General features: G+C 69.4%; 58 protein-coding genes, 1 tRNA gene, 2 pseudogenes and 1 riboswitch (1 of these 62 running past the window's edge). Of the genes and pseudogenes, 23 read left to right on the top strand and 38 right to left on the bottom strand.

The features are described from left to right. Positions 1-100: the 5' end (the start) of a hypothetical protein gene (locus tag ACWDZ6_RS25880; RefSeq protein WP_451504741.1), read on the bottom strand. It extends 845 nt beyond the left edge of the window; 100 of the gene's 945 nt are visible here — the first part of the coding sequence; its start codon is at positions 98-100; its stop codon lies beyond the left edge, outside the window. 135 nt (positions 101-235) lie between these two features. Then, entirely contained in the window at positions 236-1,336 is a 1,101-nt protein-coding gene (locus tag ACWDZ6_RS25875) for an ROK family transcriptional regulator (RefSeq protein WP_451504740.1), read from the bottom strand. Between the two features lie 48 nt (positions 1,337-1,384). Between ACWDZ6_RS25875 and ACWDZ6_RS25870 the strand changes: the two genes are divergently transcribed. Together ACWDZ6_RS25870 and ACWDZ6_RS25865 are read left to right on the top strand one after the other, a co-directional pair. Then, the gene (locus ACWDZ6_RS25870; RefSeq protein WP_451504771.1) at positions 1,385-2,476 is read left to right on the top strand and encodes a Gfo/Idh/MocA family oxidoreductase; all 1,092 of its coding nucleotides are present in this window, start codon (positions 1,385-1,387) and stop codon (positions 2,474-2,476) included. Then, positions 2,473-2,991 carry a heme-degrading domain-containing protein gene (locus ACWDZ6_RS25865; RefSeq protein ID WP_451504739.1) on the top strand — a complete coding sequence of 173 codons (519 nt, stop codon included), beginning with the start codon at positions 2,473-2,475 and terminating at the stop codon, positions 2,989-2,991. Before ACWDZ6_RS25870 ends, ACWDZ6_RS25865 begins: the two co-directional genes overlap by 4 nt. 403 nt (positions 2,992-3,394) lie before the next feature. Here the strand turns inward: ACWDZ6_RS25865 and ACWDZ6_RS25860 are convergent, their stop codons facing one another. The 5 genes and pseudogenes from ACWDZ6_RS25860 to ACWDZ6_RS25840 form a co-directional block, all read right to left on the bottom strand. After that, entirely contained in the window at positions 3,395-4,255 is an 861-nt protein-coding gene (locus ACWDZ6_RS25860) for a fumarylacetoacetate hydrolase family protein (RefSeq protein ID WP_451504738.1), read from the bottom strand. A 163-nt stretch (positions 4,256-4,418) separates the two neighbouring features. Continuing rightward, a complete protein-coding gene (locus tag ACWDZ6_RS25855) occupies positions 4,419-5,189 on the bottom strand; it encodes a YidC/Oxa1 family membrane protein insertase (RefSeq protein WP_451504737.1) in 771 nt (256 codons plus the stop codon). 101 nt (positions 5,190-5,290) lie between these two features. Continuing rightward, positions 5,291-5,608 carry a DUF6412 domain-containing protein gene (locus tag ACWDZ6_RS25850; protein ID WP_451504736.1) on the bottom strand — a complete coding sequence of 106 codons (318 nt, stop codon included), beginning with the start codon at positions 5,606-5,608 and terminating at the stop codon, positions 5,291-5,293. A 45-nt stretch (positions 5,609-5,653) separates the two neighbouring features. Beyond that, positions 5,654-6,094 (bottom strand): annotated as a pseudogene (locus ACWDZ6_RS25845) (sodium:solute symporter family protein); the annotation flags it as partial. 92 nt (positions 6,095-6,186) lie between these two features. Next, the gene (locus ACWDZ6_RS25840) at positions 6,187-7,014 is read right to left on the bottom strand and encodes a class E sortase (RefSeq protein WP_451504735.1); all 828 of its coding nucleotides are present in this window, start codon (positions 7,012-7,014) and stop codon (positions 6,187-6,189) included. A 63-nt stretch (positions 7,015-7,077) separates the two neighbouring features. On the opposite strand from ACWDZ6_RS25840, the gene ACWDZ6_RS25835 reads away from it, so the two are divergent. The 3 genes from ACWDZ6_RS25835 to ACWDZ6_RS25825 all read left to right on the top strand — a co-directional run bounded on the left by ACWDZ6_RS25835 (position 7,078) and on the right by ACWDZ6_RS25825 (position 9,563). Further along, a complete protein-coding gene (locus ACWDZ6_RS25835) occupies positions 7,078-7,500 on the top strand; it encodes a DUF3592 domain-containing protein (protein WP_451504734.1) in 423 nt (140 codons plus the stop codon). Between the two features lie 28 nt (positions 7,501-7,528). Next, the gene (locus ACWDZ6_RS25830) at positions 7,529-8,545 is read left to right on the top strand and encodes an SEC-C metal-binding domain-containing protein (protein WP_451504733.1); all 1,017 of its coding nucleotides are present in this window, start codon (positions 7,529-7,531) and stop codon (positions 8,543-8,545) included. A 91-nt stretch (positions 8,546-8,636) separates the two neighbouring features. Beyond that, a complete protein-coding gene (locus ACWDZ6_RS25825; RefSeq protein WP_351447652.1) occupies positions 8,637-9,563 on the top strand; it encodes a YDG/SRA domain-containing protein in 927 nt (308 codons plus the stop codon). 12 nt (positions 9,564-9,575) lie between these two features. On the opposite strand, the gene ACWDZ6_RS25820 is transcribed toward ACWDZ6_RS25825, so the two are convergent. Continuing rightward, positions 9,576-10,244 (bottom strand): ATP-binding protein, encoded by a 669-nt coding sequence (locus tag ACWDZ6_RS25820; RefSeq protein ID WP_451504732.1) that lies wholly within the window; start codon positions 10,242-10,244, stop codon positions 9,576-9,578. A gap of 185 nt (positions 10,245-10,429) precedes the next feature. Here ACWDZ6_RS25820 and ACWDZ6_RS25815 point away from each other — a divergent pair, with 185 nt between their 5' ends. Both ACWDZ6_RS25815 and ACWDZ6_RS25810 read left to right on the top strand, forming a co-directional pair. Continuing rightward, the gene (locus ACWDZ6_RS25815; protein WP_451504731.1) at positions 10,430-11,311 is read left to right on the top strand and encodes a helix-turn-helix domain-containing protein; all 882 of its coding nucleotides are present in this window, start codon (positions 10,430-10,432) and stop codon (positions 11,309-11,311) included. 2 nt (positions 11,312-11,313) lie between these two features. Further along, complete coding sequence (locus ACWDZ6_RS25810) at positions 11,314-11,493, top strand: DUF397 domain-containing protein (RefSeq protein ID WP_451504730.1); 180 nt, start codon at positions 11,314-11,316, stop codon at positions 11,491-11,493. 114 nt (positions 11,494-11,607) lie between these two features. Here ACWDZ6_RS25810 and ACWDZ6_RS25805 read toward each other — a convergent pair. The 3 genes and pseudogenes from ACWDZ6_RS25805 to ACWDZ6_RS25795 form a co-directional block, all read right to left on the bottom strand. After that, positions 11,608-11,907, bottom strand: a pseudogene (locus ACWDZ6_RS25805) (Scr1 family TA system antitoxin-like transcriptional regulator); the annotation flags it as partial. Positions 11,908-12,035: 128 nt separating this feature from the next. After that, the gene (locus ACWDZ6_RS25800; RefSeq protein WP_451504729.1) at positions 12,036-12,896 is read right to left on the bottom strand and encodes an NmrA family NAD(P)-binding protein; all 861 of its coding nucleotides are present in this window, start codon (positions 12,894-12,896) and stop codon (positions 12,036-12,038) included. Further along, entirely contained in the window at positions 12,893-13,342 is a 450-nt protein-coding gene (locus ACWDZ6_RS25795) for a nuclear transport factor 2 family protein (RefSeq protein ID WP_451504728.1), read from the bottom strand. Before ACWDZ6_RS25795 ends, ACWDZ6_RS25800 begins: the two co-directional genes overlap by 4 nt. 107 nt (positions 13,343-13,449) lie before the next feature. Between ACWDZ6_RS25795 and ACWDZ6_RS25790 the strand changes: the two genes are divergently transcribed. Together ACWDZ6_RS25790 and ACWDZ6_RS25785 are read left to right on the top strand one after the other, a co-directional pair. Then, positions 13,450-14,046, top strand: a complete 597-nt coding sequence (locus ACWDZ6_RS25790) for a TetR/AcrR family transcriptional regulator (RefSeq protein WP_451504727.1) — start codon at positions 13,450-13,452, stop codon at positions 14,044-14,046. A gap of 119 nt (positions 14,047-14,165) precedes the next feature. Next, the gene (locus ACWDZ6_RS25785) at positions 14,166-15,020 is read left to right on the top strand and encodes an excalibur calcium-binding domain-containing protein (RefSeq protein WP_451504726.1); all 855 of its coding nucleotides are present in this window, start codon (positions 14,166-14,168) and stop codon (positions 15,018-15,020) included. A 249-nt stretch (positions 15,021-15,269) separates the two neighbouring features. Here the strand turns inward: ACWDZ6_RS25785 and ACWDZ6_RS25780 are convergent, their stop codons facing one another. Beyond that, complete coding sequence (locus ACWDZ6_RS25780; RefSeq protein ID WP_451504725.1) at positions 15,270-15,761, bottom strand: COG4315 family predicted lipoprotein; 492 nt, start codon at positions 15,759-15,761, stop codon at positions 15,270-15,272. 184 nt (positions 15,762-15,945) lie between these two features. On the opposite strand from ACWDZ6_RS25780, the gene ACWDZ6_RS25775 reads away from it, so the two are divergent. Beyond that, a complete protein-coding gene (locus ACWDZ6_RS25775; RefSeq protein ID WP_451504724.1) occupies positions 15,946-16,908 on the top strand; it encodes a CHRD domain-containing protein in 963 nt (320 codons plus the stop codon). A 253-nt stretch (positions 16,909-17,161) separates the two neighbouring features. On the opposite strand, the gene ACWDZ6_RS25770 is transcribed toward ACWDZ6_RS25775, so the two are convergent. Beyond that, positions 17,162-18,706, bottom strand: a complete 1,545-nt coding sequence (locus tag ACWDZ6_RS25770; RefSeq protein ID WP_451504723.1) for a DUF445 family protein — start codon at positions 18,704-18,706, stop codon at positions 17,162-17,164. 97 nt (positions 18,707-18,803) lie between these two features. Here ACWDZ6_RS25770 and ACWDZ6_RS25765 point away from each other — a divergent pair, with 97 nt between their 5' ends. Beyond that, positions 18,804-20,039, top strand: coding sequence for an SGNH/GDSL hydrolase family protein (locus ACWDZ6_RS25765; protein ID WP_451504722.1), 1,236 nt, complete (start codon positions 18,804-18,806; stop codon positions 20,037-20,039). 52 nt (positions 20,040-20,091) lie between these two features. Here ACWDZ6_RS25765 and ACWDZ6_RS25760 read toward each other — a convergent pair whose 3' ends face one another. The 4 genes from ACWDZ6_RS25760 to ACWDZ6_RS25745 form a co-directional block, all read right to left on the bottom strand. After that, positions 20,092-20,766, bottom strand: coding sequence for a DUF1707 SHOCT-like domain-containing protein (locus tag ACWDZ6_RS25760; RefSeq protein WP_451504770.1), 675 nt, complete (start codon positions 20,764-20,766; stop codon positions 20,092-20,094). Between the two features lie 71 nt (positions 20,767-20,837). After that, the gene (locus tag ACWDZ6_RS25755) at positions 20,838-21,797 is read right to left on the bottom strand and encodes an ABC transporter ATP-binding protein (protein ID WP_451504721.1); all 960 of its coding nucleotides are present in this window, start codon (positions 21,795-21,797) and stop codon (positions 20,838-20,840) included. Between the two features lie 11 nt (positions 21,798-21,808). Beyond that, complete coding sequence (locus ACWDZ6_RS25750; protein WP_389176016.1) at positions 21,809-22,573, bottom strand: ABC transporter permease; 765 nt, start codon at positions 22,571-22,573, stop codon at positions 21,809-21,811. Positions 22,574-22,625: 52 nt separating this feature from the next. After that, on the bottom strand, positions 22,626-23,426 hold the full coding sequence (locus tag ACWDZ6_RS25745) for an ABC transporter permease (protein ID WP_451504720.1): 801 nt from the start codon (positions 23,424-23,426) through the stop codon (positions 22,626-22,628). Positions 23,427-23,551: 125 nt separating this feature from the next. Between ACWDZ6_RS25745 and ACWDZ6_RS25740 the strand changes: the two genes are divergently transcribed. Further along, a complete protein-coding gene (locus tag ACWDZ6_RS25740; protein WP_451504769.1) occupies positions 23,552-25,897 on the top strand; it encodes a transglycosylase domain-containing protein in 2,346 nt (781 codons plus the stop codon). Here ACWDZ6_RS25740 and ACWDZ6_RS25735 read toward each other — a convergent pair. The 3 genes from ACWDZ6_RS25735 to ACWDZ6_RS25725 all read right to left on the bottom strand — a co-directional run bounded on the left by ACWDZ6_RS25735 (position 25,891) and on the right by ACWDZ6_RS25725 (position 27,116). Then, complete coding sequence (locus tag ACWDZ6_RS25735; protein ID WP_451504719.1) at positions 25,891-26,211, bottom strand: DMT family transporter; 321 nt, start codon at positions 26,209-26,211, stop codon at positions 25,891-25,893. The two genes, ACWDZ6_RS25740 and ACWDZ6_RS25735, sit on opposite strands and share 7 nt — an antisense overlap. A gap of 30 nt (positions 26,212-26,241) precedes the next feature. Continuing rightward, positions 26,242-26,308, bottom strand: a riboswitch (guanidine-III (ykkC-III) riboswitch). A gap of 102 nt (positions 26,309-26,410) precedes the next feature. Then, complete coding sequence (locus ACWDZ6_RS25730; protein ID WP_153485104.1) at positions 26,411-26,713, bottom strand: GroES family chaperonin; 303 nt, start codon at positions 26,711-26,713, stop codon at positions 26,411-26,413. Positions 26,714-26,795: 82 nt separating this feature from the next. Then, complete coding sequence (locus ACWDZ6_RS25725; RefSeq protein WP_451504718.1) at positions 26,796-27,116, bottom strand: DUF3618 domain-containing protein; 321 nt, start codon at positions 27,114-27,116, stop codon at positions 26,796-26,798. A 127-nt stretch (positions 27,117-27,243) separates the two neighbouring features. Between ACWDZ6_RS25725 and bcp the strand changes: the two genes are divergently transcribed. From bcp to ACWDZ6_RS25710, 3 genes are all read left to right on the top strand, one after another. Further along, positions 27,244-27,711, top strand: coding sequence for a thioredoxin-dependent thiol peroxidase (gene bcp / locus ACWDZ6_RS25720; RefSeq protein ID WP_351447584.1), 468 nt, complete (start codon positions 27,244-27,246; stop codon positions 27,709-27,711). A 147-nt stretch (positions 27,712-27,858) separates the two neighbouring features. Further along, on the top strand, positions 27,859-28,098 hold the full coding sequence (locus tag ACWDZ6_RS25715) for a hypothetical protein (protein WP_451504717.1): 240 nt from the start codon (positions 27,859-27,861) through the stop codon (positions 28,096-28,098). A 15-nt stretch (positions 28,099-28,113) separates the two neighbouring features. Then, a tRNA-Leu gene (locus ACWDZ6_RS25710) sits at positions 28,114-28,188 on the top strand. Positions 28,189-28,240: 52 nt separating this feature from the next. Here ACWDZ6_RS25710 and rdgB read toward each other — a convergent pair. From rdgB to ACWDZ6_RS25690, 4 genes are all read right to left on the bottom strand, one after another. Further along, positions 28,241-28,843 carry an RdgB/HAM1 family non-canonical purine NTP pyrophosphatase gene (rdgB, locus tag ACWDZ6_RS25705; protein WP_451504716.1) on the bottom strand — a complete coding sequence of 201 codons (603 nt, stop codon included), beginning with the start codon at positions 28,841-28,843 and terminating at the stop codon, positions 28,241-28,243. 8 nt (positions 28,844-28,851) lie between these two features. Beyond that, on the bottom strand, positions 28,852-29,241 hold the full coding sequence (locus ACWDZ6_RS25700; RefSeq protein ID WP_366735902.1) for a hypothetical protein: 390 nt from the start codon (positions 29,239-29,241) through the stop codon (positions 28,852-28,854). A gap of 93 nt (positions 29,242-29,334) precedes the next feature. Then, positions 29,335-30,072 carry a ribonuclease PH gene (gene rph, locus ACWDZ6_RS25695; RefSeq protein WP_451504715.1) on the bottom strand — a complete coding sequence of 246 codons (738 nt, stop codon included), beginning with the start codon at positions 30,070-30,072 and terminating at the stop codon, positions 29,335-29,337. Between the two features lie 108 nt (positions 30,073-30,180). Further along, positions 30,181-30,414, bottom strand: coding sequence for a glucose PTS transporter subunit EIIB (locus ACWDZ6_RS25690; RefSeq protein ID WP_142217368.1), 234 nt, complete (start codon positions 30,412-30,414; stop codon positions 30,181-30,183). Between the two features lie 231 nt (positions 30,415-30,645). Here ACWDZ6_RS25690 and ACWDZ6_RS25685 point away from each other — a divergent pair, with 231 nt between their 5' ends. Together ACWDZ6_RS25685 and ACWDZ6_RS25680 are read left to right on the top strand one after the other, a co-directional pair. Next, positions 30,646-31,905, top strand: coding sequence for a PTS transporter subunit EIIC (locus tag ACWDZ6_RS25685; protein ID WP_451504714.1), 1,260 nt, complete (start codon positions 30,646-30,648; stop codon positions 31,903-31,905). 265 nt (positions 31,906-32,170) lie between these two features. After that, complete coding sequence (locus ACWDZ6_RS25680) at positions 32,171-33,439, top strand: PTS transporter subunit EIIC (RefSeq protein ID WP_451504713.1); 1,269 nt, start codon at positions 32,171-32,173, stop codon at positions 33,437-33,439. 71 nt (positions 33,440-33,510) lie between these two features. Here the strand turns inward: ACWDZ6_RS25680 and ACWDZ6_RS25675 are convergent, their stop codons facing one another. Further along, positions 33,511-34,263, bottom strand: a complete 753-nt coding sequence (locus tag ACWDZ6_RS25675; protein ID WP_451504712.1) for an MBL fold metallo-hydrolase — start codon at positions 34,261-34,263, stop codon at positions 33,511-33,513. 530 nt (positions 34,264-34,793) lie between these two features. Here ACWDZ6_RS25675 and ACWDZ6_RS25670 point away from each other — a divergent pair. Next, positions 34,794-35,258, top strand: a complete 465-nt coding sequence (locus tag ACWDZ6_RS25670) for a type II toxin-antitoxin system PemK/MazF family toxin (protein ID WP_451504711.1) — start codon at positions 34,794-34,796, stop codon at positions 35,256-35,258. A 262-nt stretch (positions 35,259-35,520) separates the two neighbouring features. Here ACWDZ6_RS25670 and ACWDZ6_RS25665 read toward each other — a convergent pair whose 3' ends face one another. The 7 genes from ACWDZ6_RS25665 to clpS all read right to left on the bottom strand — a co-directional run bounded on the left by ACWDZ6_RS25665 (position 35,521) and on the right by clpS (position 40,306). Continuing rightward, positions 35,521-36,471 carry a PLP-dependent cysteine synthase family protein gene (locus tag ACWDZ6_RS25665; RefSeq protein WP_451504710.1) on the bottom strand — a complete coding sequence of 317 codons (951 nt, stop codon included), beginning with the start codon at positions 36,469-36,471 and terminating at the stop codon, positions 35,521-35,523. Continuing rightward, positions 36,471-36,749, bottom strand: a complete 279-nt coding sequence (locus tag ACWDZ6_RS25660) for a MoaD/ThiS family protein (RefSeq protein ID WP_326650144.1) — start codon at positions 36,747-36,749, stop codon at positions 36,471-36,473. The genes ACWDZ6_RS25665 and ACWDZ6_RS25660 overlap by 1 nt, the downstream gene beginning before the upstream one ends. A 125-nt stretch (positions 36,750-36,874) precedes the next feature. Next, positions 36,875-36,991: a putative leader peptide gene (locus tag ACWDZ6_RS25655; RefSeq protein WP_366735909.1), complete on the bottom strand. Its 117-nt coding sequence runs from the start codon at positions 36,989-36,991 to the stop codon at positions 36,875-36,877. A 120-nt stretch (positions 36,992-37,111) separates the two neighbouring features. Further along, positions 37,112-37,534: a M67 family metallopeptidase gene (locus ACWDZ6_RS25650; RefSeq protein ID WP_351447558.1), complete on the bottom strand. Its 423-nt coding sequence runs from the start codon at positions 37,532-37,534 to the stop codon at positions 37,112-37,114. 91 nt (positions 37,535-37,625) lie between these two features. Beyond that, entirely contained in the window at positions 37,626-39,056 is a 1,431-nt protein-coding gene (locus tag ACWDZ6_RS25645; RefSeq protein ID WP_451504768.1) for an amino acid permease, read from the bottom strand. 342 nt (positions 39,057-39,398) lie between these two features. After that, positions 39,399-39,992 carry a DUF2017 domain-containing protein gene (locus ACWDZ6_RS25640; RefSeq protein ID WP_451504709.1) on the bottom strand — a complete coding sequence of 198 codons (594 nt, stop codon included), beginning with the start codon at positions 39,990-39,992 and terminating at the stop codon, positions 39,399-39,401. After that, on the bottom strand, positions 39,992-40,306 hold the full coding sequence (clpS, locus tag ACWDZ6_RS25635; RefSeq protein ID WP_326650151.1) for an ATP-dependent Clp protease adapter ClpS: 315 nt from the start codon (positions 40,304-40,306) through the stop codon (positions 39,992-39,994). Before clpS ends, ACWDZ6_RS25640 begins: the two co-directional genes overlap by 1 nt. Before the next feature lie 183 nt (positions 40,307-40,489). On the opposite strand from clpS, the gene ACWDZ6_RS25630 reads away from it, so the two are divergent. Then, positions 40,490-41,818 carry a nicotinate phosphoribosyltransferase gene (locus ACWDZ6_RS25630; RefSeq protein ID WP_451504708.1) on the top strand — a complete coding sequence of 443 codons (1,329 nt, stop codon included), beginning with the start codon at positions 40,490-40,492 and terminating at the stop codon, positions 41,816-41,818. A gap of 99 nt (positions 41,819-41,917) precedes the next feature. After that, complete coding sequence (locus ACWDZ6_RS25625) at positions 41,918-42,502, top strand: isochorismatase family protein (RefSeq protein WP_451504707.1); 585 nt, start codon at positions 41,918-41,920, stop codon at positions 42,500-42,502. Positions 42,503-42,511: 9 nt separating this feature from the next. On the opposite strand, the gene ACWDZ6_RS25620 is transcribed toward ACWDZ6_RS25625, so the two are convergent. Further along, positions 42,512-42,874, bottom strand: coding sequence for a hypothetical protein (locus tag ACWDZ6_RS25620; RefSeq protein WP_451504706.1), 363 nt, complete (start codon positions 42,872-42,874; stop codon positions 42,512-42,514). Positions 42,875-42,996: 122 nt separating this feature from the next. Beyond that, positions 42,997-45,414, bottom strand: a complete 2,418-nt coding sequence (locus ACWDZ6_RS25615; RefSeq protein ID WP_451504705.1) for an immune inhibitor A domain-containing protein — start codon at positions 45,412-45,414, stop codon at positions 42,997-42,999. Between the two features lie 370 nt (positions 45,415-45,784). Between ACWDZ6_RS25615 and ACWDZ6_RS25610 the strand changes: the two genes are divergently transcribed. Beyond that, entirely contained in the window at positions 45,785-46,123 is a 339-nt protein-coding gene (locus tag ACWDZ6_RS25610; RefSeq protein ID WP_451504704.1) for a hypothetical protein, read from the top strand. Here the strand turns inward: ACWDZ6_RS25610 and ACWDZ6_RS25605 are convergent. Both ACWDZ6_RS25605 and ACWDZ6_RS25600 read right to left on the bottom strand, forming a co-directional pair. Then, the gene (locus ACWDZ6_RS25605; RefSeq protein ID WP_366735915.1) at positions 46,109-46,849 is read right to left on the bottom strand and encodes an RDD family protein; all 741 of its coding nucleotides are present in this window, start codon (positions 46,847-46,849) and stop codon (positions 46,109-46,111) included. The genes ACWDZ6_RS25610 and ACWDZ6_RS25605 overlap by 15 nt on opposite strands. An 88-nt stretch (positions 46,850-46,937) precedes the next feature. Beyond that, positions 46,938-48,407, bottom strand: coding sequence for an RDD family protein (locus ACWDZ6_RS25600; RefSeq protein ID WP_451504703.1), 1,470 nt, complete (start codon positions 48,405-48,407; stop codon positions 46,938-46,940). A gap of 240 nt (positions 48,408-48,647) precedes the next feature. On the opposite strand from ACWDZ6_RS25600, the gene ACWDZ6_RS25595 reads away from it, so the two are divergent. Beyond that, on the top strand, positions 48,648-49,160 hold the full coding sequence (locus tag ACWDZ6_RS25595) for an SsgA family sporulation/cell division regulator (protein ID WP_451504702.1): 513 nt from the start codon (positions 48,648-48,650) through the stop codon (positions 49,158-49,160). Here ACWDZ6_RS25595 and ACWDZ6_RS25590 read toward each other — a convergent pair. Then, positions 49,150-49,530 (bottom strand): VOC family protein, encoded by a 381-nt coding sequence (locus ACWDZ6_RS25590; RefSeq protein ID WP_351447538.1) that lies wholly within the window; start codon positions 49,528-49,530, stop codon positions 49,150-49,152. The genes ACWDZ6_RS25595 and ACWDZ6_RS25590 overlap by 11 nt on opposite strands. Positions 49,531-49,652: 122 nt before the next feature. Continuing rightward, positions 49,653-51,020, bottom strand: a complete 1,368-nt coding sequence (locus ACWDZ6_RS25585; protein WP_451504701.1) for an FAD-binding oxidoreductase — start codon at positions 51,018-51,020, stop codon at positions 49,653-49,655. A gap of 108 nt (positions 51,021-51,128) precedes the next feature. On the opposite strand from ACWDZ6_RS25585, the gene ACWDZ6_RS25580 reads away from it, so the two are divergent. After that, positions 51,129-52,796, top strand: a complete 1,668-nt coding sequence (locus ACWDZ6_RS25580) for a hypothetical protein (protein WP_451504700.1) — start codon at positions 51,129-51,131, stop codon at positions 52,794-52,796. The last annotated feature ends 87 nt before the right edge of the window (positions 52,797-52,883 follow it).

Raw genomic sequence — 52,883 nt, 5'->3', positions numbered from 1 at the left:
GTGCGGTCACAGCTGCGGCCGTCGCGGCGGAGCCGAAGAGCGCCGCGGGCGCGATCGCGGCCGCGGCGACTCCGACGGCGAGGGCTTTGCGCAGTCGCATGGGTGACCTTTGCTGTTCGGCTGCTCACGAACCGCCGGGGATCGCCCGGTCCTCCCCAAGACCCTGCCACGCGCGCGCGTTCGAAGGCGCTCTCCGCGGCCTCAAACGGCCGTACAGCCTCCCAATTTCCCCCTATCAGCCTATTTTCGGTGCGGTGGGAGACGCTTCGGCGCGTCCGAAGACAGGCGCGAGTACCAACTGCGCGGCGCCCTCCGCGACGACGTGTGCGCCTCTGCCCGTGACGGCTACCGGGACGCGGACACGCCCGCCGACTCCGCGTACGAACGGCTCGGCGTCCGCCGCGACGATCCGGCCGCCGAGCAGTACCCGGTCGATGTCGAGCAGCTCGACGAGGTTCGCGGCGCCGGTGCCGAGGACGCGGGCGGCCAGGTCGAGATCGCCGCGGTCGACGGCCGCGAGGCAGAGCGCTTCGATACAGCCCCGCTTCCCGCACCCGCACTCGGGCCCGTCGAGCTGGATGACCTGATGCCCGAACTCCCCCGCGCCGGTGCGCGCGCCGCGGTAGAGCGCACCGCCGAGGACGAGACCGGCACCGAGTCCCGTACCGAGGTGGAGGTACGCGAAGGAGTCACCGGGTCCGCGAAGTGCGAGCCCGAGGGCCGCGGCATTGGTGTCCTTGTCGAGGACGACGGGCAGCCCGAGCCGCGCGGCGAGCGCGTCGCGGAGGGGAAACCCGTCCCACTGCGGAAACCCGGTGACGCGATGCGGGACACCGGTGACGTGATCGAGCGGCCCGGGCATGGCCACGCCGACGCCGAGGACGCGTACGCCCTCCAGCAGCGCCTCGACCTCTGTCGCCACCCGCTCCACGACCGCCTCGGCCCCCGCGCCCAGATCCAGCGGCGCCGTGCGGACCGCGACCGGAGCTCCCGCCAGGTCCAGCAGCACCGCTGTCAGCTCGTCGCGGTCCAGGTGCAGCCCGACCGCGTGGCCCGCCGAAGGGACCAGCCGCAGCACCGTGCCCGGTCTGCCGCCGGTCGACGCGCGGCGGCCCGCATCCGTCGCCAGACCCTCGTCGCGCAGCCGGGCCGTGATCTTGCTGACCGCCTGCGGGGTGAGCCCGGTGCGCTCGGCGAGCTCCATCCTGCTGATGCCGCTCTCACCCGCCGTACGCAGCAGATCGAGCGCCAGCGCGGCGTTATGGCTGCGCAACGCAGGCAGGTTCGCTCCGGCAGCTCCCGTACCGCTCCTCACAGTCCTGTTCACGGACCCCATTGTCCTCTCCGCTTGCACTTTGGCAACACCGTTGCTTAAGTGGAACGCATGACTGGCACCGTCTCCCGTACCCCCCTCCGCGTCGGACTCGTCGGCTACGGCCTGGCGGGCTCCGTCTTCCACGCCCCGCTGATCGCCGCGACCGAGGGTCTCGCCCTCGACACGATCGTCACCTCGAACCCGGAGCGGCGGGAGCAGGCCCGCGCCGAGTTCCCGGATGTACGCTTCGCGGCCACGCCCGACGAGGTGTGGGAGCGGGCCGGCGAGCTCGATCTGATCGTGATCGCCTCCCCCAACAAGACGCATGTCCCGATCGCCACTGCCGCCCTCAAGGCCGGCCTCCCGGTCGTCGTCGACAAGCCCATCGCCGGCACGGCCGCCGAGGCGCGTGAGCTCGCCGCACTCGCCGAGGAGCGCGGTCTGCTGCTCTCCGTCTTCCAGAACCGCCGCTGGGACAACGACTTCCTCACCCTCCAAAAGCTGATCGCGGACGGCGAGCTCGGCGAGGTACTGCGCTTCGAGTCGCGCTTCGAGCGCTGGCGCCCCCAGCTCAAGGGCGGCTGGCGCGAGTCGGGCGACCCGCAGGAGATCGGCGGTCTGCTGTACGACCTGGGCAGCCATGTGGTCGACCAGGCGCTGACCCTGTTCGGCCCGGTGGTACGGGTGTACGCCGAGGCCGATGTCCGCCGGCCCGGCGCCGAGACCGACGACGACACGTTCATCGCCCTCACGCATGCGAACGGCGTCCGCTCGCATCTGTACGTCAGCGCCATGACCGCGCAGCTCGGCCCGCGTTTCCGGGTACTCGGCTCGACGGCGGGCTATGTGAAGTACGGCCTGGACCCGCAGGAGACGGCCCTCCGCGACGGCACGCGTCCCGACTCCGACCCGAGCTGGGGCACCGAGCCCGAGTCGCTGTGGGGCCGCGTCGGCGCGGGCGAGTCCCCGCTGACCGGCGGCGGCCGCCCGGTCGAGACGGTTCCGGGCGACTACCCGGCGTACTACGCGGCCATCGCCACCGCCCTGCGCGAGGGCACGGCCCCGCCGGTCACCGCCCATGAGGCGGCGGCCGCACTCGAGGTCCTGGAGGCCGCGCACCGCTCGGCCCGTGAGGGCATCACCGTGGAGGTCTCCGCATGACCGTCTCGCCCACCCCCTCCCCCTCGCCCACCCCGTCCACGGCGCCCGCGCCCGCGGCGCTCACCGTCGACGAGCTCATCGACCAGGAACGCCGGCTGACCCTGCGCCGGTTCACATACGAGGACGCCTGGATGCTCGGCAGCCTGCTCGTCGAGCTGGCCCGCGAGCGCCGGTCGCCGGTCGCGATCGACATCCGGCGAGGAGCGCAGCAGCTCTTCCACTGCGCACTGCCCGGCTCGAGCGCCGACAACGACGCGTGGATCGACCGCAAGCGGAGAGTCGTCGAACGGTACGGCCAGAGCTCGTTCCTGGTCGGCACCCGCCACCGCGCGAAGGGCACGACGTTCGAGGAGTCCTCGCGCCTGGACCCGGACATGTACGCGGCCCACGGCGGCTCGTTCCCGATCACGGTCGAGGGCGCGGGCATCATCGGCTCGGTCACGGTCTCGGGCCTGCCGCAGGCGGAGGACCACGCGATGGTGGTCGAGGCGCTGGAGCGTTTCATCGCGGCGTGAGGCAAGGAATGGGCCCACCCGGCGCCCAATCCAGCCCGCCCGGCGCTCGAGGACAACCCACCACCGGACCGGCCCATCCCAGCCCGCCCGGCGCCCATCCCAGCCCGCCCGGCGCCCAATCCAGCCCGCCCGGCGCTCGAGGACAACCCACCACCGGACCGGCCCATCCCAGCCTGCCCGGCGCCCATCCCAGCCCGCCCGGCGCCCAATCCAGCCCGTCCGGCGATTGAGGACAACCGGCCGCCCGGACAGACCCAATTCAGCCCGCCCGGCGCTCGAGGACAACCCACCCACCGGACAGACCCAATTCAGCCCGTCCGGCGATTGAGGACGACCGCCCGCCCGGACGTACCCGGCCACCAACGCACGGCCCTCACCCCCACGGCCCCCAGCCGGGAGGCGCCTACGCGTCCTTGAGCTCCTGGCGCTGGCGGCCGAGCCCCTCGACCTCCAGCTCCACCACATCACCGGCCCGCAGGAACGGCTTCGGCTCCGGTTGCCCGAGCGCGACGCCCGCCGGCGTACCCGTGTTGATGACGTCCCCGGGGTACAGCGTCATGAACTGGCTGACGTACCGCACCACCTCCGCCACCGGGAAGATCTGGTCGCCGGTCGTGCCGTTCTGCTTCAGCTCGCCGTTCACCCAGAGCCTGAGCGAGAGCGCCTGCGGGTCCGGCACCTCGTCCGCCGTCACCAGCCACGGGCCCAGCGGGTTGAACGTCTCGCAGTTCTTGCCCTTGTCCCAGGTGCCGCCGCGCTCGATCTGGAACTCGCGCTCCGAGACGTCGTGCGAGACCGCGTATCCCGCGACGTACGACAGCGCGTCCTCGTCGTCCTCCAGATAGCGGGCCGTACGTCCGATCACGACCGCGAGCTCGACCTCCCAGTCGGTCTTGCGACTGCGGCGCGGTACGAGCACGGTGTCGTAGGGCCCGACGACCGTGTCGGCCGCCTTGAAGAACACCACCGGCTCGGCCGGAGCCTCCGCGCCCGTCTCGGCGGCGTGGTCGTGGTAGTTCAGCCCGATGCACACGACCTTGCCGATACGGGCGAGCGGCGCCCCGGTACGCAGGCCGTCGGCGTCCAGTACGGGCAGCTCACCGGCGTCCGCCGCGGCCCGTATCCGGGCGAGCGCCGGCGCGTCGGCGAGCAGCTCCCCGTCGATGTCCGTGACGAGGCCGGACAGGTCGCGCAGCGTCGTCCCGTCCTTGTCGAGCAGAGCCGGGCGCTCGGCGCCCGTCGTACCGACTCGCAGCAGCTTCATGGTCAATCTCCCCTGGTCGAGTGGGAAATCCGGCCAATGGGGCTCCCTGCCGGAGGCAGGGGACGGGTGGCGGCCATCGGGAGGATCGAAGGATTGGCTGATCCTCCAAGACAGCGGACCACTCCGCAAGACCCCGTTCACAACCTGGACCTCCCCCACGGCCTCAACGGCGTGCGGGGATCCCCGTCCCGGCGGTGGCAAGCGCGCTCGCGGCGGGCATGTCCCGGTAGAGGAAGGCCCGCTCGACCGCCGTCCAGGTCGTGCTGGTGACCACATAGAGCGCGGCGGCCAGCGGCACCCAGGCCACGGTCAGGAGCGTGGCGAAGGAGAGCAGCGGCATGACCTTCGTCATCGCGCCCATCGCGCCCATGCCCGGCATCTGCTGGTCGGACATCATGGGCGCGGCCGCCATCTGACGCTTCGTACGCCGGTAGTTGAAGGTGGCCACGGCGGCGACGATCGCGAACAGCGCGACGTACACCAGTCCCGCGCCGCCGAAGACCCCGCCGTGCGCGAGCGCGTCCGACCAGCGGTCGCCGAGGGGTGCGGCGCCGAGCGTGTGGCTGAGCAGACCGTTCGGCCCGCCGCCGATCCGCGTGCTGGAGAACAGGTGGTACATCAGGAAGAACGCCGGCAGCTGCAGCAGGCTCGGCAGGCACCCGGAGAGCGGCGAGACCTTCTCCTTCGCGTGCAGTTCCATGAGCGCCTTCTGCATCCGCTCCGGGTCCTTGCCGTGCTTCTTGCGCAGCTCGGCTATCTGGGGCGAGAGCCTGGCCTTGGCCTTCTGGCCGCGGGCGGCCGCCCGGGAGAGCGGATGAACGGCGAGCCGCACGAGCGCGGTGAAGACGATGATCGCGGCGGCCGTGGCGGACGCGTGGAAGAGCGGCTGGAGCAGGTCGGCGAGGTGTGCGACCAGGCTGGCGAAAACGGACATGGGTGAGCCCTCCGAGGGTCTCGTCGTGCCGGGATGAGGACATGGCGGCATGACGACCCGCGAGGGGTGTTTCGAGGGGGTTTGTGCGAGTTGGGGTTCCCCTACGCGGCCGTCAGGAGGGAACGGCCGGGTGCTCGGGGCCGGGTCCGGCCCTTGGCGTCGGGGTCGCGCTGCGGCAGGAACGCGGTGCGTTGCTCACGGTCGCGGATGGCGGTGCGGACCCGGGTGCGTGGCACGGCAGGCGCGCAGCGCGCGCTGATGACGGCGCAGACGACGAGCGCGGAACCGGCGGCAGCGGTGGCGGTCGCGGCGAGCGCCACCGCGGCGGAGAGGCTGCCGCCGTCGATCAGGAGCACTTCGACGAGGAGGAGGATCAGCAGCGCGGCGGGCCGGAACAGCCGCATCGGACGACCGGTCATGCTCCCCCCTCACTCACGCACTCGTCGAATTCGAACCTCCAGCCGTTATACACGATCGGCCTCGGGGAGCGGATCCTCCGCAAGTACGTCCTGGTCCGGCCGCGGATCACGATCAGCCGGACCCGCGTACGTCACCGCCGGCGCCACGACCAGGTTGGCCGCGAGCGCGACGATCCCCGCGTTCACTCCCCACACCGGATCGTGCCCGGCGAAGACCAGCACGCAGACGATCGCCACTCCGGCCGCGAGCCCGCTCACGGCGCCGGCGAGGGTCAGCCGCCGCCAGGTCGGACCGGGCAGCAGCATCGGCAGGAGCTGCGCCATCCCTTCGTACGAGACGAGGGAGAGCCGTACGAGCGTGGTGGGCGCGGTGTACGTCATCAGCAGCGCGATCCCGCCCGCCGCCACGACGACGGCCTGCGCCGCGCCCTTCTGCCGCCGTCGCAGCCACGGCGCGAGCGAGAGGACGCTCCGCCCCCACATCGACGCGGTTCACCAGCGGCAGCGCGCCGACGAAGAAGACGTACGGAACGAGCGGCCACAGCAGTTGAGGACGGCGTTTGAGCACGTCCGGGACCCTAGCGCGGTCGCATCGACGTCAACTTCGCCCACACGACAAGCCGGTACTTGGAGGTGTACTCCGGCGTGCAGGTGGTGAGGGTGAGGTAGTACCCGGGTGCGCTGTACCCGGCACCGGTATTCACCATGCTGCGCGGCACCGCCGCGATCACCCCCGTATCCCGGCTCGAGGTCTGCGCCACTCCCTTGTCCACCACATACATATAGACCCCCTCCCGGGTCTCGACCCGGACCTCGTCGCCGCCCCTCAGCCGGTTGATGTACCGGAAGGGCTCCCCGTGCGTATTGCGGTGCCCGGCGACGGCGAAGTTCCCGGCCTCACCGGGCTGGGCGGTCTGCGGATAGTGCCCGACGTACCCCTTGTCGAGTACGCCCTTCCTCCCGATGCCCTGGGCGACGGGCGCGACGACGCCGAGCCGTGGGATGCGGAGGACGGCGTAGGCCTGGTCCCAGCGGGGAGTGCGGACGGCGGCTCCGCGGGCGGGCGACGAGCCGGGCACTTCGGTCGCCGTACCGGTCCCGCTCTCCCCGGCGGCGGGCGTCCCGGCCGGAACGGGCTCGCCGGGCACCTCGACGGACGGAGCCTCCCCTCCCCTTTCTCTCCCCCACTCCCGCTCCAGGGCCTGGACCTTGTGCTCCGCGCCCTGCCGGGCCTGCCGGTTGGTCCACCACAGCTGATGTACGACGAGGAGGAGTACGACGACCCCGAGCGTGACGGTGACCTCGGCGCTCGTCCACAGCCCACGGGCGAACGTGGCCCGCCGCCGCGAGCCGCGCCCCTGCGCCACAACCGGTATCCGTTCCCGTTCTCTCTCCCGCTGCCGCACGGCGGCACGATAGGTGCCGGCCCGTCAACTCACCAGACCCACGGCCTCCTACGATGGCGCCGCATGAGTCCCTTCTGGTTCCTGACCCTCGTGCCCTTCCTCGCCGGCCTTGCCATCTGCGCCGTACAAGGCACGAACTACATCCTGGCGGAGCTCGTACGCAGCACCGGCCGCAGCGCGCTCGGCACCGTGACCGGCCACATAGCCACGCGCGAGGCCTCCTACTCCACGGCCCATCCGGTCGTGCGCTGGACGACGGACGACGGTACGGAGGTCGAGCAGCCGCTGATCGACAGCAGCGGCAGCCCGCACCGGCTCCCCGAGGGCTCACAGGTCCGCGTCCTCTACACCCCGCACAACCCGCAACACGCCCAGATCGACTCGCCGGCCGCCCGCTCCTCGGCGCTCCTCACGCTGGCGCTGGGCACGGCGCTCTGGCTCGGATCGCTCATGGCCGTACTCGTGAGAATCGGCGCATCCCTGTGAACCGCCGTACAGCAGTACGGTGTCCACCATGCGCCCCGACACGCCTGCTGACCACACCGCCGAAGCCGAGCGCCTGCTGCGTACCGCGGACCGGTACCCCGAGGACCATGAGCCGCTGCTGCTCCAGGCCGCGGCCCACCTGGAACTGGCGGGCGACCGCGAACACGCCTCCACCCTCTACGACCGCCTGCTCGCGATCGGCCCCGAGCACCCACTGCTGATCAAGGCCCTCCAGGCGGCGAACCTCTGGGAGTACGGCCACGAGGCGGAGGCCCGCGCCCTGATCACCGGCATCCGCACGGCGGCCCCGGCGGACCCGGCGCCCTGGGAGATCGTGGCGGAGACGCTGGAGTCCCACGACGAGCTCGAGGCGTCCCACGACTGCTTCACCACGGCCCTCACGCTGCTCCTCCCCCCGGGAGAGGACGAGGTCCCCTACGCGACCCAGTCCCTCCTCACGGGCCGCCACCGCGTCCGCCGCCTCCTGGGCCTGCCGCACGACGAGTGGGACGCCCAGGCCGACTCGGTCCACACGTCCCACACGGCGGACATCTCGCTGGACGAACTCCACGACCCGAAGCGCCTGTGGGCCCTGGGCTCGGAAAACCCGGCAGAACTCCAGGCCGAAATCGCCCGCCTGAGGTCCGAACTGGGCTCGTTCCGCTCGGCCCTGTCGCGTCCGTTCCCGGTGGCGGTGCTCCACTGGCCGGAGGACGAACTGAACGAACTCCTCGCGGCGTACCCCGAGTTGGAGTCGGAGTACCCGACCCGGACGGCCCACCTCACGGACATCGAGGCCTCGATGCGGGACCTGTCCTCGACGGGCACGGAGAACCTGGGCATCGTGACGGCGACGGTCCCGTCGTACGAGGCGTTCGCGGCCTCGGAACAGTCCTCACCGGCGAACGCGGACCTGCTCCCGCAGTACGCAACGACACTGGCGGCAAGGGGCCGGGCGGTGGCATGGCCGCCGTCGAAGGGGGCGGCGTGCTGGTGCGGGTCGGGGGCGGTGTACCGGGACTGCCACGGGGGAGCAGTTTCGTGACTGTTCCTGGAGAACCCAGGATCGGGTCCGTAAAGCCATGAGTCTGCCTCGAACTGATCCACGAACGTCAACCAGTTGACATCATGTGCTCATGGCTAGTGAGTCGAAGCAGGTTATGTTTGGCACCCCCGACGGCGTCTCTGAGGGCGACTGGTTCAAGGGACACAACGACCTCCACGCTGTCGGGTTGCACCGATTTCTCGGCCGCGGCATCTCCGGGACGGCCAAGACAGGCGCCGACTCCATCGTCCTCTCCGGTGGATATATAGACGACAAAGATGATGGCGCCGAAATCATCTACACCGGCGAAGGCGGTCGGGACCGGGACACCGGCCATATGGTTGCCGATCAGTCGCTGACCGACGAGGGAAATGCGGCGCTGGTTGTATCGCAGGGCCTTGGCTATCCAGTTCGCGTGATCGAAGGACTGGAGATCAAGGGAAAGACCCGGCGGCGAGCAACTGGCGGTTACCGGTATCGCGGCCTCTACCAAGTGGCAGACCATTGGATTACCGAGGGGAAGGAAGGCTTCTACGTCTGCAGCTTTCAGCTCCTCAAACTCGCTCCAGGCGAAGAGGCGAAGCCGCAGTCGGTGGACCCTGACGCGGGCGAGGACACCGATCTCGAGGAGGAGGTGCGGCGGTACGTCGCACATAATCGCCTGGCGCGGGACTCAAAGGTGGCTCGTGAGATCAAGGCTCTGCATAACAACACCTGCCAGATATGTGGCCTTCGGCTTGTTATTTCACCGATGGGCGAGGCATACGCTGAAGCCGCACATATACAGGCCTTGGGGAAACCACACTTCGGGCGCGACCGACTCCAGAATGTCCTCTGCCTGTGCCCCAACTGTCACACTCGGTTTGATCGTGGAGCGCTTCACATAACCGACGAGTTCAAGGTCATCGATAGCCTGACCGGCAAGTTCGTCTCGGAGCTAAGGCGTATCAAGTCCCACAACATAGGTGTGGAGTTCATCCAGAAGCACAGGGCGCGATGGCAGGATCGCTCGATCTAGCACTTGCGGGAATTACCCCTGCAACTCTTCCACCTTCCCCAGCTCAGACTCGAAGTGCACTTGGGCGCGATCCAGCACCTCGTCCGGGTCGCAGCCGTGGGCTCGGAGCCAGTGGAGTAGGTCGGCGATCAGCTCGATCGCCGCCTCCTCAGCGACAGCCGCGCTCAGGCGGCCCGAGACGGTCGGCAGCGGATGGCGAGCAGCGCCGTAGAGCGCGAGGTATTCCTCGGCGTGTGCCACTCGCGGACCGCCGGTGTGGCCGTTCGGGTCGATGAGATCCGTAGCCAACTCACACCACACCACCTTGGAGTCCGCCCGAAGGATCACACCCCAGCGGTCGGTGACGGCGTCGACGAGCGTCATTCCACGCCCCGACTCCGCCTCGCGTTCTGCGCTGAGCAGAGTGGGCAGCGCTCGCGCGTCTGGGTCGTGCAGCTCGATACGGAGGCGGGTGCCGCTCATGGAAACCGCGAGCGTGGCAGGCGTGCCAATGCCCACATGGTTGATGACGTTAGATGTCAGTTCTGTGACGCAAATCTGAGCCGAGTCGACCAGCTCCGGCAGGCCCCACAGCGTCAGGTGTAGCCGCAACACATTGCGCAAACCCGCGATCTCGCTTGGCTCTGCCTCGAAGGACAGGTCCCAAGGTTTCCGCCTGACGCAGTCACTCGCGTAGTTCATTTTGGCTTGCCTCCCAGTGCAGAGCTGCACGGCCCTAACTGGCGCCGCAGAACGAGCCGTTCAGGACTGACCGTAGGGCTACAACTACAGCGGGTGCAATCCACTCGGGGAAAATTACACCCAACGTGGTTGCGAACCCTCCTTGATCGGACCCAAACTGTGCGTGCATCTAGGGAGGGCGCAGGGTGACGCAAGAGCAGGCACCGCAAGGCAACCGTGCTTCCACTGTGCTGGGACGCCGTCTTGGCGGAGAGCTATACAAACTCCGTGTGGCCGCCGGGCTGACCCAGACGCAAGCGGCCAAGGCTCTGAGTGCGTCCACCGGGAAGGTCGCCAAGATGGAGAGCGGTTGGGTTCCGATGCGTGACCCCGATATCCGCGCTCTGTGTGAGCTATACGGCGCCAAGGACCCTCAGGCGACCCAGCACCTGTTGACGTTGGCCGCGACCGACCGGGATCGCCGCAAGGCACTCGGCTGGTGGAACCAGTACCCGGAACTCCGCTCGCTGGTCGAGTACGTCGCCCTGGAAGACGTCGCAACCTCGGTCAGGACCTGGCAACTGGCCTTTGTGCCAGGCCTCTTCCAGACACCTGACTACGCACGGGCGCTGGCTGTCGGCAGCGCCGCGTGGGAGGACCCGGACGAGATCGAACGGTTCGTGGAAGCCAAGGTCGCCCGCCAATCGCGCCTCAAGGGCGAGTCGCCGCTGCGTATCTGGGCCATCGTCGCCGAGGGAGCGCTGCGCCAACTCGTAGGAGGACGCGATGTCATGCGCGTCCAGCTCGACCACCTCGTCCGTACCGCCCAGCTACCCAACGTGAAACTTCAGGTCCTGCCCTGCTTGGCTGGGGCCCATCCTGGGATGACCAGCGCGTTCAACATTGTTTCGTTCGCCGAATCCGGCGCAATGGACGTGGTCTACATGGACACGACTTCATCTACCCTGTGGCTGGAGAGCGAGAAGGATGCGGCTCACCACGGAACCCTCTTCGACCGTATCGCCCGGCTCTCACTGGCGCAGCATGACTCACGCGCCCTGATCGAGAGCATCCGCAAGGAGATGTGACCATGCCCGCCTTCGAGTTCGCGAAGTCCAGCTACAGCAGCGGCAACGGTGAGTGCGTCGAGGTGGCGACCAACATCGTCGGCCTCGTGGCAGTGCGCGACTCGAAGCTTCCGGAGGGGCCTGTCGTTCGGTTCCCGGCCAGGGCATGGAACGAGTTCGTCCGCCAGGCAATCGCACGCTGAGCTGGGGCGCTGCACCCGCGCCCGCGCAGTCGTGCTTCGTGGCTCAGGTCAGGGCCTCCAGTTACGCCGAGAGCGCGCTCTCACCGACGGGTGGGAGGGTGCGCGTGTCCGGGGTCAGTTCAGAGCGTCGATGGCTTTCACGATCAGCGCGCGTGCCGCCTGCCCGTACACGGCCATGCTCCGTAGCTCTTCGAAGGCCTTCAGGTACAAGGCGATCTCGGCCGGTTGCGTGATCGTGACGCGGGCGGACCGCAGCTCCACCGACACGACGCTGTCGTCGTACATGTGAAACGTTCCGCGTGGCCAGTGCTTCCGCTCCGCGGTGGCCATCGGGATCACTCCGAGCGACACCGAAGGCAGCCCGCCGGCGGTCAGGAGGTGGCCGAGCTGGGCAGCCATCGCTTCCACTCCCCCGTCGCGTGCAGGCCGGGGTTACCCCATGTCCAGCGCGTCCGGCTCGAAGGGGGCGCCGTGCCCCATGTCGTGTACGCCGATTCCACGGTGCCCGGAATCCGGCCGCAGGAAGCCGGACCGGGCGAGCGTCACCGCCGCCACACCGACGCGTGCGCCGCCGCGAAGTCGGCGAAGGAGCGCGGTGATTGGCCCGTGACCTCCTCCACCGCAGGGCTGACGCGGTCCTCCGAGCCCTTGGCGATGGACCAGTCCATGCCCGCCAGCACGGCGGCGAATCCCCCGGGCATCCCGGTGGCCGCCAGCCGGTCCCGCATCGCTTCGTACGAAACGCCGCGGTGGTGGATCGGACGGCCGGCGACGGCGGAGACGACAGCGGCGACATCGGCGTAACTCAGCGCCTCGGGGCCGGTGATGAGGTGGGCGGTGTTGTGCGGGCGCTCGTCCGCCAGTGCCCGTACGCCGACCTCCGCGATGTCCTGGACGTCGACGAAACCGATCCGTCCGTCGTCGGCGGCCGTCACGATCTCGTCGTGGTCGCGGATGCTCCCGGCGTGGAGGTGATCGCCGGTGAAGTTCTGCATGAACCAGGAGGGTTGGAGCACCGCCCACTCCGGGAACTGTTCGCGGACGGCCCGGTGGACCTCGCCCAGTCCGCCGTCCGTCTCGGCGATGGCCGAGGAGCTGAGCAGCACCACGCGGCGGACTCCGGCCCGTCGCGCCTGCCGCAGGAACGGGAGCATGGGCGCGGCGGGGTCGGGGGCCGTCATGGGCGCTACGAGGTAGACGCGGCGTACGCCGTCCAGCGCGGCGCCGTGGGTCGAGGTGTCCTCCCAGTCGAAGCGCACGCCCTCGACACCTTCGGCGGAGGCGGGGGCGGGCCGTCTGGCGGCCGCTCGGACGGGGAAGCCGGCGGCGGCCAGCCCGGACACGATCCGGCGGCCGGTGTTGCCGGTGCCGCCGGTCACCAGGACTGTTTCCTTCGTGGTCATGCCGATGCCCCCTGCGCCCCGGAACCCGCGAACGGGGCGTCGCCGCCGCCCGCGACGTCCAGAGCGACCAGCGGGTTCCAGTAGTCCCGGTAGCGGGTGATGAGACCGTCCTTGACGGTGACGACCACGACGTACGACATCTCGAACGGCTTACCGGTGGCCACCGCCCGCCCCTCGGCACGCATCTCGACTATGACGACCTCGGGGTCCTCGGTCCGGTGCACCTCGAGGTACGGGAAACCGGCGAGGTCGACGTGGTCCGGGTAGTGAGCCATATAGGCGTGGACCGCGGACTTGCCCTCCAGGAGGCGCGGGGCGCCGGGCGGGGCGAAGGGGAACTCGCAGACGCCGTCCTCGGCCCACAGCTCCACCCATGCCTCGATGTCCTTGGCCAGGAGGAGTTCCAGTCCGCGCCGGAAGACTCCGGAAGGCGTGGTGTCCGTCATGGTGGGTTCCTTTCGTACGGTCGGCAAGGTCCGCGCTAATATGCGGACCGTTGGTCCGGATTCAATATACGGACCGACAGTCCGTTTTACTAGTCCGTGGAGGAACCGTGCCACCCGCACGCAAGGAACGAGCCGACGCCATCCGCAACCGGGAGGCCGTACTGGCCGCAGCGGCACGCCTGTTCACCGAGCGCGGCGACCCCGACCGCGTCTCCATGGACGACATCGCCGCGGCCGCAGGAGTCGGCAAGGGCACGCTCTTCCGCCGTTTCGGCGACCGCGTCGGACTCGTCAAAGCCCTCGTCGAGCAGCGCACCGAACAACTGCGGGCCGATGTCGTCGCGGGCCCCCCGCCGCTCGGCCCCGGCGCCCAGGCCGGCGAACGCGTCCTCGCCCTCCTCGACGCCCTGCTGCGCCTGAAGCTCGACACCCGTCCACTGATGCTCGCCCTGGAGAGCGCGGGCAGCGGCAGCCCGTATCTGAACGACACCTACGCGCTGTGGCACGCGCAGCTCGCCTCGCTCCTGGCCGAGGTCCGCGGCGAGCGGGACGCCGACTTCCTCGCGCACGCCCTGCTGGCCGCCGTACGCAGCGACCTCATCGAGCACCTCACGGCGGACGGCACCTCACCGCAGCAGATCCACGACGGAGTTGCCGCTCTCGCCCGCGCCGTCCTGGCGGCGCCCGCACCGGGCGAGGCGTAGGAAAGATACGCATACTTTCATCACAATTACGCGACGTTCCACGACATTTACGCCGCACAGCCTCAAACGGAATGCCATTCTCAGCCCCTCGGTTCAGAACCATCTGCCTTGGGGGGCACATGTCAGGGAGTGGAAGTTCGCGCACGAACAGCGCGATCGCGGCCTGCGCCGTGGTGCTGGCGGCCGGGCTCGTGGGGTGTGGGGGCACTTCCGACGATGCCAAGCCCGCCGGGTCCACAACGAGCGCGGCGGCGAAGAAGGCGCCGGCGGCGACGCCTTCGCCCGAGTCGGCTCTCACACTGGTCGATGACGAGGAGAGCGCCGACTCCGCGAAGCCGGTCGTGGTGAAGGTGCTGGACAACGACACGCTCACCCGCAAGGGCGGTACACCGGGCGACCTTGAAGTCGCGCTGAATTCCGGCGAGTTCACGATCAGCCTGGCCACCCTGCCGGGTCACGGCACCGCGAAGGTCGACGGGTCCACCGTCGTCTATACGTCCGCCCAGGGGTACGGCGGCGCGGACGAGTTCATGTACCAGGTGGAAGCGAAGGGCTCGCAGCCGCCGACCGGGACCGCCGTCGTACGGATCACCGTGGCCGCGCCCACGCCGACACCCACTCCCACGCCGGCGAAGGCGAAGGCGAAGGCGCCCGCGCCGCCCAAGGCCTATTACGCCAACTGCGACGCCGCACGGGCCGCCGGCGCCGCTCCCGTTCACGAAGGAGACCCCGGCTACGCGCCGCACCTCGACCGGGACGGCGACGGCGTCGGCTGCGAGCCGTACAGCGGCGGTACGTCCGGAGGCAGTGGAAGCGGCGGAGGCAGTGGAGGCAGCAGCGGAGGCGGGTCCGGGGACACGTACTACGCGAACTGCGCCGCCGCACGGGCCGCCGGTGCCGCTCCCGTTCATGCCGGGGATCCCGGTTACGGGCGGCATCTCGACCGCGACGGCGACGGCGTCGGCTGTGAGTGATCCGCGTGCGGAGAGTCCCGGGCGGACCGCACCGCATTCCCGGTAGTCACCCGCCGGGGGCAATCGAGCGCGCGACTACCGGGAATGGGCATCGCCGCGGCGGCCGGGGACGGGCCACGGCCGCCGCAGGTTCATGGTGGGAGCACGGAGAATGAGAAACGGATGAGAAATAGGGTGCACGGTTTATGAAGGACGGATTAATTCCGCGGTCATTGAGACGTCCTTCACATGTCTTTCGGACCGGTGGAGTCAGGCCGCCTTCTTGATGAGCTTGCCGTCCGCCGCGATCACGAACCACTCCCCGTCCAGGCCCTGGCCGTTCACGTCCCCGGGTGTCGCGTCGCCCACGTAGTAGTACAGCGGCCAGTCCCCGTACATCGCCTGTTCCGCGCCCTCGCCGAGCTTCGTCTCCTTCAGCAGGGCGGCGTCGGTGCCGGCGCCCGCCGTCACGTCCTTCGCGGAGGTGAGGGCCGGCCAGACGGCGATGCAGTCGGCGTCGCAGTTGCTGGCGCCGGGCTTGTCCTTGGTGAATCCGTACAGCGTACGGCCCGAATCGTCGACGAGGATCTTGCCGAGCTCCGAGTCCGCGGTCCTGACGGAGGCGGTGGCCGCGGGCTTCCGCGCGGGCTTGGCCGCGTCGTCCTTGGCGGCGTCCGCCGAGCCGCCGCAGGCCGACAGTGTCAGCAGCGCGGCCGATACGAGCGGTACCGCGAGCAGAGTTGTTTTACGGGTGCTGCGCATGGTCGTTCCCCCGGTTTGATCAGTGGGTGCGAGAGAGTGATGGTTACGCAGGGTTGTACGACGGCAACTGACCCGCGGTTCAAACGAATTCAAGAAATCTTCTTTTGAACGAGCCGACTGCGGGCCCCGTACTCCATCACGACCGGCCCCATACGGAGTCGGTCCCAACGGGAGGATCAAAACAATGCAGAAGCGTTATGCGGCTGTTACCGCCGCCGCAATTGTGCTTGGTGTTGCCGGTGTTACTCCGGCGCTCGCACACGGCGGTCATGACGGGCACGGGGAGCACGCATCAGCCGGCGGCCAGACCTCCGCCGGCAACGCCGACACCTTCACCAAGCCCTCCAGTGGGCACGCCCTCACCTTCGCCGCCCACCTCTCCGGCGCCAACGAGGTGCCGGTCAAGGGCGGGCCCGCCGTGAACGACCCCGACGGCAAGGCCGTTGCCCTCGTCAAGGTCAAGGGCGACCGGGTGACCTTCGCGATGCAGTGGACCGGGTTCGTGCCGAGCCTCGGGCACATTCACCAGGGTGCCGCCGGGCAGAACGGCGATGTGAAGGTCCCGCTCTTCGGTACCGCGATGCCGGACTCCGTCCACTCGGCGGCCGGGCAGGTGGCCATCACCGACGCCGAGCTGGCCAACAGCATCCGCAGCAACCCCTCGGGCTTCTATGTGAACCTGCACAGCGCGGAGTTCCCGGGCGGTGCGGTGCGAGGCCAGTTGAAGCCGCTGCACAAGAACGTCAACCCGCTCGACATCATCAAGGGCGGCAAGCTGCGGGCGCTGTCCAACGGCGACCAGGAAGTCCCGAAGAACGACGCGTCCAAGGTCGGCGACCCGGACGGGCACGCGGTGACGTTCCTGCAGCCGAAGGGGACGAACGTCGACTACTCGCTGGCCTGGGTCAACATCAAGAGCCCCACCAACGGCCACATCCACAAGGGCACGTTCGGGAAGAACGGCGACGTCGTCTTCAACTTCTTCAACCGGCCCGTGCCGGACGGGATCTTCGCGGTCTCCGGAAAGCTGGAGGGGCAGAACGCCGACGTGGTGAAGCGTGTCCGCGCCAACCCGCGGAACTACTACTCCAACATCCACACCGCCGAGTTCCCGGACGGTGCGGTGCGCGGGCAGCTCTTCCACTGAGCCGGGTCGGGCGCCCGCGGGAGGGGTGGCCGCCGATTCCCGGGCGGTCACCCGCCGGGCGTTCGCCCGCCGGTACGGCCACCGCCGGGCGGCCGGCCCGGCCGGGGATGCCGGAGCCGATCGGGCCGGCCCGCGGCCCGGCTCCCGGCCCGTCGGCCCGCAGCCGTACTGAACACTCCCGTCCCGCCGTACGTACTCAACAGCACCTCCCCAGGTGGCTGGGCGCGTGACCGTACGGGTACGGCAGGACCGGTCACGCGCCCAGCGCGTGTGCCACCGTGTAGATGACCAGGCCGGCCAGCGCACCGACCACCGTGCCGTTGATCCGGATGAACTGCAGATCGCGGCCGATGTGCGCCTCGATCTTGCGCGAGGTGTGCTCCGCGTCCCAGCTCGCGACCGTGTCCGAGATCAGCGAGGTGATCTCGGCGCGGTACGTGGTGACCACGTACACCGCCGCGTCCTCGATCCAGCCCTCCAGCTTCGACTGGAGCCGGGTGTCCGTCGCCAGCCGCGCGCCCAGCGTCAGCAACGAGGCACGGGCGCGCAGCCGCAGCTCGCTGTGGTCGTCCTCCGCCGCCGAGATGATCATGCCGCGTACGGACGACCAGACCGAGGCGATCACGTCCTGTACCTCGGAACGGGACAGCAGCTCCGACTTCATACGCTCCACCCGGGCGCGGGTGTCCGTGTCCGACTGGAGGTCGGCCGCGAAGTCGGTGAGGAAGCGGTCGATCGCGCCGCGCGCCGGGTGGCCCGGCATGTCCCGCATCTCGGTGACGAAGCGCATCAACTCCTTGTAGACGCGTTCGCCGACCTTCTTGTCCACGAAGCGCGGGGTCCAGCCGGGCGCCCCGCCCTCGACCGCGTCCATCACCGAGTCCGAGTGCAGGATCAGCCAGTCGTGGGCACGGCCGAGGATCAGGTCGACGGCGCGGTGGTGTGCGCCGTCGGCGACGACCTTCTCCAGGGTCTTGCCGACGCCGGGGGCGATCTCGGCACTGTCGGCGCGGCGGGTGATCGCCTCGCCGACGACCGCCTGGACGTCGGCGTCGCGCAGCACGGTGAGCGCGCCGCGGAGCGCGGTGGACAGCTCGGCGGTGACCCGGTCGGCGTGGGCGGGCTCGGCGAGCCAGCCGCCGAGACGGGCGCCGATGCCGAGGGCGTGCAGCCGGGTCCGTACGACGTCGCCGGAGAGGAAGTTCTCACCGACGAAGGAGCCCAGCGAGGCGCCGAGCTGGTCCTTCTTGTTCGGGATGATCGCGGTGTGCGGGATGGGCAGGCCGAGGGGGTACCGGAAGAGCGCGGTGACGGCGAACCAGTCGGCCAGGGCGCCGACCATGCCGGCCTCGGCGGCGGCGGCGACGTAGCCGGTCCAGGGGCCGGCGCCGGAGTTCCTCGCCCAGGTGGCGAGCGCGAAGATCAGCGCGACGAGGAGGAGGAGCCCGGTCGCGGTCAGCTTCATCCGTCGTACGCCGCGCTGCTTTTCGGCGTCGGCCTCGGTGTAGGCGAAGGAGGGGAGGGCGGTGTGGCGGCGGGGGCCCTGTGCCCGGCCCGCCTGCACCGACCGGCCCGGCTCGGCCGACGGGCTGTCCGGCTGGTCCGCCAAGCCCGGTTGCTCCGCCGAGCCCGGCTCAGCCGCCCGGCTCAGCCGGTCCGGGTCCGCCTGACGCTGCCGGTCCGACTCACGCGGCCGGTCCGGCTCTCCGGCGCGGCCCGGATCGCCCGCCCCGCCCGGCAGTCCTCGCTCTCCCGGCCGTCCCGGCTGATCCGGCTGGCCCGGTTCCGTGCGTTCCATCCGCTCCTCCCGTCCGCGCGCCCCGTACGCATTGTCCCTTCCTCACGTACTCCTGGGGCGCTCATGGAGTTCCCGCGCCATGCCGGATGATGTGCTCATGAACAAACGTCGCGGGTACGCGACCCTCGCCGCACTCACCTCAGTGGTCGCCCTCGTCTCCGGCGCGATATACATCGGCGTGGGGGCCGCCCAGGGCCGGGCCGCCGTCCGTACGGCCGTTCCCGCGCCCGCGGTCTGGGTCGGTACCTGGTCCGCCGCGCCCGCCAAGGCCGCCCCCGCCGTCGGAGGTCACGCCGGCCGGTCCGTACGCAATGTGGTGCACACCAGCATCGGTGGGACCGCCGCCAGGATCACCCTCTCCAACCTCCTCGGCGAACAGCCGCTCAAGATCGCCCAGGTCTCGCTGGCCGTACGCGCGGGCCACGGTCCCGCGGCCGTGCCCGGGACTCTGCGGCGGGTGACGTTCCGGGGCGCGGGTGCCGTCACCGTCGCGGCCGGCGGGCACCGCGTGAGCGACCCGGTCGTGCTCGGGATCCCGTACGACGGCGATCTCCTCGTCACCGTGGCCACCGTCTCCCACGGCGGGCAGGTCACCGTCCACCCGCAGGCGCGCCAGAACTCCTACGTCGCGGACGGCGACCGTACGCAGGACGCCGGCGCAGACGCGTACACCCGACGGACCGGCGCCTGGCAGCACCTCACCGCCGTCGACGTCCTGACCCGGGACGCGCGCGGCGCGGTCGTCGCCATCGGCGACTCGATCACCGACGGGGTCACCTCCACCTCCGATGCCAACCGCCGCTGGCCGGACGTGGTCTCCGACCGGCTCAACCGCCACGGCAGGGACCACTACGGCGTGCTCAACCAGGGCATCAGCGGGAACCGCCTGCTGACCGACGGCCGCGGCCCCAGCACTCTCGCCCGCTTCGACCGCGATGTGCTCGCGCAGGCCGGCGTCAGGACGGTGATCGTCGCGATCGGCATCAACGACTTGCTGCGGGGTACGGACACAGGCGCCGACGGGATCACGGCCGGCTACGCCGAGCTCGCCCGGCAGGCCCACGCGCGGGGCCTCCGCGTGATCGGCGCGACCCTGATGCCCTGCGCCGGGCACCGCCGCTGCACTCCGGCCCTCAATGCCGTACGCGAGAAGGTCAACGCGGCCATCCGCACCGGCCGGATCTTCGACTCGGTCGTCGACTTCGACCGGGCGCTGCGCGATCCGTACGCACCCGACCGGCTGCGCCCGGCGTACGACTCAGGCGACCATCTCCACCCCAGCGACGCCGGCTACGCGCGGATGGCCAGGACGGTGGACCCGGCGCGGCTCTGACGCCGGGGCGTGGCTGTGACGCCCCGGCGCGGTTCTGACGCCGCCAAGGGCCTCAGCCGAGCTCCTTGCGCTCGTCCTTCTCCAGCCTCGCCTGCTTCTCCTCGGCCCGCTCCGCCTTCAGCCGCTGCTTCTCCGCCCGGGTGCGTTTGCGTTCCACGCCCACGCCGCCCATGATCGCGAGGCCCGTGATCCTCACCCGCGGCGCCGCCGGGTCCGGATGGGACTCGGTCTGGCCGTGCTCGCCGAAGCCGCCCATCAGGCCGATGCCGTTGACCTCGACATTCAGGTCCGGCGGTACGACGATTTGAATACCGCCCATGATCGTGAAGCAGCGGATCACGGTCTCGCGTTCCTGGAAACGAGCCTCGCGCAGGTCGAGTTCACCGCCGCCCATCACCGTGAGGGAGGTGAACTTCCGGCCCACCGTCCAGGTGCCCTTCCGTACGAACCTGCCCCAGAACGCGAACCCGCCGTTCGACGTCGCCGGTCCACCGACGCGCTGCGCCCAGCCGCCGGACCCCGTGGCCACCGGCGACGGCTCCGTGCCCACCGCCGGCAGGCCGCCCACCGGAAGGTCGCTGACCAGTGGAACCAACTCGCCGTGCGTGCGCGCCCTGTAGGCCGCGTCCAGGCGCTGCCCGAACTCCTCCATGTCGAGCCGCCCCTCCGCCACCGCCTCACGCAGCCGCTCGGCCACCCTTTCGCGCTCGGAGTCGGAGGCACGCATCTCAGGGAGTTCACTCGTCATGGCGGCAGCCTAGTCAAGGCCGTCCCCGCCTCACAGTGCCGATCACGCAGTCACAAGCCGGATCTCCCCGCGTACATTTTCGCGATCACGGCCTCGATGTCCGGCTCCCGTACCGACAGATCCACCAGCGGATACCGCGCCGCCAGCGCCGCCACCAGTGGCGCCGCCGACTGCGAGGCGGGGAAGGCCAGCCACTGCCGCGGGCCCACCACCTTCACCGCGCGGGCGGAGTCCAGCGCGACCGGTGGCAGTTCGCGCTCGAAGTCCACCACCAGTGTCCGTTCGCTCTCGCCCACCTCGTGCAGCCCGGCGAGCGCCCCGTCGTACATCAGCCGTCCGTGATCGATGACCATCACGCGCTTGCACAGCTGCTCGATATCGGTCAGATCGTGCGTGGTCAGCAGCACCGTCGTCGCCCGCTCGGCATTCAGCTCCCGCAGGAAGTCCCGCACCTTCGCCTTGGAGATGACATCGAGCCCGATCGTCGGCTCGTCCAGATACAGCACCTCGGGATCGTGCAGCAGCGCCGCCGCGATGTCCCCGCGCATCCGCTGTCCGAGTGAGAGCTGCCGCACTGGCACGTCCAGCAGTTCGGCCAGATCGAGGAGTTCGACACAGCGGTCCAGGTTCTCCCGGAACCGCTTGTCGGGGATCCGGTACATCCGGTGCACCAGCCGGTACGAGTCCTTCAGCGGCAGGTCCCACCACAGCGTCGTGCGCTGCCCGAACACCACGCCGATCCGCTGCGCCAGCCTCGTACGCTCCCGGGACGGATCGATCCCCGCGACCCGGAGCCGCCCGCCGCTCGGCGTCAGAATCCCCGTCAGCATTTTGATGGTGGTGGACTTCCCGGCGCCGTTCGGGCCGATGTAGCCGACCATCTCGCCGCGCGGCACCCGGAAGCTGATCCCGTCGACCGCCCGCACTTGATGCTTCTCACGGCGCAGCCTGCCCGTCCTGCGCCGTACGTCGAAGACCTTCTCGACGCCCTCCAGCTCGATGAAGTCCATGAAGTCCCCCCTCAGCTCCCCGTGCTCCGGTACGAACGAAGGCCCACCCGCCACGCGAGCCCCGCCAGCCCGCAGCACACCACCGCGACCGCCGGCGACAGGAAGGCCGGCCACTGCGGCAGATCCAGCGGATAGGGCCGGCCCAGCACATACAGCGCGGGCAGCCAGTTCACGAAGGCCAGCGGCACCACATACGTCACGCCGCGCACCAGGTCCTTCGCGAAGATTGTCGGCGGGTACTGGAGCAGCGTGTTCCCGCCGTACGTGAAGGAGTTCTGCACCTCCGAGGCGTCCTGCGCGACGAACTGGAACGCGGCCCCGACCACGAACACCGCCGAGAAGATCGCCGCCCCGCTGAGCACCATCAGCGGCAGCATCAGCACCCGCAGCGGCGTCCAGTCGATGTCCAGGACGAGCAGGCCGTACCCCAGCACCAGCAGCCCCTGAGTGATCCGTCCCAGCCGGCGCAGCGCGAACCGGTCCGCGGCCACCTGCGCGAGCACGGGGACGGGCCGCACCAGCAGTGTGTCCAGCGTCCCGTCCCGTACCCGCCGCCCCAGCCGGTCCATGGAGCCCATGACGAGATCGGCGAGGCCGAAGGAGGTGCCCGCCGCGCCGTACAGAAACGCGATCTCGGGCAGCGAGTAGCCGCCCAACGCGTCGACGTGCGAGAACATCAGCAGGATCGCCACGAAGTCGAAGGCGGTCGCCGCGAAGTTCCCGAACGCCGTCATCACGAACGACGCGCGGTACGTCATCGTGGAGCGCATCCACATCGCCGCGATCAGGCCGTACGCCCGCAGCCCGTTCGACAGGGCCGACACTCCCTCAGCCACCCTGGACCACCACCCTGCGTGTCGCGACCGTCTGCAGCGCCCGCCCCGCGGCCAGCAGCGCCAGCGCCCAGCCGCCCTGGAAGGCGTACGCCCCGATCAGCCCCCACCCGGTGTGCTTGCCGAGGAAGACATCAGCCGGGATCTGCAGCAGCGACGACCAGGGCAGCGCCCGCGCCACCTCGCCCAGCGCGCCCGGAAAGAGGTTCAGCGGCAGCAGCATCCCGGAGAAGAACATCCCCGCCAGCCCGCAGATCTGCATCACTCCGGCCCCGTCCAGCAGCCAGAACGCGGAGAGCGCCACCAGGAACCTGACCGCGAAACTCACCACCACGCCCAGCGCCACCGACACCATGAAGGCGATCCAGGTCAACGGTGACCGCGGGAGCGCCAGATCGAAGACGAGCGCACCGAGGACGAGCGGCACGATCCCGCGGCCCAGAAGGTGGAAGGCCGCCCGTCCCAAATCGCCGGAGAGCCACCAGAGTTGGAGGTCGGCGGGCCGGTACAGGTCGATCGCGACATCGCCGGTCCGGATCCGCTCGATCAACTCGTCCTCGAAACCGCCGCCCATCATGGCGCAGGTCATCAGCAGTGCCTGTCCCAGCCACACATAGGTGAGGGCCTGGGAGAGGTCGTAGCCGCCGAGCTGCGGACGCTCGTCCCACAGGGCGATATAGGTGTACGCCATGATGAAGCCGAAGACGGTGTTGGTGAACACCCCCGCGGCCGTCGCCACCCGGTACGTCGCGTAGCGCCGGAACCCACCCGCCGCGACGACTGCGTAAAGCCGCACGTCGACCCCCTCCGCCGCCCGGCACCAAAGCGCACGACCCTAGCCCACGGCGGACGGCCGCCGCGACCTCTTTTACGGCCGCCGGGTCCAGGGCTTGCGCCATGGAAACGGGCAATATGAGCGGCATGATCGAGGAGCAGCGGCAGGGCTGGACACCCAAGGACGGGACCGTCGTCGGACTGGGGCTCGCGTCCGCGCCCGGGAAGAAGGGCAGGAAGGCCGGCAAGGCCCGGACCGGGCGCGCCGGCCTGCGCCGCGTCGTCCCGGCCTGGCGGTCGGTGCTCGGTACATTCCTGATCGTCACTTTGCTGCTGGTCGGCGGCTTCCTGGCCGGCTACATGCTCGTCGACATCCCGCCCGCCAACGCCGCGGCCACCGCCCAGTCCAATGTCTACCTCTACAAGGACGGCACCCAGATCGTCCGCGACGGCGAGGTGAACCGCGAGAAAGTGAAGCTCGCACAGGTTCCGCTGACGGTGCAGCACGCCGTACTCGCCGCCGAGGACCGGGAGTTCTACGCCGAGCGGGCCGTGGACCCCCAGGCGATGGTCCGCGCCGGCTGGAACACGCTGACCGGCAAGGGAAAGCAGTCCGGCTCCACCATCACCCAGCAGTACGTCAAGAACTACTACCTGGGCCAGGAGCAGACCGTCTCCCGGAAGGCCAAGGAGTTCTTCATCGCGATCAAGCTCGGCCGCGAGCAGAGCAAGAGGGACATCCTCGAGGGCTATCTCAACACCAGCTACTTCGGACGCAACGCGTACGGCATCCAGGCCGCGGCCCAGGCGTACTACGGCAAGGGCATCGAGGACATCGACACCGCGAAGGGCGCCTACCTCGCCTCGCTCCTCAATGCCCCGAGCGCGTACGACGTCGCCACCCACCCCGAGAACACGGCCGACGCCCTGGGCCGCTGGAACTACGTGCTCGACGGCATGGTCAAGGAGAAGTGGCTCAGCCCCGCCAACCGGGCGGCCATGAAATTTCCCGTGCCGCAGAAGGTGAAGCCCCCGACGGGCCTCTCGGGCCAGCGCGGCTATATCGTCCAGGCCGTCGAGGACTACCTCACCAATAACAAGATCATCGATGAGAACACGCTGGCCACCGGCGGCTACCGGATCACCACCACGCTCGAGCCCGAGAAGCAGAGGGCCTTCGCCGACGCCATCGACGACCAGGTGATGTCCAAGCTCGACAAACGCCGCGAGGCCGACCGCAACGTCCGCGTCGGCGGCGCTTCCATCGACCCTGCCACCGGCAAGGTCGTCGCCATGTACGGCGGCGTCGACTACACCAAGCAGTACGTCAACAACGCCACCCGCCGCGACTACCAAGTCGGCTCCACCTTCAAGCCCTTCGTCTTCACCGCCGCCGTCCAGCACGAGGCCACCACCCAGGACGACCGGACCATCACCCCCAACACCGTCTACAGCGGAACCAACAGGCGCCTGGTGCGGGGCTGGAGCGGCAAGCCGTACAGCCCGGGCAACGAGGACGAGATCTCGTACGGCCCCATCACCGTGCGCACCGCCACCGACAAGTCCGTCAACGCGGTCTACGCACAGATGGCCATGGACGTCGGCCCGGCCAGGGTCAGGCGGACCGCGGTCCGCCTCGGGATCCCCGAGAACACTCCGGACCTGACCGACTCCCCCTCCATCGCGCTGGGCCCGGCCACCGCCAGCGTCCTCGATATGGCGGAGGCGTACGCGACCCTCGCCAACCACGGCAAGCACGGCACGTACACGCTGGTCGAGAAGGTCAGCAAGGACGGCGGGAACGTAGCGGTCCCCAAGGCCGCGGCCAAGCGGGTCGTCAGCCGGGAGGCCGCCGACACGACGACATTGATCCTGCAGAGCGTGGTCGAAGGCGGCACCGGCATCTTCGCCCAGTCCGCGGACCGCCCGGCCGCGGGCAAGTCCGGCACGGCGGAAGACGACCAGGCCGCCTGGTTCGCGGGCTACACCCCGAACCTGGCGACGGTGGTCGCGGTGATGGGCCAGGACCCGGTCACGGGCGCGCACAAGCCGCTGTACGGGGCAATGGGGCTGCCGCGGATCAACGGCGGCGATGCGCCGGCGAAGATCTGGGGCCAGTTCACGCGCGAGGCGCTCCAGGGCACCGAGGCCGAGGAGTTCGACCTGGAGGTGCAGGAGGGTGCGGAAGAGGAGGAGCCCTCGGAGGAGCCTTCGGAGGAGCCCTCGGAAACAGAGGAGACGGCGGACTCCTCGGAGGAATCGTCCGAGACGCCGGAGGAACGGGACAGGCAGGAGCCGGCCGAGGACCGGGACGAGAGCGAGGACGAAGACCGGACGAAGAGCCCGAGCGACGACGACACGGACACCGGCGAGACCGACGACGACACGGAGACCGCCACGACCCGGAGGACGAGCGACGACGACACGGACAGCGGCCGCAGGGCCGAGGACGGATCGCGCAGCAGGTTCTCCCGCACCCCCCGTCGTCAGTGACCCGAGGTCGCCTTCAGACCCACCACGGCGACCAGCAGCAGACAGACGAAGAAGATCCGGGCGGCGGTCAGCGGCTCGTTCAGCACCAGCATGCCGACCACCGCCGCACCGGCCGCACCGATACCGACCCAGACTCCGTAGGCCGTACCGATCGGCAGAGTCCTGGCGGCGTGCGACAGCAGCACCATGCTCACGACGATCCCGAGCCCGGTGAGCACACTCGGCCACAGCCTGGTGAACCCGTCGGTGTACTTCATCCCGACCGACCAGCCGACCTCGAGCAGACCGGCGACAACAAGCAGAACCCAGGCCATGACGACACCTCTGACACGTGGACTTCAGTGGGTGCGTCGTCTTTGCCTGACCCGGTACGGCGCGTCTCGTCGGGGAAACACCCAAACATAGCAAAGGTGATGTAAGGGCCCCATGAGAAAGGGCCGGCGATGTCTGCCACCAACCCTCGGCCACGCCTCTGACCAGGCCTTTTGTACTTCCTACAACCTTTTGCAGTTCCTACAGGTACAGCCCGGTGGAATCCTCGGACCCCTGGAAACGGTCCGCGGCGACCGCGTGCAGATCGCGCTCCCGCATCAGTACGTACGCCACCCCGCGCACCTCGACCTCGGCGCGGTCCTCGGGGTCGTACAGCACCCGGTCGCCCGGCTCCACGGTCCGTACGTTCTGCCCCACCGCGACCACCCCGGCCCAGGCGAGGCGTCGGCCGACCGCGGCGGTCGCCGGAATGACGATGCCGCCGCTGGAACGCCGCTCACCCTCCGGGATGTCGGTCCTCACCAGCACGCGGTCGTGCAGCATGCGGATGGGCAGCTTGTCATGGGTGGTGTTGTCGCTCACGCGTCGAACCTACCTGCCTGGGACCGTTCCGTACGTCGCTGGGTCACGCCCGGCGCCTTCTCACCGAGAAGGCGAGCACCCCCACAACCGCCACGGCCACCAGAGCCACCGGCACCAGCCGCTCCAGCCTCGGCCCGCCGTCCGCCGAGACGAACTGCGCCCTGACGTCGGACACGGCGCGGTTCACGACGACGACCGCACGCCCGGCGGTGTGATCCACGGTCGAGGCGATCCTCGCCTTCGCGTCGCCGATGACCGTCTTCGGGTGCATGCGCACCCCGATCTCGTCGAGGGTCTCGGCAAGCTGGTCGCGCCTGCGGACGATATCCGCCTCGATCTGCGCAGGGGTCCTGGCATCCGACACCGCGCTGCCTCCGTGGTCGTGTCCGGTAATCCTTCCTCGACAGTCTGTCAGCTCCACCGCCGCCACACCCCACGGCACCCCTATTACGCTCGACGGCGTATCCCTTCACGTCCCCTCAAGGAGAACCATGAGCGAGCGACTCCAGCCCGGCGACACCGCCCCCGCCTTCAGCCTGCCCGACGCGGACGGCAACGAGGTCTCGCTCGCGGAGCACAAGGGCAGGAAGGTGATCGTGTACTTCTACCCGGCGGCGATGACCCCCGGCTGCACCAAGCAGGCCTGCGACTTCACGGACAACCTGGAGCTGCTGACGGGCGCCGGCTACGACGTGATCGGCGTGTCCCCGGACAAGCCGGAGAAGCTGGCGAAGTTCCGCGAGAAGGAGAACCTGAAGGTCACGCTGGTCGGTGACCCGTCCAAGGAGACGCTGGAGGCGTACGGCGCCTTCGGCGAGAAGAAGCTGTACGGCAAGACGGTGACCGGAGTGATCCGGTCGACGATCGTCGTCGACGAGGAGGGCAAGGTCGAGCACGCGCTCTACAACGTGAAGGCGACCGGCCATGTCGCCAAGATCATCAAGGACCTCGGCATCTAGGCCCCGCTGCTCCCGGAACGGCCCGCACCGCGCGATAAGCGGTGCGGGCCGTTCCGTATTTCGGACGTACGCTCCTCATGCGGGAGCCTCGCTCGTACTCCCGGGAATCCTCGCGAGGCCGCAGCCCACTCGCACGACATTCGGGGCATGTTGGAGTACATCGGTGCGCCGCCGTACGACGGCACCTACCGCCATCTCCGCCAGAAGTTGGACCGGTTCGACTTCACCGGCCGGCGCGGCAACACACCCCAACCGCTCGTCCCACGGGGCGAACTCCTCGGGGCCGTCGCGGAGTCGTACAGCCTGGCCGGCGTGATGCGAGCCCTCTGCCACAGTCAAACAGCGACATTCTCCCGTCGTTTCCTCTCACGCCGCAGAGGGCAGTAGTCTTTTCCATGCCTTGCGCCCGTACGCCATCGGTGAGCGGCGATCTTTAGGTGGTCGTGTATGTCGGTTCGAATCCGACCGGGCGCACCACACAAACGTGGCCCGGCTTCCTCCGGACCGGAGGAAGCCGGGCCACGTTCTGTCAGCCCAGGAGTTGGCGTACCACGGGTACCAGCGCGCGGAACGCCTTGCCGCGGTGGCTGATCGCGTTCTTCTCCGCCGGGGTCAGCTCCGCGCAGGTACGCGTCTCTCCCTCCGGCTGGAGGACCGGGTCGTAGCCGAAGCCGCCCGTGCCCGTCGGGGTGTGGCGCAGAGTGCCCATCAGGCGTCCCTCGACCACACGTTCCGTGCCGTCCGGGAGTGCCAGGGCCGCCGCGCAGGCGAAGTGCGCGCCGCGGTGGGCTTCGTCGATGTCGGAGAGCTGAGCCAGGAGCAGGTTGAGGTTGGCGGCGTCGTCGCCGTGGGTGCCGGCCCACCTCGCGGAGAAGATGCCGGGCGCGCCGCCGAGGACGTCGACGCAGAGGCCGGAGTCGTCGGCAACCGCCGGCAGGCCGGTGGCCCGGGCCAGGGCGTGGGCCTTGAGGAGTGCGTTCTCGGCGAAGGTGACGCCGGTTTCCTTGACGTCGGGAATGTCGGGATAGGCATCCGCGCCGACGAGGTCGTGGGTGAGGCCCGCGTCGGCGAGGATGGCCTTGAGTTCGGTGATTTTCCCGGCGTTGCGGGTGGCGAGGATCAGACGGGTCATGCCCTCGATTATCCGGGTGTGCAGACCTTGCCGATTTCGCCCGCCGCGTCGGTGACCGGTGTGATGTCGGGGGTGCTGTCGCCGGTCTCGATCGACTTGCGGACGTTGTCGACGCCGGTGTTGAGCTTGTCGACGGCCTTGCTGAGGTCGGCGTTGTCGGTCTTGTCGCCGAGACTCTTCAGTTCCTTGTCGATGTCGTCGAGGGCCTGCCGGGCCGTGGCCGGGTCGTCGGTGGCGCTGGAGACGGCCTGCTGGAGCTTGTCGACGCTGGTGGCTATCGCATCGGCGGTCTCGACGCAGTCGAGGGCCTTGTCGATGGCGCCGCAGCCGACGGTGATCGGTACGACCAGTACGGCGGTTGCGAACGTGAGTGCTGCTATGCGGCGACGCGCAGACATGGAACGGTCCTCCCCGGATACGGACGGGCGCACGGTTCGGCCCGTGCGCCCGTGAGTGTAACGACGCTCTGCGGATTGTTCTTGGTTCCCTCTTTACCTTTCCAGCGTGCCCTCGAGGGCGACGGACTGGAGCGTGGCAAGGTCGGCGCAGCCGCCGGTGGCCAGGTCGAGGAGCGCGTTGAGCTCCTTGCGGTCGAACGGCTCGGCCTCGGCGGTGCCCTGGACCTCGACGAAGCGGCCGTCGCCGGTGCAGACGACATTCATGTCGGTCTCGGCGCGCACGTCCTCCTCGTAACAGAGGTCGAGGAGCGGGACGCCGTCGACGATACCGACGCTGACGGCGGCGACGGTGCCGGTGAGCGGCTTGCGGCCGGCCTTGACGAGCTTCTTGCCCTGGGCCCAGGTGACGGCGTCGGCGAGTGCGACGTACGCACCGGTGATCGCGGCGGTGCGGGTGCCGCCGTCGGCCTGCAGTACGTCGCAGTCGAGGACGACGGTGTTCTCGCCGAGGGCCTTGAAGTCGATGACGGCGCGCAGCGAGCGGCCGATGAGCCGGCTGATCTCGTGGGTGCGACCGCCGATCTTGCCGCGTACGGATTCGCGGTCGCCCCGGGTGTTGGTGGAGCGCGGCAGCATCGAGTACTCGGCGGTGACCCAGCCTTCACCGCTTCCCTTGCGCCAGCGCGGGACGCCTTCGGTGACCGAGGCGGTGCAGAAGACCTTGGTGTCGCCGAAGGCGATGAGGACGGAGCCCTCGGCGTGCTTGCTCCATCCGCGTTCGATGGTGACCGGGCGGAGCTGTTCGGCGGTGCGGCCGTCGATTCGAGACATGCGTGGAGCCTATCGGCAGATGCGTGAAGGGCCCGTTCCGGTGTGGAACGGGCCCCTCACGACCGAGTTCAGCGGCTCGGCGGCACAGTGGGCCGAGGGCTCAGCGACTCACATCATGTCTTCGATGTCGGCGGCGATGGGGTCGGCGTCCGTGCCGATGACGACCTGGATGGCGGTGCCCATCTTCACGACGCCGTGGGCGCCGGCGGCCTTGAGAGCAGCCTCGTCGACCTTGCTCGGGTCCACAACTTCGGTACGGAGGCGGGTGATACAGCCTTCGATCTCTTCGATGTTGTCGATTCCGCCGAGCCCGGCGACGATCTTCTCAGCCTTGCTGGCCATGTCTTTCTCCCTGCGTCTCAAGAGCGCTGAGCGCTGCCTCGGCCCACCGTCGGTCCGCTTCGTCACGGTAACTCACGGTTGGCCCATCTTCGCGGGCGAGTAACCGCCTCGTACCGAATGATGACGATCACCAGTGCCCTGTCTCGCGACCGGGCACCGGGGCCGTATCGCAACTGGTCTACACCAGTCTGCATCGGCTGCCAAGCCAGGCCCGTTTCCGGGAGGACGCCGATGAGCGCCGACAGCGCCGCCGCGCCGCGGCAGAAGTGGTGGAACGGGCTGTTCCAGGGGCTGCAGAAGGTCGGACGCAGCCTCCAGCTCCCGGTCGCGGTTCTCCCGGCGGCCGGTCTGCTCGTCAGCCTCGGCAACCTGTTCTCGGCTTATCTGACCGGCCCCTTCTGGGACAAGACGGCCAAGGTCCTCACGCTGGGCGGTACAGCGATCCTGGACGGCGCGTTCGGTCTGCCTCTGCTGTTCTGCATCGGTGTCGCGATCGGCTTCGCGAAGAAGGCCGACGGTTCGACCGCCCTCGCGGCGGTCGCCGGCTTCCTGGTCTACAGCAACGTCCTGAAGGCGTTCCCCGTCAACGGCACGGTCACCGAGCTGCTCCCGGACGGGAAGCCGCAGAATCCCGGCGTCCTCGGCGGCATCGTGATCGGCCTGCTGACCGCGATGATCTGGCAGCGTTACCACCGCACGAAACTCGTCGACTGGCTCGGCTTCTTCAACGGCCGGCGGCTGGTGCCGATCATCATGGCGTTCCTCTGCACGATCCTCGGCGTGCTGTTCGGGCTGCTGTGGGAGCCGGTGGGCGACGCGCTGACCGTGTTCTCCAAGCAGCTGATCGGCATGGGCGCGTGGGGCGCGGGCATCTTCGGCGTCGCCAACCGGCTGCTGATCCCGATCGGGATGCACCAGTTCCTGAACACGTTCTTCTGGTTCCAGGCGGGCGAGTTCACGACACCGGACGGCAAGGTCGTCCAGGGCGACCTGACGCGCTTCTTCGCCGAGGACCCTTCGGCGGGCCAGTTCATGTCGGGCTTCTTCCCGATCATGATGTTCGGCCTCCCGGCCGCAGCCCTCGCCATCGCGCACTGCGCCCGTCCCGAGCACCGCAAGAGGGTCATGGGTCTCATGATTTCCGTCGCCCTCACCTCGTTCGTCACGGGTGTGACCGAGCCGCTCGAGTTCTCGTTCCTGTTCGCGGCCCCCCTGCTGTACGGCGTGCACGCGCTGCTGACGGGTGCGTCGATGGCGATCACCTGGGCATTGGGCGTGCACGCGGGCTTCAGCTTCTCGGCCGGCCTGATCGACTACGTCGTCAACTGGCACCTCGACACCAAGCCATGGCTGATCATTCCGATCGGCCTGTGCTTCGCGGTCGTCTACTACGTGATCTTCCGCTTCGCGATCACGAAGTTCGACATCCGCACCCCGGGCCGCGAACCGGAAGAGATCGAGCAGCAGCTGGACCAGGAGAGCATCAAGTAGCCCCCTGGCCGACGGGCCCTACGGCCCACGCCCGTATCCGCCCATAAGGCACCGGGACACCCTGACCTGCGGTCAGATATCAGGCATTTCGCCCTGTGGTTGAACCCGTAAAAAGAGAAGGTTCCTTATCTCACCCTCACCGTGCTAAAACTGGTCTACACCACTCAGTGGTGTAGACCACGCGGCCGTCGCCGCGTTCCCCTTGAGACGCCGCCCTCCCCCGTGTCTGTCCCCATGGCGGCGCCATGCCCACTGGAGGAAGTTGATGTCCACGGCTAGCGCCGCCCCCGCGGCGGACAAGAAGAACAAGGGCGCAGGCGCGATGGCTGTCATGCAGCGCATCGGCCGCAGCCTCATGCTGCCGGTCGCGGTACTGCCCGCAGCCGCGCTGCTGGTCCGTTTCGGCCAGCCCGACATGCTCGGCAGGAGTTCGTTCCCGGCTTTCGTCACCAAGATCGCCGGATACATGGCAGCCGGTGGCGACGCGATCCTCGCCAATATGGCGCTGCTGTTCGCCGTCGGCATCGCGATCGGCTTCGCCAAGAAGTCGGACGGCTCGACCGCGCTCGCGGCCGTCGCCGGATACCTGGTCTTCAAGAACGTGCTGGCCACGTTCACCGACCCGAACCTGGACAAGGTCGCCAAGGTCATCGACGGCAAGATCGTCATGACCGAGGCCCCGGTGGACGCGAAGGTCCTCGGCGGCGTGGTGATGGGCATCATCGTCGCCCTGCTCTACCAGAAGTTCTACCGGACCAAGCTGCCCGACTGGGCCGGCTTCTTCGGCGGCCGCCGTCTCGTCCCGATCCTCTCCGCCTTCGCGGGTCTGGTCGTCGGCATAATCTTCGGCCTGATCTGGCCGGTCCTCGGTACCGGGCTGCACAACTTCGGTGAGTGGCTGGTCGGCTCGGGCGCGGTCGGCGCGGGCATCTTCGGTGTCGCCAACCGTGCGCTGATCCCGATCGGCATGCACCACCTGCTGAACTCGTTCCCGTGGTTCCAGGCCGGTTCCTACGAGGGCAAGAGCGGCGACATCGCCCGCTTCCTCCAGGGCGACCCGAGCGCCGGACAGTTCATGACCGGCTTCTTCCCGATCATGATGTTCGCCCTCCCGGCGGCCTGCCTCGCGATCGTGCACTGCGCCCGTCCCGAGCGCCGCAAGGTCATCGGCGGCATGATGTTCTCCCTCGCGCTCACGTCCTTCGTCACCGGTGTGACCGAGCCGATCGAGTTCACGTTCATGTTCATCGCCCCGGCGCTGTACGCGGTCCACGCGGTGCTGACCGGTGTCTCGATGGCCCTGACCTGGGCGCTGGGCATGAAGGACGGCTTCGGCTTCTCGGCCGGTGCGGTGGACTACTTCCTCAACCTGGGCATCGCGTCCAACCCGTGGGGCCTGGCGCTGGTCGGACTCTGTTTCGCGGCGGTCTACTACGTGGTCTTCCGCTTCGCGATCACCAAGTTCAACCTTCCGACGCCGGGCCGCGAGTCCGACGAGGAGCTCGCCGAGCTGCAGAAGGCCGAGGCGAAGTAGGCCTCGTCGCATTCCGGACCGAAGCCCCTGCCTTCTCGTACGAAAGGCAGGGGCTTCGGCGTGTCTGGATCCTAGATCTCGTAGACCGCACCCGGCGTGGCGATCTCGGTCGGTCCTTCGTACACCGCGCGGGCGTCGCCCAGGTTCTGCCGGGGGTCCGTCCACGGCGGGATGTGGGTCAGCACGAGCCGGCCGACATTCGCGCGCTCCGCCGTGGCGCCGGCCTCGCGTCCGTTGAGGTGGACGTCCCGGACGTCCTCCTTGCCGTGCGTGAAGGACGCCTCGCACAGGAACAGATCCGCGCCGTCGGCGAGTTCGTGCAGCGCCTCGCAGACGCCGGTGTCGCCGGAGTACGTGAGCGTCCTGCCGGCGTGCTCCAGCCGGATGGCGTACGCCTCGACCGGGTGGCGCACCTTCTCCGTACGGACGGAGAACGGGCCTATGTGGAAGCTGCCGGACTTGAGCGTGTGGAAGTCGAAGACCTCGCCCATCGCGGAGGGGGAGGGGATGTCCGCGTACGCGGTGGTCAGACGCTGCTCGGTGCCTTCAGGGCCGTAGACCGGGAGGGCGGCGGCACGGCCGCCGTCGTGGCGGTAGTAGCGAGCGACGAAATATCCGCACATGTCGATGCAGTGATCAGCGTGGAGATGGCTGAGGAAGATGGCGTCGAGATCGTAGAGACCCACATGGCGCTGCAGCTCGCCCAGGGCGCCATTGCCCATGTCGAGGAGCAGCCGGAAGCCGTCGGCCTCTACGAGGTAGCTGGAGCAGGCCGAATCCGCGGACGGAAACGACCCCGAGCAGCCGACGACGGTGAGCTTCATGGAGCTTGAACCTCCGTTGACGGGGAGGGCTGGGGGAAGGTCGTGCGGTTTGTTGAGCGTAAGGCGCAAAAGGGCCGGTCGCTCCTCGGTGGCGGGCTGTTGTGGGGGAACTCACCTGCGCTGTCACCGGTTCGGGGGCGCCGCTCATGTGGTCGAGGTGGGCCGGGGGCGTGGGGGGTTGCCGCCCGGTGCGTGGTTTCCACCACCGCATCCCGGGGCGCCGCTCACGTGGTGAGCGTGGGCCGGGGGCGCGGGGGGTTGCCGCCCGGTGGGTGGTTTCCACCACCGCATCCCGGGGGGAACCGGTCATGTGGTCGAGGTGGGCCGGGGGCGTGGGGGGTTGCCGCCCGGTGCGTGGTTTCCACCACCGCATCCCGGGGCGCCGCTCACGTGGTGAGCGTGGGCCGGGGGCGTGGGGGGTTGCCGGGGCGTCGGTCCCCTGGTGGGCGCGGGGGGTGCTGTCCGGCGCGTGGATTTCACCGGTGTATCCGGAGGCGCGCACGCGGCGGCCCGCCGGTAACGTCTGGGGTATGGACACATCGTGGTGGCTCGCGGTGCTCGCCGTGGTGGTGATCGCGCTGGTCGCCACGGTGAGGGACGGGCGAGGCCGAGGCGCGGGGCGCCGCCCGGGTGGACGCGCCCGCCCGCCGGGCCGGCCGACGGGCCCCCGGCGCGGGCCGAAGCGGCGGCCGCAGCCGGGCGAGATCTGGTGGGCCGATGTGCCGTACGAGGACGGCCCCGGGTCGAAGGACAGGCCCTGTCTGGTGCTGTCGGTGCGAGGCCGGACCGTGCAGGTCGCGAAGATCACCAGCAAGTACCACGATGAGCGGGCGGGCGTGATCTCACTGCCACCCGGCACCGTGGGCGACGCGCGCGGGCGGACGAGCTTTCTGGAGACGGATGAGCTGCGTGAGCTGGGGGTGTGGGACTTCAGGCGACGGGTCGGGGTGGTGGACCCGAACGTATGGGACCAGGTCCGGCACTTGGCCGCGTGAGCCGAGGGGGCAGGCGTTGCCCGTGACCCGGGCCGCGTGAGCCGTCCGCAGGCGTTGACCCGGGCCGTGGGCGCCGCCCGAGCCCTGGCGAAAGCCCGCCGACCGGCGCGCACGCCGCGCGCCGCGCACAGACCTGGCTGACCGTTGCCCGGGCCGACGCCCCGCCTGGCGCCAGGCGCGAAGGTGAGCGCGCCGACTCACGCCCCCGTACCCGCGGATGCGGCGGCGGGCGGGTGGGGGAAACCCCGCACCCGCGACGCCGCTACGCCCAGAGCTGCCCCTGCAGCGCCTCGATCGCCGCCTCCGTCGTCTCCGCCGTGTAGACCCCCGTCGACAGGTACTTCCAGCCGCCGTCCGCGACGACGAACACAATGTCCGCCTGCTCGCCCGCATTGACCGCCTTCTTGCCGACGCCGATCGCCGCGTGCAGCGCCGCTCCCGTCGAGACGCCCGCGAAAATGCCCTCCTGCTGGAGGAGTTCACGGGTGCGGGTGACCGCGTCCGCCGAACCGACCGAGAAGCGGGTGGTCAGGACCGAGGCGTCGTACAGCTCGGGGACGAAGCCCTCGTCCAGGTTGCGCAGGCCGTAGACGAGGTCGTCGTAGCGCGGCTCCGCGGCCACGATGCGGATGCCCGGAACGTGTTCGCGCAGGTAGCGGCCCACGCCCATCAGCGTGCCCGTCGTGCCCAGGCCCGCCACGAAGTGGGTGATCGACGGGAGGTCCGCGAGGATCTCCGGGCCCGTAGTGGCGTAGTGCGCGCCCGCGTTGTCCGGATTGCCGTACTGGTAGAGCATCACCCAGTCCGGGTGCTCGGCCGCCAGCTCCTTGGCCACGCGTACGGCCGTGTTGGAGCCGCCCGCCGCCGGCGAGGGGATGATCTCCGCGCCCCACATCGCGAGCAGCTGACGGCGCTCCTCGCTCGTGTTCTCCGGCATCACGCACACGATGCGGTAGCCCTTGAGCTTCGCCGCCATGGCAAGCGAGATGCCGGTGTTGCCACTGGTGGGCTCCAGGATCGTGCAGCCCGGCGTCAGGCGGCCGTCCTTCTCCGCCTGTTCGATCATGTGGAGCGCAGGGCGGTCCTTGATCGAGCCGGTCGGGTTGCGGTCCTCGAGCTTGGCCCAGATGCGGACGTCCCCCGACGGGGACAGGCGCGGGAGGCGGACCAGCGGTGTGTTGCCGACCGCCGCCAGCGGAGAGTCGTAACGCATCAGCGCATGCCACCCGCGACGGCCGGGAGGATCGTGACGCTGTCGCCGTCGGTGAGCTTGGTGGAGATGCCGTCCAGGAAGCGGACATCCTCGTCGTTGAGGTACACGTTCACGAAGCGGCGCAGCTGGTCGCCGTCGACGATGCGCTCCTGGATGCCGTTGTGGCGGGACTCGAGGTCGGCGAAGAGTTCGGCGAGAGTGTCACCGCTGCCCTCGACGGCCTTGGCGCCGCCGGTGTAGGTGCGGAGGATGGTCGGGATGCGGACCTCGATGGCCATGGCGTGGGCTCCTGTCGGGAGGGTGGCGGGGGTGCGGGTGTGGCACAAGGGGCGCGCGGCTCCGCCCCCCGCGCGAGGGGTGGTGCTGTGGGTGCGCTCGGCCCGTAGAGCCGTGGGTCTGAACGTCAGAACGCGGCGCGGGCCGTACACATCGCGCTGGCGAGACGGCACAGGTCGACGTGCAGCCGCGCCACGAGCAGCACGGTGCTCGGCGTCCTGTCGCTCACGTCATGGGGAACCATGCGGTCATCGTATCGATTCCCTGTCCGTGCCCCGGAATGTGATCTCGCATCATGGACGGAATGCGCTCAGCATGTGGGCCACGCGTGCAGGCGGAGACGTACGAGGGACGGGGGCGGGGCTCAGTACGCCGCTACGACCTGGACCTCTTCCTCTGTCACCACGCCGTCCACGATGCGGAACGAGCGGAACTGGAAGGGGCCGGCCTCATCGATGTCGGCGGTGGAGACCAGGACATAATGGGCGCCCGGCTCGTTGGCGTAGCTGATGTCCGTACGGGAGGGGTACGCCTCGGTCGCGGTGTGCGAGTGATAGATGATCACCGGCTCCTCGTCGCGGTCGTCGAGCTCCCGGTAGAGCTTCAGCAGGTCCACCGAGTCGAACTCGTAGAACGTGGGCGAGCGGGCCGCGTTCAGCATCGGGATGAAGCGCTCGGGACGGCCGGCGCCCTCGGGGCCCGCGACCATGCCGCAGGCCTCGTCGGGGTGGTCGGCGCGGGCGTGCGCGACGATCTGGTCGTACAGGGCCTCGGTGAGGGTCAGCATGCGGATCAGGATAAGCAGAAGGGCCCACCCGTACCGAAGGGCGGTACGGGTGGGCCCGAATGCTGGACGTCAGTCAGTGGCCACGCGGGCCTCAGCGCTTGATGAAGGCCGTGTTCTCGGGGTTGCGCTGCTTCAGCACCAGATACGAGACACCGAGGATCAGGGCCCACAGCGGCGCGCAGTACAGAGAGATCCGCGCGTCCTTGTCGACGCCCATCATCACGATGACCATGCCGATGAAGAGCAGCGCGAACCAGCTGGTCCACGGGGCGCCGGGCGCCTTGAAGGTGGACTGCGGCAGCTCGCCGCGGTCGGCCTTGGCGCGGTAGCGGATCTGGCAGACCAGGATCATGATCCAGGCCCACATGCCGGAGATCGTGGCGAAGGAGACGACGTAGGTGAACGCGTCGCCGGGCCATTGGTAGTTGATCCAGACTCCGACCAGCATCAGCGCCGCGGAGACGGTGGTGCCGACCAGCGGAGTGCCGCTCTTCGTGAGCTTCGTGAAGAACTTCGGGCCCTGGCCGTTGAGCGCGAGGTCGCGCAGCATCCGGCCGGTGGAGTACATACCTGAATTGCACGAGGACAGCGCCGCGGTCAGCACGACGAAGTTGACGACGGCGGCGCCGACGCCCAGGCCCATCTTCTGGAAGGCGGCGACGAACGGCGAGACGCCCGGCTGGAACTCGTCCCAGGGCACCACCGAAAGGATCATGATCAGCGCGCCGACGTAGAAGACCGCGATACGCCACGGCACGGTGTTGATCGCCTTGGGCAGCGTCGTCTCCGGGTCCTTGGACTCGCCGGCGGTGACGCCGACCAGCTCGACCGCGAGGAAGGCGAACATCACGATCTGCAGGGTCATCAGCGTGCCGCCGATGCCCTTGGGGAAGAAGCCGCCGTCGGCCCAGAGGTGCGTGACGGACGCGGTGTCACCGGCGTCGGAGAAGCCGAGTGTGAGGATGCCGGCGCAGATGAGGATCATGCCGATGATGGCCGTGACCTTGACCATCGAGAACCAGAACTCCAGCTCGCCGAAGAGCTTCACGGAGATCAGGTTCACGGCGTACAGGATGATCGTGAAGACCAGCGCCGAGAGCCATTGCGGGATGTCCCACCAGAACGTCATGTACTGGGCGGCCGCGGTGACCTCGGTGATTCCGGTGACGACCCAGAAGAGCCAGTAGGTCCATCCGGTGACGAACCCCGCGAACGGGCCGACGAACTCACGGGCGTACTCGGAGAAGGAACCCGAGACGGGGCGGTACATGAGCAGCTCGCCCAGCGCCCGCATGATGAAGAAGATGACCAGGCCCGCGATGGCATAGGCCAGGATGAGGCTGGGTCCGGCCTTGGAGATGGCCTTGCCCGCGCCGAGGAAGAGGCCGGTACCGATGGCACCGCCGATCGCGATCATCTGGATCTGCCGGGCACCCAGTCCGCGCTGGTAGCCCTCGTCCGCGCCTGTCGCGGACCCCGCGGCCTCATTGCCGTCTTGCTTGCCGACCTGCACCGAGGTCATGGTGATGCGCCCTTTCTCCATGCTGATCCGCGCCCGCTGCGTCTGCCGCGCGGCTGCGGATCAGGTCCTGATCCCCCCGGATGTGGATGGAGTGCCACCGGCGATCAGCCGGCCCAGCGCCCCCGGGGACATGGGTGGCGTCCCCTGGTGGTCGTGAAGATTTATCACGGTCGCAACACTGACCGGCCGAGTTGGTTGTGACACACGCCACAGGAAGAACCGGACAAAGATCCATCGGCACCGCAAACCATGCCGATGCGGTGACGGGATCGTTATCCGGATTTGAGTGTCCGTTGAGCGAACAACTCAGGGCGTCCGAGTGTCGGAGCCGGGGCGCCGGCGTCAGGCCATCAGGGTGTCGACGAGCGTCTCCTGGAGCGCTCCGAGCCAGAGATACGCCATCACCATCGGCTTGCGCGGATCGGAGTCCGGCAGCCGGTAGAGCTCGCCGCTCTCGTCTTCGTCGCTGACCTCGAGACGGGTGCCGATGGTGAGGCGCAGGTCGTTGAGCGCGCCGAGCCAGTGCAGGCAGTCGTCCGGGGTGAGCTTGAGTACGGCACCGCCCTCGCCGGTGGCGGTCAGCGAGTCCAGGGTGCGGACGACCGCGACCGCGTCGTCGCGCTTGCGGGAGCGCAGATCCGTCTCGGTGAAGCGCCTGAACTCGGCCGAGGCCGCGCGCAGTTCCTCGTCCTCGACATCGGCGTCGGGACCGCCGTACGCCTCGGGGAAGAGGCGGGCGAGCGCCGGGTCGCTGGGCGGTTCGCTCGGCCCCTCGGCAAAGAGCGCGGCCAGCGGGTCCTCGCCGTCGACCGGCTCGTCACCGGGTCCGATGAGCTCAAGGAGCTGTACGGCGAGCGAGCGCAGGATGGAGATCTCGACCTCGTCGAGCGGGACGGCCGCGCCGCCGCCGCGAACGGGCTCGAAGTGCCCGGCCATCAGGTGCGGTCCTGGGAGAGCGTCGCCCACAGCCCGTAGCCGTGCATCGCCTGCACGTCGCGCTCCATCTCCTCGCGGCTGCCGCTGGAGACGACGGCCCGGCCCTTGTGGTGGACGTCGAGCATCAGCTTGTGCGCCTTGTCCTTGGAGTAGCCGAAATAGGCCTGGAAGACATAGGTGACGTAGCTCATCAGATTGACCGGGTCATTGTGGACGAGCGTCACCCAGGGCACGTCGGGCTCGGGGACGGCGAAGGTCTCCTCCGCCGACTCGGGGCGTTCGATCTCTGTGGGAGCAACACTCACTCGGTCCATGCTGCCACCCGCAGGGGTGCATCGCACAAACGGGGCTTACATCTCGTCACTCTGACGAGATGTGCGGTAGCATCCTCGACGAGGCATCTTCCGGGGGCGCTGTATCCGACAGCGGCTCCGCCGCGGGCCGGACCGCGAACCGACCGGTCGGCGGCCCACGACGAAAGAGCGAGGTTGACCGTTGTGAACACTGCGGACCTTGGGCTGCCGGTGGACGTACCGTCGACAGCGCTCTTCACCGATCAGTACGAGCTCACCATGCTCCAGGCGGCGCTGAGGTCCGGCACCGCGGACCGCCGCTCCGTCTTCGAGGTCTTCACCCGCCGGCTGCCCGACGGACGGCGCTACGGAGTGGTGGCGGGCACCGGCCGGGTGCTGGACGCCGTCGAGAACTTCCGCTTCGACGCGGGCGTGCTGGGCTTCCTGAGCGATCGGGGGATTGTCGACGAGTCGACAATCCAGTGGCTCGCCTCGTACCGCTTCGGCGGCGACATCTGGGGCTACCCGGAGGGCGAGGTGTACTTCCCCGGCTCGCCGATCCTGCGGGTCGAGGGCTCCTTCGCCGAGTGCGTCCTGCTGGAGACCGTGATCCTGTCGATCTTCAACCACGACTCGGCGATCGCCGCGGCGGCCTCGCGGATGTCGACGGCGGCGGGCGGTCGCGGGCTGATCGAGATGGGCGCGCGGCGTACGCACGAGCTCTCCGCGGTCGCCTCGGCACGCGCCGCGTACGTCGGCGGCTTCGGCTCCACCTCGGACCTGGCGGCCGGTTTCCGTTACGCCATCCCCACGGTCGGCACCAGCGCGCACGCCTTCACCCTGCTGCACGACAGCGAGCGCGACGCCTTCCGGGCGCAGGTCGATTCGCTCGGACGGGGTACGACGCTGCTGGTCGACACGTACGACGTGGCCGAGGCCGTCCGCAGCGCCGTGGAGATCGCGGGCCCCGAGCTCGGGGCCGTACGCATCGACTCCGGGGACCTGCTGCTGGTCGCGCACCGGGTGCGGCAGCAGCTGGACGAGCTGGGTGCGGCCAACACCAAGATCGTGGTCACCTCGGACCTGGACGAGTACGCCATCGCCTCACTCGCCGCGGCGCCGGTCGACGCGTACGGCGTGGGCACACAGCTGGTCACCGGCAGCGGGCACCCCACCTGCTCGATGGTCTACAAGCTGGTCGCCCGCGCCCGCTCCGCCGACCCCAGGGCGCCGCTGGAGCCGGTGGCGAAGAAGTCCACGGGCGGGAAGACCTCGGTGGGCGGCCGCAAGTGGGCCGCGCGCCGGGCGGACGCGGAGGGCGTCGCCGAGGCCGAGGTGATCGGCACCCAGACGGTCCCGCCCGAGCTCGTGGACCGGCAGTTGCTGGTGGAGCTGGTCAAGGGCGGCGAGATCGTCGCCCGCGAGCCGCTGGACGCGGCGCGCGAGAGGCACGTCGCCGCGCTGGCGGGGCTGCCGATGTCGGCGCTCCAGCTGTCGAAGGGTGAGCCTGTCCTGCCGACGGAGTACGTCTGAACGCAGCCTCGAGCCCTCTCCCGCCCGGCGGTTGAAGTCTCTAGGCTCAGTACATTCGCTCGGCGCCCACCGATCTCTCCCCATCGAAGGACACCCGCCATGCACCGCGCATTGATCGTCGTGGACGTTCAGAACGACTTCTGCGAAGGCGGCAGCCTCGCGGTGGCGGGAGGTGCGGATGTCGCTGCGGCGATCACCGACCTGATCGGCCAGGCCCAGGCGGGCTACCGCTATGTGGTCGCCTCCCGCGACCACCACATCGAGCCGGGCGACCACTTCGGCGAGCACCCCGACTATGTCGACAGCTGGCCGCCGCACTGCGTCGCCGGCACGGAGGGCGTGGGCTTCCACCCGAACTTCGCACCGGTGGTGGCGTCGGGCGCGATCGACGCGGTCTTCGACAAGGGCGCGTACGCGGCGGCGTACAGCGGCTTCGAGGGCACGGACGAGAACGGCTCGACGCTGGCGCAGTGGCTGCGGGCGCGGGAGGTGACGGAGGTCGACGTGGTGGGCATAGCGACGGACCACTGCGTACGGGCGACGGCGCTGGACGCGGTGCGGGAGGGCTTCACGACGAATGTGCTGCTGGACCTGACGGCGGGCGTCTCGGAGGCGACGACGGAGCGGGCGCTGGAGGAGCTGCGTGGAGCGGGCGTGGAACTGACAGGCAAGCCTGTGGTGTAGGTCACCCGGTCATGTGGTGAGCGTGGTCCCGGCCCGGGCCTGAGCCACCAGCACCCGCACCGCGCCGGAGGCGTCACGCTCCCGCGGTAGCAGCAGTTCTATCGGGCGCCAGAGTTCCTCCGGGCGGCTGCGCCACAGCAGACCGTCCGGGTGGTGCAGCACCGCCGTGATTTCGTCCGGTGTCGGCGGCTCCGCGTTGCCCCTCAGATACACCGCCCGCAACCCCAGATTCCGCAGCCGCGTCAGTGCCCTCGCGCGGTTCACGGCATACACCAGGAAGCGGACCGTACCGCCGTCGCCCGACGGACTGGGCAGGCTGAGCGCCACCACCACACTGCCGTTGGGCAACTTGCTGAAACCTCCGCCGGGCATGCTGAACCACTCCCCCGTGAGATGGCATGTCAATAAGGATCTGGTAGACGCACCTAAACACGATCGGCCGCCGCCCGCTAGAGGGCGACGGCCGATCATGGTCTGACCTGCAGTGATACGAATTACTTGGCCGACGGACCCACCTTGACCGTGATCGACTGGCCGTTCAGCGGCTCGCTCACGATCGAGATCTTGGTGTTGGTGTCAGTTACCTTCACACCCGCCGTCGGGTTCTCGGCGAACCAGTACACACCCTTGCGGTCGTCGAAGACCGGGTTGCCGGCCTGCGCCTTGATCCGCAGCGCCACGTCCGCCTTGTGCAGCGTGAAGCCGTCGGTCGGCCACAGGCTGAACGCCGAGTCGAACGTCTGGATCTTGTTCCGCAGCAGCGTGCCGTCCGCCCACTTCAGCGGCTTGGCGTGCGCGTCCACGGGAAGGACGAGACCCTGACCCGGGTGGGCGCTGGTGTTGTTGTCCTTCTGGGAGGTGTCCCAGAGCCAGACCACCAGGCCGTTCTGGTACGGGTAGTGCTCGACCCACGCGTCCTTCGGCGCCTTGAAGCCGAAGTTGTACGGGCCGACCTTGAGGGTCTTGTCGTACGACACGTACTGCCGGTTCTCGGCCAGGTAGTACTGCTCGTACTCCTTGGTGAAGGACTCACCGATGCGTGAGAAGCCCTTCGAGGTCCAGCCCGCGTCGTCACCCTCGGCGTTGTCGGTGAACAGCGGCGTACCGTCCGCCACCACGCTCAGCGCGTCCGCCGCAAAGCCCTTGCCGCCCGCGCCGCCGTCCGTCTGGTAGCGGAAGCGGACGTCGACCTTCTTGCCCGCGTACGCGTCCAGCGAGTACGCCAGCTTCTTGTACGCGCCCGAGACACCGGTCAGCGCCGGCTTGTCGCCCGCGTCACGGGTGATCGGCTTGCCGTCGGCCGTACCGTCCACCGGCGTCCAGTTGGCGCCGCCGTCCGTCGACACCTCGGCGTAGAGGTAGTCGTAGTTGGCCTCGATGTCCCACCAGCCCGAGAGCTCCAGGGACGCCTTGGACTTGCCGGTCAGGTCGACCGGGCGGGACAGGGTGTTCTTGAGGTCGTCACCCATGTCGCTCCACCACTGCTTGGAGCCCTCTGCGGGCTTCACGACAGTCGTGGTGACCGGCTTCTTCGGCAGCTCGACGACGAGGGCCTGCGGCAGCTTGGTGTTGTACTCCGCCACACCCAGCTTGTGGGTGGACTTCGTCGCCGCCTTGGCCTTGGTGTAGTTGAGCCAGCCCAGCTGCAGCTTGTCCCAGGCGTTCATGTCGCCCGGCAGGTCGCCGATGGAGTCCTTGCCGGTGCCGAGCCAGGAGCCGCCCGACATCAGGGTCCAGAAGCCGGTCGAGTTCTCGCCCTTGCCCGAGGTGTCGTAGTGGTCGGGCAGACCGAGGTCGTGGCCGTACTCGTGGGCGAAGACACCGAGGCCGCCGTTCTCGGGCTGCATGGTGTAGTCGCCGACCCAGATGCCGGTGGAGCCGATCTGGGTGCCGCCGGCCCTGTTGTTGGCCGGGCCGGTCCTGCCGGCGTCCTGGCCGTACGCGTACCAGCGGTGCGCCCACAGGGCGTTGGTGCCTTCGGCGCCGCCGCCCGCCGACTCGTCCTCACCGGCGTGGACGATCTGGAAGTGGTCGATGTAGCCGTCGGGCTCGTTGAAGTTGCCGTCGTTGTCGAAGTCGTAGCGGTCCCACAGGTCGTACTTCGACAGATCCGCCTTGATCTGCTCGTCCGTACGGCCCTTGGCCTTCTGGTCCGCGGCCCAGGCGGTGACGCCGTCCTTGACCGTGTCCCAGACGTTGGCGCAGTTGGTGTCGCCGCAGTAGTTCGAGCCGTAGCGGCCCTCGTTGTAGTCGACCTTGACCCAGTCGGCGACCTCGCCGTCGACCGAGTAGCGGCCCGAGGAGGTCTTCTCGTAGAAGGTCTTCAGCGAGTTCTTCGGCTGGCCCTTGGCGTCCTTGCCGGTACCGAAGTACAGGTCCTGGAAGTGCTTCTGGTTGTAATCCGCCTGCCAGGCCGTGGAGTTGTCGTTCTTACGGTCGGGCTTGGCGATCTTGTTGTGCAGCGGGCCGGGCGTGCCGCCGTACTTCTTGACGGGCGGCTCGGGCCCGTCGGGACCGTCCGGGTCGAACATCGTGGTGTCGTCGACCTTGTCGCCGAACTCCACCAGGATCGTGAATATCTTGTCCGTCTTCTCCCGGCCGAGCTCGACGTACTTCTTGTCGCCGAGCTTCACGACCTTGGACGCGCCGCGCTGCTGCACGGTCGCGTCGCCGGATATGACCTGCTCCAGCGCCGCTTGGCGCTGCTGGTCCTGCTGCTTGCTGAACGGGCCGTCGAGATCGTGCTCGACCTGTCCCTTCTGCGGCGCCGGGTCGTGGCGTTCGATGGCCGCCGGACCCGAGGTCCTCGGAGTGTCGGCCTGGGCGCTGGTGAACGCCGAGGCCGACGCGGTGGTCGCGGCCAGGGCCGCAATCACCGCGGACGCTCTGATCGTCCGTCGCTTGATGGTCACTTGATGCTGTCCTCCCCCGCGCTCCGTCGCAACGGACCGAATGTGGGGTCGTCCGCGCGCGGTGTCGCGTCACAAGTGACGACATTCGATCGGAGTTACTGAAGAAAAGACAGTCCTTGACTTGCACAGGCCAACTGCACTATGCAGGAGCACAGTTCCGCTATCCGGACGACGCTCATACCGGACAGCAGGCGCATCGGAAGGCTCCGTCGGGCGCCCTCATGACTCCGTGCGCCCCCCGTGCAGCAGCACCGTGGGTAAGGTCACGCTTACCGCCGGTTCCTCCAGGGCATCCACCGTCGTAGAGTCAGTTGACAGTGCGACCTCGCTGAAAGACCCCCTGACCAATGTCCCGAGGACGGATACCGTCATGCCGCGTCCGACTGCCGCACAACTCGCCTACGGTTCGGCCACCGTCGTCTTCTCGACCCTCGCCTTGCTGCTGTTCACCCGTACCAGCAATGGCATCGCCGTCGCCGCGATAGGCGTCGCCTCGATGGCCCTCGGTCTGATGGTCGCGGCCGCACTCCCCATGAGCAGGACTCTGCGCGGAGCGAGGAAGGCGACGCACACGGTCCATACGCGCGGCGCCGCCTCCGGCAACCCCGCCTCGGCCGCCAGCTCCGACGGTCTCACCACGCGCGTGCCCACCCTTCGCGCCCATGTGGGAGCCGAGGCCAGGGTCGGCCAGCACTCACTGCGCCGCTGACACCACCACCGTCTTGCCTGCCTTGTCGTGCAGACCCTGTTTGTACGGCTTGTCCATCAGGATCGTCATCATGATGACGAACCACCAGACGCAGAAGCAGCAGACCAGTGCGGGCACCCACAGCACCGCGGCGCGCAACAGTGAGGAGCTGGTGTCCGGCACGCTGCCGTCGTTGAGAATCGCGACCCGGATCTTCATCAGGCGCTTGCCGAGGGTCTGACCGTTCCCCTTGGCGATCATGATCGTGTCGTAGCCGACGTACGCGATCAGGGAGAGCAGCGACCAGAGCCACTGTCTGCCGGTGTTCACCTGTTTGGTGATCTCGTCCCAGCTGTCGCCGTCGTTCATCGTGACGTCCCAGGCGCCGAAGGCCAGCGAGATCAGGAACAGCGGCACGGCGACGATGATCACGTCGATGACACGGGCCAGGAACCGCTTGCCGAAGTCCGCGAGCGGTGGCATCCCGGCGAGCGGGTCCGCGCCTCCGTACTGGCCACCGTAGGCATTCGGATCGTACGGAGGGGGCTGTCCGCCGCCGTACGGGGAGCCGCCTCCCGGTGGACCGTCGTACGGGGAGCCGCCGCCGCGCCCGGAGCCGTACGGGTCCGACGGGGGGCCTTGCGGCGGTTCCTGACCACCACCCGACGGCGGCCTGGGTTCCTGCGGCTGCTTCCGGAAGGGATCGTTCTCTGGCGGCTCGCCGGGCGTCGGCTGGTCGTTGCTCATGGGGGCAGTGCACCGCGCCCCGAGGGCCCCCGCAACGGCTCGCGCGCCGTTCGGGGGAACACCTCCCGAGAATTCTCCGGGCGGCGGGTCAGCCGGTCACGAAGGTGTGTGCGGCCTTGTCGTGCCAGCACTGCCGCCACGGCCGGTCGAACAGGCACCAGAGCACATTCAGCAGCCCCACGGCGAGGACGCCGAGCAACCCGTAGACCAGCCAGCGGCGCAGCGCGGCCCCGAACGACGGCGGCTCGTGGGACTCGATGTCCCAGACCGTCAGACCGCAGAGCTTCTTGCCGAGAGTGCGCCCCCATGCGGCGGTCGGCAGCGCCTCGTACAGCGCACCGAGGACCAGCAGGGCGCCGAGGATGATGCCGAGGTGAACGGCGGTGGTGCCGTCGACGAGCCAGACGGTGACCGTCTCGCCCGACTGCTTCGCCGCCTCGATCTTCTCGTCGATATGGGTGCGCGCCCGGGAGACGACCGGTACGGCCACGGCACCGACGAGCGCGCCGAGCAGCAGGGAGTCGATCAGCCGCGCGGCGAACCGTTTGCCCAGCGACGCGGGACGGGCCGCCGCCTGAGCCTGCGCGGCCTGCAGAAACGGGTCGTTGACCGGGGGCTTCCACGGCACGACCGGCTCGCCATCGGCGGCGGTGCCGGCGAGCTGGTGGACCTGCTGGGCCCAGGAGGCGGAGCCGCCGCCGGGGCCGTTGGTCACGGGCGGCGCGACGGGCTCCTGCGCCGGTACCTGTACCTGGGGCCGTTGGCTCTGCTGTTGCGGCCGGCTGGGCCCTTGGGGCTGCGGCTGACGCTGAGCCGGCGCCTGCGGCTGCGCGGGCGCGGTGGGCGTGCCGCCGCCGAGACGCTGTGCGCCGATCCCGGTCGTACCGTCCGTCTGAGGCCGCTGGGGCAGGCGGCGGGCCGTTGTCCCGCCCGCCGGAGCCGGTGACGCGGGATCCGCGGCGGCGGCACCTGTGCCGGCCGTCGCCTGCTTGGCCCCGCCGGGGCGCTGTGCGCGGATCGCGACCGTACCGTCCACCGGAGGCTCGCCCGGGTTCGACGGCCCGAGCGAGCGAACGCCGGGCAGGGCGCCGCCCGTCGGATCGGCGGACGCACCCGGCGCGGCGGACCGGCGCGGGTCGGCGGGCGCACCGGAGCCGTCGCCCTGGGACGGCGTACGGGGGTCCTGGCCGCCTCCCCACGCGACGCGGTTGTCGCGCTCGCCGCCGAAGCCGGTCTGGCGCGAGGTGTCTGCCTGCCAGGCGGTGGCCGGCTCCGGGCGGGACGGCGCGTCGAACGGCTCCTCGTCGAGGAAGACCGGGCCGGTTTCCTCCATCGGAACAGGGGTGTGCAGGGACGCGGCCGGGCCGGCCGGCGCGAACTCGGGTGCCGACGAGCCGGGTACCGAGGGCATCGCCTCACCCGTCTTCGGCGCGGGCCGGCTTGTACCGGGCACCCAGGAAGCACCGTTCCAGTACCGGACGTAGCCAGGAATGGATGGGTCCGGGTAATAGCCGGACGTGGGGCTGCCGTCTCCGGTGGCCGGGGTTGGGGCGCTCATCACCGTGGTCCCGTATCTCCTCGAGGCCTCAATTCAAGGCTCCACATCTATCAGACCCTCGAGCACCCCCGGGCCGGTCCTGCTGTAACGACCACTTTCCGGTCACTTGGTGATCACAGAAAGTAGTCTCCGAAAGTCGCGTCATGACCGCGGCGCAACGCGCTCTCTCCTTGCACGGCCCGTTACAAGGCCCCGTACAGGAAGGCACAAGGCCTCGTACAGGAAGGGAAGGGCACTCCTATGCACACCGTGATGGAACGCGAGCTGGAACTCAATCTGGTGCTGTCGCCCGAGCTCAGCATCCCCGTCCCGGCCCGGCTGACCTACCGCACGGACGACCCGTACGCCGTGCACATAGCCTTTCACATCGGCTCCGACACTCCCGTCAAGTGGAACTTCGCCCGCGAACTGCTGGTCGAAGGGGTGTTCCGCCCGAGCGGGGAGGGAGATGTCCGGATCTGGCCGACCGAGGCCGAGGGCCGCAGCGTGGTCATGATGGCGCTCAGCTCCCCCGACGGCGAGGCGCTCCTCGAGGCGTCCGCCGCGGTGGTCTCCGCCTGGCTGGAGCGGACGCTGCGGGTGGTTCCGCCGGGCGCCGAGTCCGAGCAGCTCGGCATGGACGACGGTCTCGCCGAGCTGCTCACGCCCACCGCGGCCGACGATCTGTCGCTGCGGGAGCTGCGGCCGGCGGACGAGTCCCAGGACGGCGATGCCCAGGGATACCCAGGAGGACCGGGGGCGCCTAGGAGGTGATGTACGTATGCGTAATGAACTCGATGGAGTGGCCGTCGGGGTCGTCGATGTAGACCCCGCGGCCCCCGTAGTGGTGGTTGATCCGCTGCGGCGTCTCGTGTGCCGGGTCGGCCCAGTACGGGAGTTCGCGCTCGGTTATCCGGCCGAAGATCTCGTCGAACTCCTCCTCCGAGACGAGGAAGGCGAGGTGCTGGGAGACGATCCGCTCCCGCTCGTCGAGATAGTCGAGGGTGACGCCGCCCGCCAGCGGCAGGCTCGCGAAGGGGCCGAAGGGCTTGGGATCGGGCTCACCGATCAGCTCGGCGAGAAAGCGGGCGCCGGCGAAGCGGTCGCGGCTGCGGACGATGGTGTGGTCAAGACGTGCTGGCACGGCTCCTCCTTCATCGACCTTCGTCGATGTCTTCACGCTATGCGGGGAGCCGGTGCCCGGGCCATCGGGCAATGGCCTTAGGCCTGAGGTCTCACAGCGGAGTCGCGCGTGCCGGAGCGGCCTCAGAAGATCTTGCCGGGGTTGAGCAGCCCGAGCGGGTCGAAGGTCTGCTTGATGCCGCGCTGCATCTCCACGCCCACCGGGCCCAGTTCGCGCGCCAGCCACTCCTTTTTCAGTACGCCGACGCCGTGCTCTCCGGTGATCGTGCCGCCGAGTTCCAGGCCGAGGGCCATGATCTCGTCGAAGGACTCACGGGCGCGCCGGGACTCGTCCGCATCGGCCTGGTCGAAACAGACGACGGGGTGGGTGTTGCCGTCGCCCGCGTGCGCGCAGACGCCGATGGTGAGGCCGTACTTCTCGGCGATGGTCGCCGTGCCCTCGATCATCGCGCCCAGCTTCGACCGCGGTACGCAGACGTCGTCGATCATCGTGGCGGATTTGACGGTCTCCAGGGCGGTGAGTGACAACCTCCTTGCCTGGAGCAGCAGTTCGGACTCGGCGACGGAGTCCGCGGGGACGACCTGGGTGGCGCCCGCCGCGCTGCACAGCTCACCGACGGCGGCCAGATCGGCTGCCGGGTCCGGGGTGTCGAAGGCGGCGAGGAGCAGCGCCTCGGTGCTGTCCGGCAGGCCCATGTTCGCCATGGCGTTGACGGCCCGGACGGTCGTACGGTCCATGAGCTCGAGGAGCGAGGGCGTGTGGCCTCGCTCCATGATCGCGCAGACGGCCTCGCAGGCAGCCGCGGCGGAGTCGAACTCGGCGGCCAGGACCAGCTGCGCCGGCGGCTGCGGCCGCAGCGCGAGCACGGCTTCGACAACGACGCCGAGGCTGCCTTCGGAGCCGACGAAGAGCCGGGTGAGGTCATAGCCCGCGACACCCTTCGCGGTGCGGCGGCCGGTGGTGAGCAGGCGTCCGTCGGCGAGAACGACGTCCAGGCCGAGCACGTACTCCGCGGTCACCCCGTACTTGACGCAGCACAGGCCGCCGGACGCGGTCCCGATGTTCCCGCCGATGGTGCACGTCTCCCAGCTGGAGGGGTCCGGGGGGTAGTACAGGCCGTGTTCGCCCACGGCGCGGGACAGGACGGCGTTGATGACTCCCGGCTCGACGACCGCGATCCGGTCGACCGGGCTGATCTCCAGGATCCGGTCCATCTTGGTCAGGGACAGCACGATGCAGCCGTCCGAGGCATTGGCGGCGCCGGACAGGCCGGTGCGGGCGCCCTGCGGGACGACGGGGACGCGCAGCGCGGTCGCGGTGCGCATCACGTGCTGGACCTGCTCCACGGTGCGCGGCAGAACGACGACGGCGGGGGTGCCCGCCGCGCAGAAGCTCGCCATGTCGTTCGCGTACGAGGCCGTGATGTCCGGGTCGGTGATCAGTGCCTCGGCGGGCAGACCGGTTCGCAGCCGGTCGAGAAGATCGTCCATGCAGCAAGCCTCGCACCGAGGGCCATCGGTGTGAACCCGTCCGCCTTCCGCTTCGCCCTACCGAGTGTGTTCTTCGTATCGACTGCTTGTTGACGCACAGTGAGCGCCATGAAGAGCGAAACGGTGAAGAACGCCTCGGTCAGCATGCTGGTCGGCGCGACGCTGGTCACCGGGGTGATCATGCTCGCGCCGGGCTGGGGGGAGGACGGCCCGCCGCCGGCGCCGGGACCCGCCGCGCGGGCGATGGCCGCGGTGGGCGCGGGGGCTCCGCCCTCCGTCTCCGATCTGGACGCGCTCATCCGCGATCGCGAGAAGTGGCTGGGGGCCCACCCCGGTGACGGGGAGTCGTGGGCGATGCTGGGGTCCGCGTATGTGGAGCGGGGCACGCAGCTGGCGGACCCGGCGTACTACTCGCGGGCGGAGAGCGCGCTGCGGCATTCGCTGGAGGTGGTCCCGGACGACAAGGGGAACGTCGACGCGCTGGTGGGTCTCGCGGCGCTGGCAAACGCCCGGCGCGACTTCGGCGCGGCGCGCACCTGGGGCGAGCGCGCGAAGAAACAGAAGCCGGAGCGGTGGACGGTGTATCCGGTGCTGATCGACGCCTACAACGGCCTCGGCGACTACCCGGCCGCCGGCAAGGCGATGGACAAGCTCGAGAAGCTGCACCCGGGCGGCCAGACGCTGGGGCTCGCATCGCAGATCTTTCGGGAGCGGGGCTGGCGCGAGGACGCGGCATCGCTGGCGTACAGCGCGGCCGCGGGCGCCGACGCGCCATCGGAGAAGGCGGCAGCGCTGCAGCGGCTCGGCGAACTGGCCTGGGAGCGCGGCGAACCGCAGGAGGCACTGGACAACTACGACGCGTCACTGCGGTTCGTGAGCAAACACCATCCCTCGCTGGTGGGGCGGGCGCGGGCGCTCGCGGCACTGGGGCGTACCCAGGAGGCCATCCGCGACTACCGGACCGCGCTTCAGCTGGCATCGCTGCCCGAATACGCGCTGGAGGCCGGCGAGTTGTACCAGTCGCTGGAGCTGGAGGGGGATGCCGCAACGCAGTACGAGCAACTGCGGCTACGGGCGGCGAAGGCGGAAGAGGACGGGGTGAACGAGCAGTTGGTGCTCGGCCGCTTCGAGGCGGACCACGGGGACCCGGAGTCGGCCGTGGAGCGGCTGACGGCCGAGTGGGTTCGGCAGCACCGGAGTGTGTACGTCGCGGACGCGCTGGGGTGGGCGCTGTACCAGGCGGGCAGGGCGGAGGAGGCGCTGCCGTTCGCCAAGAAGGCGACCGGACAGGGGCTGCGGAGCGCGCTTTTCGCATACCACCGGGGCGAGATCGAGCGCGCACTGGAGCAGCCCGGCGCGGCCCGGCGGCACCTGGCGGAGGCGCTGCGGATCAACCCGTACTTCTCACCGCTGCTGGCTCCGGTGGCCAAGGAGGCACTGGACGAGCTCGGGGAGCCGCCGCCGGGCGGCCCGAGGGACGTGACCGTGGAGGACGAGGCCGCGAGCAGGGCGGAGCAGCCGTCGCCCGGACAGTCGCCGTCGGAGCAGTCGCCGCCCGAGCAGCCGGCGGCGGAGCAGTCCCCATCGGATCAGCAGTCGCCCGAGCAGCCGGCGGCGGAGCAGCCGCGCGGGGACTCGGCACAGGAGAAGTCGCAGGAGAAGTCGCAGGAGCCGAAGCTGCCGCCTTCGGCGAATCCGGCTCCGGGCAAGCCGTCGGCGGAGGCCGGGACGGATCGGCCGGGGAGCCCGGACGCGTCGGGGCCGGGCCGGGACTGACGCGGCGGGCGCGGGTGGAGGGTGCGGCGCGGTGCGATGCGGGCGGGACGCCTGCGACGGGCCGTTCCCCTGCCCCGCCCGCCGGCG

This window comes from Streptomyces sp. NPDC002926, assembly GCF_053591755.1.
The sequence above is the reverse complement of the archived record's forward strand: the minus strand, read 5'-3'. Positions and strand labels throughout refer to the sequence as shown.

Excerpts from the sequence above, each read along its gene's own strand:
- ACWDZ6_RS25605 (WP_366735915.1), bottom strand. The coding sequence starts at position 46,849 with ATGAGCAACGACCAGCCGACGCCCGGCGAGCCGCCAGAGAACGATCCC.
- ACWDZ6_RS25765 (WP_451504722.1), top strand. The coding sequence starts at position 18,804 with ATGAACAAACGTCGCGGGTACGCGACCCTCGCCGCACTCACCTCAGTG.
- ACWDZ6_RS25830 (WP_451504733.1), top strand. The coding sequence starts at position 7,529 with ATGCGCCCCGACACGCCTGCTGACCACACCGCCGAAGCCGAGCGCCTG.
- ACWDZ6_RS25675 (WP_451504712.1), bottom strand. The coding sequence starts at position 34,263 with ATGAAGCTCACCGTCGTCGGCTGCTCGGGGTCGTTTCCGTCCGCGGAT.
- rdgB (WP_451504716.1), bottom strand. The coding sequence starts at position 28,843 with ATGACCCGTCTGATCCTCGCCACCCGCAACGCCGGGAAAATCACCGAA.
- ACWDZ6_RS25700 (WP_366735902.1), bottom strand. The coding sequence starts at position 29,241 with ATGTCTGCGCGTCGCCGCATAGCAGCACTCACGTTCGCAACCGCCGTA.
- ACWDZ6_RS25780 (WP_451504725.1), bottom strand. The coding sequence starts at position 15,761 with ATGCGCAGCACCCGTAAAACAACTCTGCTCGCGGTACCGCTCGTATCG.
- ACWDZ6_RS25595 (WP_451504702.1), top strand. The coding sequence starts at position 48,648 with ATGCACACCGTGATGGAACGCGAGCTGGAACTCAATCTGGTGCTGTCG.
- ACWDZ6_RS25660 (WP_326650144.1), bottom strand. The coding sequence starts at position 36,749 with ATGGCCATCGAGGTCCGCATCCCGACCATCCTCCGCACCTACACCGGC.
- clpS (WP_326650151.1), bottom strand. The coding sequence starts at position 40,306 with ATGGACCGAGTGAGTGTTGCTCCCACAGAGATCGAACGCCCCGAGTCG.
- ACWDZ6_RS25755 (WP_451504721.1), bottom strand. The coding sequence starts at position 21,797 with ATGGACTTCATCGAGCTGGAGGGCGTCGAGAAGGTCTTCGACGTACGG.
- ACWDZ6_RS25610 (WP_451504704.1), top strand. The coding sequence starts at position 45,785 with ATGCCGCGTCCGACTGCCGCACAACTCGCCTACGGTTCGGCCACCGTC.
- ACWDZ6_RS25650 (WP_351447558.1), bottom strand. The coding sequence starts at position 37,534 with ATGCTGACCCTCACCGAGGCCCTGTACGACCAGATCGTCGCGCACGCC.
- ACWDZ6_RS25835 (WP_451504734.1), top strand. The coding sequence starts at position 7,078 with ATGAGTCCCTTCTGGTTCCTGACCCTCGTGCCCTTCCTCGCCGGCCTT.
- ACWDZ6_RS25760 (WP_451504770.1), bottom strand. The coding sequence starts at position 20,766 with ATGCGTGCCTCCGACTCCGAGCGCGAAAGGGTGGCCGAGCGGCTGCGT.
- ACWDZ6_RS25865 (WP_451504739.1), top strand. The coding sequence starts at position 2,473 with ATGACCGTCTCGCCCACCCCCTCCCCCTCGCCCACCCCGTCCACGGCG.
- ACWDZ6_RS25600 (WP_451504703.1), bottom strand. The coding sequence starts at position 48,407 with ATGAGCGCCCCAACCCCGGCCACCGGAGACGGCAGCCCCACGTCCGGC.
- ACWDZ6_RS25640 (WP_451504709.1), bottom strand. The coding sequence starts at position 39,992 with ATGGCCGGGCACTTCGAGCCCGTTCGCGGCGGCGGCGCGGCCGTCCCG.
- ACWDZ6_RS25855 (WP_451504737.1), bottom strand. The coding sequence starts at position 5,189 with ATGTCCGTTTTCGCCAGCCTGGTCGCACACCTCGCCGACCTGCTCCAG.
- ACWDZ6_RS25645 (WP_451504768.1), bottom strand. The coding sequence starts at position 39,056 with ATGACCTCGGTGCAGGTCGGCAAGCAAGACGGCAATGAGGCCGCGGGG.
- ACWDZ6_RS25870 (WP_451504771.1), top strand. The coding sequence starts at position 1,385 with ATGACTGGCACCGTCTCCCGTACCCCCCTCCGCGTCGGACTCGTCGGC.
- bcp (WP_351447584.1), top strand. The coding sequence starts at position 27,244 with ATGAGCGAGCGACTCCAGCCCGGCGACACCGCCCCCGCCTTCAGCCTG.
- ACWDZ6_RS25625 (WP_451504707.1), top strand. The coding sequence starts at position 41,918 with ATGCACCGCGCATTGATCGTCGTGGACGTTCAGAACGACTTCTGCGAA.
- ACWDZ6_RS25795 (WP_451504728.1), bottom strand. The coding sequence starts at position 13,342 with ATGACGGACACCACGCCTTCCGGAGTCTTCCGGCGCGGACTGGAACTC.
- ACWDZ6_RS25680 (WP_451504713.1), top strand. The coding sequence starts at position 32,171 with ATGTCCACGGCTAGCGCCGCCCCCGCGGCGGACAAGAAGAACAAGGGC.
- ACWDZ6_RS25850 (WP_451504736.1), bottom strand. The coding sequence starts at position 5,608 with ATGACCGGTCGTCCGATGCGGCTGTTCCGGCCCGCCGCGCTGCTGATC.
- ACWDZ6_RS25655 (WP_366735909.1), bottom strand. The coding sequence starts at position 36,991 with ATGGTTCCCCATGACGTGAGCGACAGGACGCCGAGCACCGTGCTGCTC.
- ACWDZ6_RS25860 (WP_451504738.1), bottom strand. The coding sequence starts at position 4,255 with ATGAAGCTGCTGCGAGTCGGTACGACGGGCGCCGAGCGCCCGGCTCTG.
- ACWDZ6_RS25810 (WP_451504730.1), top strand. The coding sequence starts at position 11,314 with ATGCCCGCCTTCGAGTTCGCGAAGTCCAGCTACAGCAGCGGCAACGGT.
- ACWDZ6_RS25620 (WP_451504706.1), bottom strand. The coding sequence starts at position 42,874 with ATGCCCGGCGGAGGTTTCAGCAAGTTGCCCAACGGCAGTGTGGTGGTG.
- ACWDZ6_RS25800 (WP_451504729.1), bottom strand. The coding sequence starts at position 12,896 with ATGACCACGAAGGAAACAGTCCTGGTGACCGGCGGCACCGGCAACACC.
- ACWDZ6_RS25825 (WP_351447652.1), top strand. The coding sequence starts at position 8,637 with ATGGCTAGTGAGTCGAAGCAGGTTATGTTTGGCACCCCCGACGGCGTC.
- ACWDZ6_RS25585 (WP_451504701.1), bottom strand. The coding sequence starts at position 51,020 with ATGGACGATCTTCTCGACCGGCTGCGAACCGGTCTGCCCGCCGAGGCA.
- ACWDZ6_RS25690 (WP_142217368.1), bottom strand. The coding sequence starts at position 30,414 with ATGGCCAGCAAGGCTGAGAAGATCGTCGCCGGGCTCGGCGGAATCGAC.
- ACWDZ6_RS25665 (WP_451504710.1), bottom strand. The coding sequence starts at position 36,471 with ATGCGTTACGACTCTCCGCTGGCGGCGGTCGGCAACACACCGCTGGTC.
- ACWDZ6_RS25685 (WP_451504714.1), top strand. The coding sequence starts at position 30,646 with ATGAGCGCCGACAGCGCCGCCGCGCCGCGGCAGAAGTGGTGGAACGGG.
- ACWDZ6_RS25750 (WP_389176016.1), bottom strand. The coding sequence starts at position 22,573 with ATGTGGATGCGCTCCACGATGACGTACCGCGCGTCGTTCGTGATGACG.
- ACWDZ6_RS25715 (WP_451504717.1), top strand. The coding sequence starts at position 27,859 with ATGTTGGAGTACATCGGTGCGCCGCCGTACGACGGCACCTACCGCCAT.
- ACWDZ6_RS25785 (WP_451504726.1), top strand. The coding sequence starts at position 14,166 with ATGTCAGGGAGTGGAAGTTCGCGCACGAACAGCGCGATCGCGGCCTGC.
- ACWDZ6_RS25670 (WP_451504711.1), top strand. The coding sequence starts at position 34,794 with ATGGACACATCGTGGTGGCTCGCGGTGCTCGCCGTGGTGGTGATCGCG.
- rph (WP_451504715.1), bottom strand. The coding sequence starts at position 30,072 with ATGTCTCGAATCGACGGCCGCACCGCCGAACAGCTCCGCCCGGTCACC.
- ACWDZ6_RS25770 (WP_451504723.1), bottom strand. The coding sequence starts at position 18,706 with ATGGAACGCACGGAACCGGGCCAGCCGGATCAGCCGGGACGGCCGGGA.
- ACWDZ6_RS25730 (WP_153485104.1), bottom strand. The coding sequence starts at position 26,713 with ATGCTGCACGACCGCGTGCTGGTGAGGACCGACATCCCGGAGGGTGAG.
- ACWDZ6_RS25735 (WP_451504719.1), bottom strand. The coding sequence starts at position 26,211 with ATGGCCTGGGTTCTGCTTGTTGTCGCCGGTCTGCTCGAGGTCGGCTGG.
- ACWDZ6_RS25775 (WP_451504724.1), top strand. The coding sequence starts at position 15,946 with ATGCAGAAGCGTTATGCGGCTGTTACCGCCGCCGCAATTGTGCTTGGT.
- ACWDZ6_RS25820 (WP_451504732.1), bottom strand. The coding sequence starts at position 10,244 with ATGAACTACGCGAGTGACTGCGTCAGGCGGAAACCTTGGGACCTGTCC.
- ACWDZ6_RS25875 (WP_451504740.1), bottom strand. The coding sequence starts at position 1,336 with ATGGGGTCCGTGAACAGGACTGTGAGGAGCGGTACGGGAGCTGCCGGA.
- ACWDZ6_RS25580 (WP_451504700.1), top strand. The coding sequence starts at position 51,129 with ATGAAGAGCGAAACGGTGAAGAACGCCTCGGTCAGCATGCTGGTCGGC.
- ACWDZ6_RS25740 (WP_451504769.1), top strand. The coding sequence starts at position 23,552 with ATGATCGAGGAGCAGCGGCAGGGCTGGACACCCAAGGACGGGACCGTC.